This window comes from Aquamicrobium defluvii, from assembly GCF_004363725.1.
Classification (GTDB): Bacteria; Pseudomonadota; Alphaproteobacteria; order Rhizobiales; family Rhizobiaceae; genus Mesorhizobium; species Mesorhizobium defluvii.
This window is the reverse complement of record NZ_SNZF01000015.1, coordinates 55,434-106,402: the sequence shown is the minus strand read 5'-3', so window position 1 is coordinate 106,402 and position 50,969 is coordinate 55,434. Positions and strand designations below refer to the sequence as shown.

At 62.3% G+C, this 50,969-nt stretch carries 47 protein-coding genes and 1 tRNA gene (1 of these 48 only partly in view); 30 read left to right on the top strand and 18 right to left on the bottom strand.

The genetic code is table 11. The annotated features are described in order from the left end of the window. Nucleotides 1-139 precede the first annotated feature (139 nt). From DES43_RS13050 to DES43_RS12990, 13 genes are all read left to right on the top strand, one after another. On the top strand, nucleotides 140-1,450 hold the full coding sequence (locus DES43_RS13050; protein WP_133675501.1) for a PBSX family phage terminase large subunit: 1,311 nt from the start codon (nucleotides 140-142) through the stop codon (nucleotides 1,448-1,450). After that, entirely contained in the window at nucleotides 1,450-3,507 is a 2,058-nt protein-coding gene (locus DES43_RS13045) for a portal protein (protein ID WP_133675499.1), read from the top strand. The genes DES43_RS13050 and DES43_RS13045 overlap by 1 nt, the downstream gene beginning before the upstream one ends. Before the next feature lie 2 nt (nucleotides 3,508-3,509). After that, nucleotides 3,510-3,749: a spike base protein, RCAP_Rcc01079 family gene (locus DES43_RS13040; RefSeq protein ID WP_133675497.1), complete on the top strand. Its 240-nt coding sequence runs from the start codon at nucleotides 3,510-3,512 to the stop codon at nucleotides 3,747-3,749. Beyond that, nucleotides 3,749-5,251 (top strand): sialate O-acetylesterase, encoded by a 1,503-nt coding sequence (locus DES43_RS13035; protein ID WP_133675495.1) that lies wholly within the window; start codon nucleotides 3,749-3,751, stop codon nucleotides 5,249-5,251. Before DES43_RS13040 ends, DES43_RS13035 begins: the two co-directional genes overlap by 1 nt. Before the next feature lie 196 nt (nucleotides 5,252-5,447). After that, nucleotides 5,448-6,329: a hypothetical protein gene (locus tag DES43_RS13030; RefSeq protein ID WP_133675493.1), complete on the top strand. Its 882-nt coding sequence runs from the start codon at nucleotides 5,448-5,450 to the stop codon at nucleotides 6,327-6,329. 32 nt (nucleotides 6,330-6,361) lie between these two features. Further along, a complete protein-coding gene (locus tag DES43_RS13025) occupies nucleotides 6,362-7,606 on the top strand; it encodes a P22 phage major capsid protein family protein (protein WP_133675491.1) in 1,245 nt (414 codons plus the stop codon). Nucleotides 7,607-7,662: 56 nt separating this feature from the next. Continuing rightward, a complete protein-coding gene (locus DES43_RS13020; RefSeq protein WP_133675489.1) occupies nucleotides 7,663-8,298 on the top strand; it encodes a phage adaptor protein in 636 nt (211 codons plus the stop codon). Then, on the top strand, nucleotides 8,295-9,740 hold the full coding sequence (locus DES43_RS13015) for a hypothetical protein (RefSeq protein WP_133675487.1): 1,446 nt from the start codon (nucleotides 8,295-8,297) through the stop codon (nucleotides 9,738-9,740). The genes DES43_RS13020 and DES43_RS13015 overlap by 4 nt, the downstream gene beginning before the upstream one ends. Further along, complete coding sequence (locus DES43_RS13010) at nucleotides 9,737-10,108, top strand: hypothetical protein (protein WP_133675485.1); 372 nt, start codon at nucleotides 9,737-9,739, stop codon at nucleotides 10,106-10,108. Before DES43_RS13015 ends, DES43_RS13010 begins: the two co-directional genes overlap by 4 nt. Further along, nucleotides 10,105-10,509, top strand: a complete 405-nt coding sequence (locus DES43_RS13005) for a hypothetical protein (RefSeq protein ID WP_133675483.1) — start codon at nucleotides 10,105-10,107, stop codon at nucleotides 10,507-10,509. Before DES43_RS13010 ends, DES43_RS13005 begins: the two co-directional genes overlap by 4 nt. 2 nt (nucleotides 10,510-10,511) lie before the next feature. Beyond that, complete coding sequence (locus DES43_RS13000) at nucleotides 10,512-11,345, top strand: hypothetical protein (RefSeq protein WP_133675481.1); 834 nt, start codon at nucleotides 10,512-10,514, stop codon at nucleotides 11,343-11,345. Continuing rightward, nucleotides 11,345-11,704, top strand: a complete 360-nt coding sequence (locus DES43_RS12995; protein ID WP_133675479.1) for a hypothetical protein — start codon at nucleotides 11,345-11,347, stop codon at nucleotides 11,702-11,704. The genes DES43_RS13000 and DES43_RS12995 overlap by 1 nt, the downstream gene beginning before the upstream one ends. Next, nucleotides 11,704-12,738, top strand: a complete 1,035-nt coding sequence (locus tag DES43_RS12990; protein ID WP_133675477.1) for a hypothetical protein — start codon at nucleotides 11,704-11,706, stop codon at nucleotides 12,736-12,738. Before DES43_RS12995 ends, DES43_RS12990 begins: the two co-directional genes overlap by 1 nt. Nucleotides 12,739-12,803: 65 nt before the next feature. On the opposite strand, the gene DES43_RS12985 is transcribed toward DES43_RS12990, so the two are convergent. Further along, nucleotides 12,804-13,082 carry a hypothetical protein gene (locus DES43_RS12985; RefSeq protein ID WP_133675475.1) on the bottom strand — a complete coding sequence of 93 codons (279 nt, stop codon included), beginning with the start codon at nucleotides 13,080-13,082 and terminating at the stop codon, nucleotides 12,804-12,806. A 59-nt stretch (nucleotides 13,083-13,141) separates the two neighbouring features. Between DES43_RS12985 and DES43_RS12980 the strand changes: the two genes are divergently transcribed. Further along, nucleotides 13,142-14,815: a hypothetical protein gene (locus tag DES43_RS12980; protein ID WP_133675473.1), complete on the top strand. Its 1,674-nt coding sequence runs from the start codon at nucleotides 13,142-13,144 to the stop codon at nucleotides 14,813-14,815. A gap of 727 nt (nucleotides 14,816-15,542) precedes the next feature. Here the strand turns inward: DES43_RS12980 and DES43_RS12975 are convergent. Next, entirely contained in the window at nucleotides 15,543-15,827 is a 285-nt protein-coding gene (locus tag DES43_RS12975; RefSeq protein WP_133675471.1) for a hypothetical protein, read from the bottom strand. Further along, a complete protein-coding gene (locus DES43_RS12970; protein ID WP_133675469.1) occupies nucleotides 15,824-16,120 on the bottom strand; it encodes a hypothetical protein in 297 nt (98 codons plus the stop codon). The genes DES43_RS12975 and DES43_RS12970 overlap by 4 nt, the downstream gene beginning before the upstream one ends. An 823-nt stretch (nucleotides 16,121-16,943) precedes the next feature. Here DES43_RS12970 and DES43_RS12965 point away from each other — a divergent pair. The 7 genes from DES43_RS12965 to DES43_RS12935 all read left to right on the top strand — a co-directional run bounded on the left by DES43_RS12965 (nucleotide 16,944) and on the right by DES43_RS12935 (nucleotide 22,165). After that, nucleotides 16,944-17,993: a hypothetical protein gene (locus DES43_RS12965; RefSeq protein ID WP_133675467.1), complete on the top strand. Its 1,050-nt coding sequence runs from the start codon at nucleotides 16,944-16,946 to the stop codon at nucleotides 17,991-17,993. Nucleotides 17,994-18,718: 725 nt separating this feature from the next. Beyond that, nucleotides 18,719-19,825 carry a pyocin knob domain-containing protein gene (locus DES43_RS12960; protein WP_133675465.1) on the top strand — a complete coding sequence of 369 codons (1,107 nt, stop codon included), beginning with the start codon at nucleotides 18,719-18,721 and terminating at the stop codon, nucleotides 19,823-19,825. 2 nt (nucleotides 19,826-19,827) lie between these two features. Beyond that, entirely contained in the window at nucleotides 19,828-20,274 is a 447-nt protein-coding gene (locus DES43_RS22915; protein ID WP_245514574.1) for a hypothetical protein, read from the top strand. Between the two features lie 30 nt (nucleotides 20,275-20,304). Next, on the top strand, nucleotides 20,305-21,111 hold the full coding sequence (locus DES43_RS12950; protein WP_133675463.1) for a lysozyme family protein: 807 nt from the start codon (nucleotides 20,305-20,307) through the stop codon (nucleotides 21,109-21,111). Between the two features lie 26 nt (nucleotides 21,112-21,137). Beyond that, nucleotides 21,138-21,488 carry a hypothetical protein gene (locus DES43_RS12945; protein ID WP_133675460.1) on the top strand — a complete coding sequence of 117 codons (351 nt, stop codon included), beginning with the start codon at nucleotides 21,138-21,140 and terminating at the stop codon, nucleotides 21,486-21,488. Further along, the gene (locus DES43_RS12940) at nucleotides 21,488-21,742 is read left to right on the top strand and encodes a hypothetical protein (RefSeq protein ID WP_133675458.1); all 255 of its coding nucleotides are present in this window, start codon (nucleotides 21,488-21,490) and stop codon (nucleotides 21,740-21,742) included. The genes DES43_RS12945 and DES43_RS12940 overlap by 1 nt, the downstream gene beginning before the upstream one ends. 135 nt (nucleotides 21,743-21,877) lie before the next feature. Continuing rightward, nucleotides 21,878-22,165 (top strand): hypothetical protein, encoded by a 288-nt coding sequence (locus DES43_RS12935; RefSeq protein ID WP_133675456.1) that lies wholly within the window; start codon nucleotides 21,878-21,880, stop codon nucleotides 22,163-22,165. Nucleotides 22,166-22,218: 53 nt separating this feature from the next. Here the strand turns inward: DES43_RS12935 and DES43_RS12930 are convergent. Together DES43_RS12930 and cpdR are read right to left on the bottom strand one after the other, a co-directional pair. Next, nucleotides 22,219-22,293 (bottom strand) — tRNA-Val (locus DES43_RS12930). 69 nt (nucleotides 22,294-22,362) lie between these two features. Next, entirely contained in the window at nucleotides 22,363-22,725 is a 363-nt protein-coding gene (cpdR, locus tag DES43_RS12925; protein WP_035024328.1) for a cell cycle two-component system response regulator CpdR, read from the bottom strand. Nucleotides 22,726-22,926: 201 nt separating this feature from the next. Here cpdR and DES43_RS12920 point away from each other — a divergent pair, with 201 nt between their 5' ends. Further along, nucleotides 22,927-23,820 carry an N-formylglutamate amidohydrolase gene (locus tag DES43_RS12920; protein WP_035024327.1) on the top strand — a complete coding sequence of 298 codons (894 nt, stop codon included), beginning with the start codon at nucleotides 22,927-22,929 and terminating at the stop codon, nucleotides 23,818-23,820. Nucleotides 23,821-23,900: 80 nt separating this feature from the next. After that, on the top strand, nucleotides 23,901-24,674 hold the full coding sequence (hisN, locus tag DES43_RS12915) for a histidinol-phosphatase (RefSeq protein WP_035024618.1): 774 nt from the start codon (nucleotides 23,901-23,903) through the stop codon (nucleotides 24,672-24,674). Between the two features lie 5 nt (nucleotides 24,675-24,679). On the opposite strand, the gene DES43_RS12910 is transcribed toward hisN, so the two are convergent. After that, on the bottom strand, nucleotides 24,680-25,645 hold the full coding sequence (locus tag DES43_RS12910; protein ID WP_035024616.1) for an alpha/beta fold hydrolase: 966 nt from the start codon (nucleotides 25,643-25,645) through the stop codon (nucleotides 24,680-24,682). Between the two features lie 407 nt (nucleotides 25,646-26,052). Here DES43_RS12910 and DES43_RS12905 point away from each other — a divergent pair, with 407 nt between their 5' ends. Beyond that, nucleotides 26,053-26,523, top strand: a complete 471-nt coding sequence (locus DES43_RS12905) for an Hsp20 family protein (RefSeq protein WP_035024324.1) — start codon at nucleotides 26,053-26,055, stop codon at nucleotides 26,521-26,523. A 69-nt stretch (nucleotides 26,524-26,592) separates the two neighbouring features. On the opposite strand, the gene DES43_RS12900 is transcribed toward DES43_RS12905, so the two are convergent. Then, nucleotides 26,593-27,642, bottom strand: a complete 1,050-nt coding sequence (locus DES43_RS12900) for a threonine aldolase family protein (protein WP_035024321.1) — start codon at nucleotides 27,640-27,642, stop codon at nucleotides 26,593-26,595. Between the two features lie 444 nt (nucleotides 27,643-28,086). Between DES43_RS12900 and gltB the strand changes: the two genes are divergently transcribed. Together gltB and DES43_RS12890 are read left to right on the top strand one after the other, a co-directional pair. Then, on the top strand, nucleotides 28,087-32,814 hold the full coding sequence (gltB, locus tag DES43_RS12895; protein WP_035024318.1) for a glutamate synthase large subunit: 4,728 nt from the start codon (nucleotides 28,087-28,089) through the stop codon (nucleotides 32,812-32,814). A gap of 189 nt (nucleotides 32,815-33,003) precedes the next feature. Further along, nucleotides 33,004-34,458, top strand: coding sequence for a glutamate synthase subunit beta (locus tag DES43_RS12890; protein WP_035024315.1), 1,455 nt, complete (start codon nucleotides 33,004-33,006; stop codon nucleotides 34,456-34,458). A gap of 24 nt (nucleotides 34,459-34,482) precedes the next feature. Here DES43_RS12890 and DES43_RS12885 read toward each other — a convergent pair whose 3' ends face one another. Both DES43_RS12885 and DES43_RS12880 read right to left on the bottom strand, forming a co-directional pair. Then, nucleotides 34,483-35,706 (bottom strand): DUF459 domain-containing protein, encoded by a 1,224-nt coding sequence (locus DES43_RS12885; RefSeq protein ID WP_133675509.1) that lies wholly within the window; start codon nucleotides 35,704-35,706, stop codon nucleotides 34,483-34,485. A gap of 87 nt (nucleotides 35,707-35,793) precedes the next feature. Then, nucleotides 35,794-37,020 (bottom strand): lytic murein transglycosylase, encoded by a 1,227-nt coding sequence (locus tag DES43_RS12880; RefSeq protein ID WP_035024310.1) that lies wholly within the window; start codon nucleotides 37,018-37,020, stop codon nucleotides 35,794-35,796. Between the two features lie 210 nt (nucleotides 37,021-37,230). Here DES43_RS12880 and galU point away from each other — a divergent pair, with 210 nt between their 5' ends. Continuing rightward, entirely contained in the window at nucleotides 37,231-38,115 is an 885-nt protein-coding gene (gene galU, locus DES43_RS12875; protein ID WP_035024308.1) for a UTP--glucose-1-phosphate uridylyltransferase GalU, read from the top strand. Nucleotides 38,116-38,184: 69 nt separating this feature from the next. Here the strand turns inward: galU and DES43_RS12870 are convergent, their stop codons facing one another. Then, nucleotides 38,185-39,732, bottom strand: a complete 1,548-nt coding sequence (locus tag DES43_RS12870; protein ID WP_245514573.1) for an outer membrane beta-barrel protein — start codon at nucleotides 39,730-39,732, stop codon at nucleotides 38,185-38,187. Nucleotides 39,733-39,912: 180 nt separating this feature from the next. Here DES43_RS12870 and DES43_RS12865 point away from each other — a divergent pair, with 180 nt between their 5' ends. Both DES43_RS12865 and DES43_RS12860 read left to right on the top strand, forming a co-directional pair. Then, a complete protein-coding gene (locus DES43_RS12865) occupies nucleotides 39,913-40,905 on the top strand; it encodes a KpsF/GutQ family sugar-phosphate isomerase (RefSeq protein ID WP_051520420.1) in 993 nt (330 codons plus the stop codon). 105 nt (nucleotides 40,906-41,010) lie between these two features. Then, entirely contained in the window at nucleotides 41,011-41,466 is a 456-nt protein-coding gene (locus DES43_RS12860) for a DUF411 domain-containing protein (RefSeq protein ID WP_035024306.1), read from the top strand. 6 nt (nucleotides 41,467-41,472) lie between these two features. On the opposite strand, the gene DES43_RS12855 is transcribed toward DES43_RS12860, so the two are convergent. The 8 genes from DES43_RS12855 to DES43_RS12820 all read right to left on the bottom strand — a co-directional run bounded on the left by DES43_RS12855 (nucleotide 41,473) and on the right by DES43_RS12820 (nucleotide 49,925). Beyond that, on the bottom strand, nucleotides 41,473-41,940 hold the full coding sequence (locus DES43_RS12855) for an NfeD family protein (RefSeq protein ID WP_035024303.1): 468 nt from the start codon (nucleotides 41,938-41,940) through the stop codon (nucleotides 41,473-41,475). Nucleotides 41,941-41,958: 18 nt separating this feature from the next. After that, nucleotides 41,959-42,912, bottom strand: a complete 954-nt coding sequence (locus DES43_RS12850) for an SPFH domain-containing protein (protein ID WP_035024300.1) — start codon at nucleotides 42,910-42,912, stop codon at nucleotides 41,959-41,961. Nucleotides 42,913-43,036: 124 nt separating this feature from the next. Further along, the gene (gene hemH / locus DES43_RS12845) at nucleotides 43,037-44,098 is read right to left on the bottom strand and encodes a ferrochelatase (RefSeq protein ID WP_035024297.1); all 1,062 of its coding nucleotides are present in this window, start codon (nucleotides 44,096-44,098) and stop codon (nucleotides 43,037-43,039) included. Between the two features lie 118 nt (nucleotides 44,099-44,216). Then, nucleotides 44,217-44,597: an outer membrane lipoprotein Omp10 gene (gene omp10 / locus DES43_RS12840; protein WP_035024296.1), complete on the bottom strand. Its 381-nt coding sequence runs from the start codon at nucleotides 44,595-44,597 to the stop codon at nucleotides 44,217-44,219. Between the two features lie 83 nt (nucleotides 44,598-44,680). Next, nucleotides 44,681-46,144, bottom strand: a complete 1,464-nt coding sequence (locus tag DES43_RS12835) for a homospermidine synthase (RefSeq protein WP_035024295.1) — start codon at nucleotides 46,142-46,144, stop codon at nucleotides 44,681-44,683. A 151-nt stretch (nucleotides 46,145-46,295) separates the two neighbouring features. Beyond that, entirely contained in the window at nucleotides 46,296-46,961 is a 666-nt protein-coding gene (locus DES43_RS12830; RefSeq protein ID WP_035024609.1) for an aminotransferase class IV family protein, read from the bottom strand. Further along, a complete protein-coding gene (locus DES43_RS12825; RefSeq protein ID WP_035024294.1) occupies nucleotides 46,910-48,061 on the bottom strand; it encodes an aminodeoxychorismate synthase component I in 1,152 nt (383 codons plus the stop codon). The genes DES43_RS12830 and DES43_RS12825 overlap by 52 nt, the downstream gene beginning before the upstream one ends. 13 nt (nucleotides 48,062-48,074) lie before the next feature. After that, entirely contained in the window at nucleotides 48,075-49,925 is a 1,851-nt protein-coding gene (locus DES43_RS12820) for a M3 family oligoendopeptidase (protein WP_035024292.1), read from the bottom strand. A gap of 149 nt (nucleotides 49,926-50,074) precedes the next feature. Between DES43_RS12820 and DES43_RS12815 the strand changes: the two genes are divergently transcribed. Next, nucleotides 50,075-50,969 carry the 5' portion of a sigma-54-dependent transcriptional regulator gene (locus DES43_RS12815; RefSeq protein ID WP_051520419.1) on the top strand. It continues 605 nt past the right edge of the window, so only the first 895 of its 1,500 coding nucleotides appear in the window; its start codon is at nucleotides 50,075-50,077; its stop codon lies off the right edge, out of view.

The window sequence follows — 50,969 nt, the reverse complement described above, 5'->3', positions numbered from 1 at the left end:
GTAGCGCCAGACCCTTCCGCCGCAATGAACTGGCTTAAGAACAGACAGCCCGACAAGTGGCGCGACAAATCCGAGATCGACCACAAGTCGAGCGACGGCAGCATGACGCCAACCCGCATTGAGATTGTCGCGCCGGGGCATGACGACAGCACGCATTGAGCTTCCGCCAAAGCTCATCCCGGTCTTTTCAGGACCGGCGCGGTATCGCGGTGCATATGGCGGCAGAGGATCGGGAAAGACGCGGACATTCGCCAAGATGGCGGCGGTTCGCGGTTACCAGCTAAGCCAGGAAGGCAAATCGGGCGTCATCGTCTGCGGGCGAGAGTTCATGAACTCGCTCGATGAAAGCTCCATGGCTGAGGTCAAGGCGGCGATTGCTTCCGAACCGTGGCTGGCGGCGAATTACGATGTTGGCGAGAAATACATTCGCACGCTGGATGGTCGTATCTCCTTCGCCTTCATCGGCTTGCGGCACAACCTCGACAGCATCAAGTCCAAGTCTCAAATCCACGTTCTATGGGTCGATGAAGCAGAACCGGTTAGCGAAACGGCGTGGATCAAGATCGTTCCGACCGTACGCGAACATGGTTCTGAAATCTGGGTCACATGGAACCCGGAACGCAAGAACAGCGCGACACACAAGCGCTTCCGCGAAAGCCCGCCTTCCGGCGCAAAGATCGTAGAGATCAATTATTCGGACAACCCGTGGTTTCCTGAAGTTCTGGAAAAGGAGCGGCAGGAGGATTTCGTGCGCCGGCCTGACCAGTATGACCATGTGTGGGAAGGCGGTTTTGTGACGGTGGTCGAGGGCGCTTATTTCGCACAGGCGCTTTCAGCGGCGAAGGCGGAAGGCCGGATAGGAAAGGTCGCCGCCGATCCGCTCATGACCCTTCGCGCCTTTGTGGACATTGGCGGGACCGGGGCCAAGGCCGACTCGTTCACAATCTGGATTGTCCAGTTCATCGGGAAGGAAATCCGCGTTCTCGACTATTACGAGGCGCAGGGCCAGCCCATCGCAACGCATCTCAACTGGATGAGAGGCAAGGGCTACACGCCAGACAGGTGCCAGTTCTGGTTGCCTCATGACGGCTCTACGCAGGACCGCGTGTTCGATGTGTCCTACGAGAGCGCGCTGCGTGATGCTGGCTATCATGTGACGGTCGTTCCCAATCAGGGCAAGGGCGCTGCCAAGATGCGCATTGAGGCGGCGCGCCGACTGTTCCCGTCGATCTGGTTCAATGCTGACACAACAGAAGCCGGCCGCGATGCACTTGGCTGGTATCACGAAAAACGCTCACAGGATGACCGCAACATCGGTCTTGGGCCGGAACATGATTGGTCGAGCCACGGTGCCGACTCCTTCGGCCTCATGTGCGTCGCCTACGAAGAACCTGTGACGAAGAAACCGCGACCTGTCGTGAACTACGGCGCTGGCGGGTGGATGGGCTGATGGCTGATGACATTCTGAAAGAAGCCAAGGACGCCTTTACCGAGGCTGCCGACGCTGCCGATCACAACCGCGCGACCGCGATTGATGACATTCGCTTTGCGCGCCTGAATGAGCAGTGGCCTCCAAACATCCTTTCCCAGCGGGAGCGGGACGGGCGTCCGAGCCTCACCATCAACAAGCTGCCTGCATTCATTCGGCAGGTTGTCAACGATGCGCGGATGAATAAGCCGTCGATCAAGGTCCATCCGGTCGATAGCGGCGCGGATCCCGAGACTGCCGAGGTCATCAACGGCCTGATCCGCAATATCGAATACACGTCTTCGGCAGACGTTGCATATGACACCGGCGTCGAGTGCGCTGTGACGGGCGGCTTCGGCTACTGGCGCGTCGGCCTCGACTACGCCTTTGACGACACGTTTGACATGGACATCATGATCAAGCGCGTCATCAACCCGTTTTCGATCTACGGCGATCCATATTCCACGGAAGCCGATAGTAGCGACTGGAACACGGCATTTGTCGTGGATCGGCTGACCAAGGCGCAGTTCAAGGCGCAGTACGGCAATGCCGCTACGGTCGATTGGGACGATGATGCATGGTCCACGGTTGCCGAGCCATGGCGCTCCGAAAACGAGGTCATGGTGGCCGAGTGGTGGAAGCGGGACGAGGTGGACCGCACCATCATCCTGTTTCAGGACATTCGCGACGGCTCGTTTCAGGTCTACAGCAAAGACCAGATCGAAAAAGACGAGGATTTTGCCGCCGTCCAGCAGTTCCTTGAGCACAAACAGGAGCGTGTGACCAAGGCCATCAAGGTCACGCAATACATCATGACCGGCGCTGAGGTTCTGGAAAAGAACGATTGGGCCGGTCGATATATCCCGATTGTGCCGGTCTATGGCGACGAGTTCGATGTGCAGGGCAAGCGGTTTTTCCGCTCCCTGATCCATAATGCCAAGGATGCGCAGCGCACGTTCAACTATTGGCGCTCGGCAGCCACGGAACTTGTTGCCCTCGCCCCGCGCGTTCCGTTCATCGGGCCGAAGGGTGCTTTTGACAGCGACATAGAGCGCTGGCAGACGGCGAACACGCGCAGCCATGCGTTCCTTGAGTACGATGGGCAGCAGCCGCCGCAGCGTCAGCCGCTCGATACTGGCTCTGCCGCAGGAGCCTTGCAGGAAGCCCTTAACGCGTCCGACGACATGAAGGCCATTGTCGGCATGTACGATGCATCGCTCGGGGCGCGGTCCAACGAAACCAGCGGAAGGGCTATTCTGGCCCGCCAGCGGGAAGGCGACATTTCCACATTCCATTTCACGGACAACCTTGCCCGCGCCATCCGCCATACCGGGCGCATCCTGATTGATCTGATCCCGCACGTTTACAGCGCTGAGCGTATCATTCGGGTGATTGGCGAGGACGGCAGCGAGGACAGGAAGCAGATCAACGCGCCCTATCAGGTGCAGGACCCGAAAACCGGCCAGCCGATGCAGCAGCCCGTCATGGGGCCGGACGGCCAGCCGATGCAGGACGAGGGCGGAAACCCGCTCATGAAGCCGATCATGGCTCTGCACGATCTGACCACCGGCAAGTACGATCTGACCGTTTCGACAGGCCCGAGCTTCACCACTCAGCGGGAAGAGGCGGCCTCCCAGATGACGGAGATGATCCGCGCATTCCCGGCTGCCGCTCCGATTATCGGGCCGGAACTGGCGAAAAACCTCGACTGGCCGGGGGCCGACAAGATTGCCGAGAAACTGGACCAGATGACCAGCGGACAGGTGCCGCCTCAGGTCCAGCAGCAGATCGAGGAAGGCAAGCAGAAACTGCAACAGCTTTCGGAAGAAAACCAGAAGCTGAAGCAGGACCAGTCCGACTCCATGGCGAAGATTGAGGCCGACAAGCAGATCGCGGCAGCCAAGATCGCGGCGGAAAAGGAAATCGCCCTCGCCAAGCTCGCGTCGGAACAGGAGCTTGAACGCTACAAGGCGGAACTGAACGCCGCCGCGGTCGCTTCTCGTCCCGTCATCCAGACCCAACGCTTCCCGGAGCAGTAATCATGGCAGCACCTATCCAGGCTAACTCCGCAGGCGATGCCTTCGCGGTGACGCCGAGCGACAGCACCATCATCAATGCAGTTGCGCTCTATGTCGGCACCGGTGGCGATGTGGTGATCGAAACCCGAAACGGCAACCCGGTCACATTTGCGAACGTGCCGGATGGATCAATCCTGCCGGTGTTTGCGGTCAAGGTCATGGCCGCGTCCACCGCGACTGGCATTGTCGGGCTGACCTACTGATGTTCTTCATGCCGCCCATGTCGCTCGGCCTCACGCGGTATTCGCGGGCTGGTGGGAGCGGCATTCCCTTCGACCCCTCCATCTTCTTCGCCAACGGCGAGCAAGGCGCATGGTACGACCCGAGCGACCTGACGACGCTGTTTCAGGATGCGGCGGGTACGGTGCCTGTTACAGCGGATGGCGACCCGGTCGGCCTGATGCTGGATAAGTCGGGCAGGGGGCATCACGCCACACAAAACGATATTTCTCTGGCACCGATCAGAAGTCCCATCGGTTTAGGATCAGGGCTTCGGAATGGGCGAAATTATAGCGGATTAATAGCCAACACACATCTGATCGCTGATAGCCTTGCGGAGGACGTATATCGAGGCCCGGCATACACTGAACATGTCGCGTTCCAAGATATCTCGTCTGCGGCGATTGTCGCTTTATTCGGGGCGGGAAACAATGCCGTCGACAATAGATTTTCGTGGTTTGGACGTTCATCCAGCGCAGTGGTGAAAACGTACAATCCGGGCGGCAGCGTAATTGTCACAGGCCCCACGTGGACTGTCGGCAATATAAGGGTCATGAGCGCTCGCTATGGCCCTGATAGCATTTCCATATGGGAGAATGGAATAAAGGTCGCTGACCGCGAGCCGGGTGGGGTTGCTATCTCTGCGCTTAACCAATTCACTATCGGAGGGCTTAGGCGTACTTCGCTTGGCAATATTTTTAATGGAAAGATTGCCGAGATATTGATCTGTCAGGGCTATCAATCTGATGGAACCATTCAGACGGTGCATAACTATCTCACCCACAAGCATACGCTCCCGTCGAACGCAGTTTTTGACGTAGTGGTTTTGGGTGGTCAGTCGAACATGATTGCGCGCGCCGTTGGCTCGCCTGTGCATCCCAATAACGTCTATCAGTGGACGGGCTCATCTATAGAACTTCCCACAAATCCGCTTGCCCATGTGGGGCCTGTAGCCGGTCAGTTTGGACCGGATGTGTCTTTTGCGGAAGCTTATGTCGCGGCTAATCCGGGGCGCAAGCTCGTTTTTGTTCCTTGCGCCGATGGTGGAACAAGCTTCTCAACGGGATACTGGCGACAGGGCGGTAATGGTTACAATCGCATGAGGGACCGAGTTAATGCTCTGGTCGCTGCTTACCCCAATGCCAATATCCGTGCCGTCCTGATGCAGATCGGTGAAAACGACGCTCTCGCGGCGAACGGCTCGTTTGAGGCAGACGTGGATGCATTCATATCCAACATGCGAACCGATGCCTCGGCTACATCAGGAGCAAAATTCCTGTGGGGCGGCATGGTTCAAAGCTACGTCAACAGCCAGCCCGGATACCGTGCATTCCAAGACGTACTGGCTAATGTCGGCTCGCGGAACAGTAATTGCGCCTATGTAGATTCCGAAAGCCCCACTGTCTTGCTCGATAAGGGCGACGGTGTGCATTTCGACGCAGATGGCATCACTGAGATGGGGCGGCGATATTTCGATTCCTTGTAGTTGCATCGCGCCTGTGCTGGCTGGTCTCATTGTCGATGTTCGCCCGGCAGGGCAGGCCAGCGGGCATTTCGATGAGGCGGCGGAAGATAACAGCCTCCGTCGCATTGCTCCCGAGGAATTAGCGGCCTGACCGCAATCGACCGCGCCACGTAACGGCGCACCACAGCACCAATCCAGCTTGAAAGGAAGTGCGCACATGGACGGCGAACAGGAAGCCATTGCCGAAGTAGAACAGGAAATCCCTGCAATCGAAACGGAAATGGAGGCTGATGAGCCAATCAACATCGATGAAGCCGGCGATGAGCAGGAAGTCGATGAGGAGGACCAGCCCGAACCCGACCCGGAAGACGACTTTGAAGAGTTCGACTGGAATGGGAAGAAGGTAAAGGCCCCCAAGGGCCTGAAAGATGGCCTGATGATGCAGGCTGATTATACGCGCAAGACGCAGGAGGTTGCCAACACCCGCAAGGAACTGGAAGAGCGCGCCGCGCGTCTCGACCAGCAATTCGCTGCGAGTGAGGAATATCTCGATGCGCGCGCCGATCTTCGCATGGTTGCGAAAGAACTGGAGCGGTTTGAGGGGTTCGACTGGTCTGCATACCAGCAGGCCCGCATGACCGATCCATTGCAGGCGGATGAGGCGTGGAACTACGCTCAGCATCTGCGTGCGCAGAAAGCCCAGTTGGAGGGCGTTGTCCAACAGCACGAAAGCTCCCGTACTGCCGCTGTGCAGCAAGAAATTGCCAAGCGCATGCAGGAAACGCACGAGCATGTGAAAGCCAATCTCAAGGGCTGGACCCCGGATACCGACAAGCAGGTCATCGATTTTGCGCTCTCCAAGGGTGTGACCAGAGAGCAGATGCAGAACCTGATGAACCCGCTGGTCTACGAGATGCTTTATCTCGCCCGGATCGGTCACGAAGCCCTCTCGAAACCAGCCCCGAACCCGAAGAAGCAAGCCGCCCCAACTCAGCCGTCGAAGGCTGTGGGCGGTCGCTCGACGCCGGCAGCCAGCAAGTCTCTCTCCGAAATGAGCATGGAAGAGTACGCCGCGGCCAGACAGGCGGGCAGGGGCTAGACCTCATTCGTTGCCAGCAAAGGACATAGGCAATGGCACAGACCGTTTTGACTGCGGACATCATCGCCAAAGAGGCGCTGATGATCCTCGACAACAACCTCGTGATGGCGAAGCAGGTATTTCGCGGTTACGAAAACGAGTTCTCCAAGAAGGTGAACGGCTATGAGGTGGGCGAAACCATCTCCATCCGTCGCCCGACCGACTTCACCGTCCGCAATACTCCCGTCATGAGTGCGCAGGACGTGACGGAAGGCAAGACCACGATCACGGTCAATCAGCGCCGTGGCGTGGACTTCAAGTTCTCGTCTCAGGACCTGACCCTGAAGATCAGCGAGCTTTCCGAACGCGTCATCAAGCCCGCCATGGTGCAGCTTGCGAACGAGGTGGATCGCTCCATCATGGAACTGTACTACAAGGTTCCGTCTTGGGTGGGGACTTCGGGCAAGAAGATCGGTTCGTTCGCGGATTTCGCCGTCGCCCCCGAGCGCATGGACGAATATGCGAACCCGACCGATGGCCGTTCGGCGGTGCTTGCCCCTGCCGATCATTGGGGCCTGCTCGGGTCTCAGACCGCGCTCTACATTCAGGACGCGGCCAAGGGTGCCTATCGCAAGGGCTCGCTGGGCGAAATCGGCGGCGTGGACACGTACATGTCGCAGAACATCCCGGTCCACACGGCGGGCACCCGCACCAACGGAACCATCGGCGCGGCGATCACCTCCGCGACGATCACCTACGATGCAGTCAAGGACTCGATGGAGCAGACCATCAGCCTCGCCGGCCTCGGCACCACCAACACCGTCAAGAAGGGCGATGTGTTCACCATTACCGGCGTCTACGCCGTCAACCCGGTGACCAAAGCCCGCCTCGGCTTCCTCAAGCAGTTCACCGTTCTTGAGGACGCTACGGCTGCCGCTGGTGCGGCCAACGTCAAAATCTGGCCTGCGATGATCTGGACCGGCGCGTTCAAGAACATCGACACGTCCGATAGCGACCTGAACGGCAAGGCGGTGACGTGGAAGTCGGCGGCAAGCGCCGTGGATCGCCAGAACCTTGTGTTCCACAAGAACGCGTTCGCGCTGGTGTCCGTGCCGCTCGTCTCGCCTCCGGGCGCCGTCGATGTGTCGCGGCGCTCTTACAAGGGCACCAATGTGCGCGTCATCCCGGTCTACGATGGCGTCAATGACGTGAGTTCGTTCCGTCTGGATATCCTCTACGGTGTTCAGGCCATCGACCCCCGTCTGGCGCATCGCCTCAGCGGCAACACCAATCCGTAACGGCTGATGGAATGGGGCTGGCTCCGGCTGGCCCCTTTTCTTTCTTGGGGTGACGCATGGCGATTTCCAATTACACCCAGCTTCAGCAAGCCGTTGGCGATTGGATGGCCCGCGCTGATGTGCTTGGCAATGCGGCGGATTTCATTTCGCTGGCCGAGGCACGTCTCAACCGCGAGCTAAACCCGGTTGAGGTGGATGCCGCCCTTACAGGCTCTGTTGGCTCCCGGAGCATCAATATTTCGACGCTTCCCATGGTCGAGCCGATTGCCCTGTTCATCCTTCTCGCTGGTGGCGAGGCACAGATGCTGGACCGCGCCGCAGGAACCTTCACCTTTTCCGACAGCAGCGGCAGGCCCTCGATATGGTCGATTGACGGTTCGGACATCGTTTTCAATCGCCCATGCGATCAGGCATATCCGTTCCGGCTTCGATACAAGCAGAAATTCGCGCTCTCCGATCAGGTCCCGACGAACTGGCTGTTGATGGAGCACCCTGACGTATACTTGGCCGCGTCCGTCATGTGGGGCGGCGTGTTCGTGCAGGACGGCGGGTATGCGGCCAGCTTCAAGACGCTTCTGGACGAAACCATTCCCTCCATTCGCAGCGCCATCGCGCAGAAAAAGCGCGGAGTTCTGACCGTCGATCCGGCCTTGCAGAGTGCCGGACGCTATGACGACTGGTATTTCGCATGATCCCGTTCGCTCCATTCGAGCCGGACCGGACGCGCTATGCGATCGATGCATCGACAGCGCAGATCAATGCGATACCCGTAAAGGATGGATGGGGGCCGCTCCCCGATCTTGTCCCAGTATCGCAGGCGCTCAACGCTCCATGTCTGGGAGCATGGTCCGTCCGCAAGCAGGATGGAACCTATCGCATCATTGCCGCGACGGCGACAGACATTTTCGAGATGAGCGCCATCGATTATTCGTGGGCGGTCATCTCGGGGCCATCCGCTCCTTATGCGGTTCCTGTCGGGGATCGGTGGAGCGCTACGAAATTCGGGCAGTTGCTGATCCTGTGCAATCTGGGAGGCCCAGCGCAGTATCTGGACGTTGATGTAGGCACCGAATTTGCTGATCTGCCCGGCAGCCCGCCATGGGCGCGCTATTGCGCGACGATAGGCGAGTACCTGGCGCTCGGGTACATTGCCGGCCATCCCAACCGCTTCATGCTCTCTGGCATCGGGGACGCCGGTTTCTGGACGCTCGGGCAGCGTGGGTGTGACCTGCAAGACTTCGCAGACGGCGAAGAAATCATGAATATTCAGGGCGGGGAGCGCGGCGCGATCCTGTCGCACCGGACTGCCTTCACCGAAATCGCGCTGACCGCAGGCGGCGATTACTCGTTCACGACGCGGGTCATCAATCCATCGCGTGGAGTCTTCGCGCCTCTCTCGGTCGTCCCCATCGGGCCGGGCAATTTTGTCTACTATGCGCAGGACGGTTTCTTCATGGGGGTGGCCGGCCAGCCTATCGGGGCCGAGCGCGTCGATATGTGGTTTCAGGAACTGGCCGACAGCCAGTATCTCAATCAGGTCAGGGGATATCCTGATCCGTTCCGGAAAATCGCATGGTTTCAGGCTCAGGGCGTGACCGGGGAAAAGTTTTTGCTCGGCTACCACTGGCAACTGGACCGCTGGTGCTTTGCCGATAACAACGTCTCCGAAATGTGCATCATGGCGACGCCGGGCATTACATGGGATGGCATAGAGGCGCTTTTCCCCGATTGGGACAGCGCAGATATTCCATGGGACAGCGCGCTTCTGTCTGGCGGCGCGCTGCGTTTTGCTGCCTTCACGACAGACAATCGGCTCGGGTTCTTCACCGGAGAGCCGAGGGCGGCAAGACTGACCACGGCAGACGTGCAGCTAAGCACCAATTCCCGTTCTTTCGTGCAGCAGGCGAGGGCGGTTGCCGATTGCCCCGATTTCACTCTCACCGCCATCACAAGCGACAAGCACGGCGGCGCGCGGACGGAAGGGCAGCCAGTTCCGCCCTATCCCGCAACTGGCGTCTGTCATTTCCGATCAAGCGCCCTGCTTCATGCGTTCCGCATGGAGATACCGCAGGGGACCGACTGGAAACACGCAATCGGCATTGATCCTGTGGCGAGACCGGAGGGCAGACGATGAGCATCGTTGTCGCTGTACCCGGCAATGTTCAGCAGCCTGTTTCCCTGCTTTTGCCGGACACGGCGATCAATGACGTTCTGTCGCTCCCGGTGGACACGTCAGGAGGCGTGGCGACAGTGGTCGGCATCATCATCGTCAATCGGGACAGCGCGGCGCAGAAGGTAACTGTCTGGTGGAATGACGGTTCCGATCATGCGATTTTCGAGCGCGAAGTTCCGGCCAACGATACGGTGACGGTCGCGCTCGACGCGCCCATCGTCCTCTACACCAAGGTTTCGGCGCGCAAAATCAGGGCGCAGGCTGCGAAGGCCGGCGTGGTGACCATAACGGTGATCCATGCGCTCGCCAGCCAGAGGGCGCAGGCATGAACGTGACGCTCGTTCCGCAGCATATGGTTGATAATATCTGGCCGAACGTGAAGGACGGCTTCCAGCGTGCCTCCGACCGTTTCGGCGGCGATCTGACGGTCGGAGAACTCTGGCAGATGTGCCGGGGCGGGCAGGCGTTTTTGTTTGTCGTGCATGACGACCAGAAGATTGTCGCGGCCACGGCATGGAGGCCGGAACTGTGGGGCAGTGGGCCGAAATTCAGGTGCATGGCTCTGTATGGCAAGGGCATGTCCGAATGGATGCCCGCTCTGCACGAGAAGGTGCGCCAGACGGCCATCCAGTGCGGGGCGACGGCGCTCCTGTCCGAGGGCCGGCTTGGCTGGCAGAAGGTTTTCCCCAAGGCCAAGGTGCTGAGGGCTGTTTATGAAGAGGCTATTTGACCATGGGCGGTAGCAGCAAGCAGACATCGACCAGCACGGCGGAGCCCTACAAGGCTTCAAAGCCGCTCCTGGATCAGGGCATGGGCGATGCGCTCAAGCTCTACAAGGATGGCAATCTCGTCCAGCCGAACACCATGTCCACGGTCGTTCCCTACGCCGAGCAGACGATGCAGGGCATGGGCGACTTGACGAACATTGCGCAGAACAACATGGGCGGGCAGGGGCTCTCCGGCCAGCTTCAGGGCATCATCAACAGCGGCGGCTACAATCAGGAGCAGCAGACGGCGCTTGACGGCATCCGAAGCACTGCGACCGGCCAGTTCAACATCAATGAGGACCCCGGCTTCCAGCAGGTCCTCGACAAGACGCAGAACGCCGTCAACCAGAACGCGGCGGGGTTGGGGCGCTATGGTTCCGGCACCCATACCGGCGTGATGACGCAGGAACTGGGCGACCTCGGCGCAAGGCAGTACCAGCAGTATCAGGCGCGCAAGGACGCAGCCCAGCAGCAGCTATTCAATGCCGGCCAACAGGGCCAGCAGAACCTCAGCAGCGCCTACGAAACGGCGCAAGACCCGGCAAAGACGCTCATGGGCGTCGGCGGCATGTATGAAGATTTGTACGGGCGCACGCTGAATGACCAGCTTCGGATTGCGAACGAAACACAGAACGCGCCGCTCGCCAATATCCAGAGCCTTTTAGCCGTTGCCAACGGCGGCGGGCAATACGGCACCAACACGCAGACGGCGCAGGGGCCAAGCAATACTCTTTCAAACATTGCCGGTGCGGGCCTCGGGGCTATGAGCATGGGCACCAGTGGCGGAGGTAAACTCTGATGGGCGGTTCATCCAAGAAGAAAACCACCAGCGAGCCGGAACCTAAGGACATTTCCAACGCGGCTATCAGGCCGATGACGGAAGTACCGGCAGCAATGCCCGGCCAGCTTGACGCGCTTTCGCAGCAGCTTGCCATGGGTTACGGGCAGCAGCCTTCCGATCTGCTCAGCCTTATGAACCAGTATTATCAGCCGATGATGCTGCCTGATTATGGGCCGAATGCGGGGCCTGTCGCGCCTTCCGACAAGTCGTCTGGCGGCACTGGTACGGCAAACGCCCATGGCTTCACGCCGACCGTGCAGTCAAATTACGAGACGCTTCAACAACTGTCGCGGCAGATGCGGAATGGAGGTGCGTAATGGCACAGTTCTCCCAACCTCCCGGCAATCAGGGGGGTGGCTTTCTCCAGCAGCTTCTTGCGCCCGAGGTGGCCATGCCCATGGCGGCGGCTCTCATGGGCAATCAGGGCAACGCGGCCAATTTCGGCAACGCCTTCGGTGCCTATGGGCAGGCGTCGGCGCAGATGGCCGGCAAGAACAAGACGCTGGAATATTTCCGCCAGAATGCACCGGAGTTTGCCGCCATGGTCGAGGCCGGCATGCCGGTGAACGAGGCGTGGGGCACGTACACCAAGCAGCGCTACGCGCAGCAGGCCGATCCGTACAAGGTTGCTGGTGGCCAGATTTTCGACACGCGCAATCAGTCGTGGCTATCCCCGCCGAGTGACCCGAATGCACCGCCTGAGACTGGGCTGAACATGAATTTGATGCAGGATGAGAATGGCAATCTCATCTACGTGCAGCCCACAAAAGACGGTCGAGCCGTCCAGACCCAGACGCCGGAAGGGTATCGGCCTGTTTCTCCATACGATAAGGCCCTCGGCGCCAGTAGCGGTGCAGCGGTGGGCAAGGGCCAAGGCGAGGCGATGGTTTCCTACCGCAGCATGATGAGCAAGCTGCCGGGGCTTGAGGCGACCATTGGGGAGCTTAACAAGCTTGCCGACGAGGCCACCTATACCAACGCCGGTCAGCTATATGACTATGGCCGCACCCAGCTTGGGTACGAGCCTCGCGATGCTGCCGTAGCCAGAACAAAATACATCGCCACGGTAGATAACCAGATATTGCCATTGCTTCGCGATACTTTCGGGGCGCAGTTCACCGTCGAGGAAGGGAAGGCGTTGCGCGCCACCTTGGGCGACCCGAACAAGACGCCAAAGGAAAAGAAGGAAGTCCTTGACGCCTTCATTGCGCAGAAGCGGCGCGACGTCGAGGCGCTGGCCTTGCAGTCGATGGGCAGCCCCTCGCAAGGCTCCCTACCGGCACCGCAAGGCGGTCAACCGCAGGGCGGCTGGTCTGACATGGGCGGCGGCGTTAAAATAAGGAGAAAGTAATGACCTTTCCGGCAATCGACCCGAACTCTGGCGCAACTCGTCGCGTTGGCACTCTTGTGGGAAGCCTATGGCTGGAACCAGATGGCGTTTATCGCATCGATGGGCGGGTGATCCCAGTTGGACACGATGCCGCTCTCGGCGTTGATAACGGCCAGCTTGTCTCGGCTATCCATGACAGCAAGGACAATGGCGTAAGCCTCTGCGGGAGTGTGCTGGGTGCTCACATACCAGAATGAATATTGAAACTGGTGCCAACGCCCGAGGCTTTTGATCGCGTTGTGGACAGCTTCATAATTCTGCCCCGGCGGCAGCAAGTCGTACGCGATGAAAAGGTTGAATGCCATTTTCCCCTCCCTTGCATCCCCGCCAGCATCATTGAATCTTTCCGCCCCGGAGTCGAGCCATGGCACTGTTTGAAATCCAAGGCTCTGACGGCGCGGTCTATGAGGTAGACGCGCCAGACGAGCAAAGCGCATTGCAGGGCTATCAGCGTATGATGGCAGGTCAGCAGCCGCAATCCGAAGCCTATGCGCAGGCTGCATCCGATATGTCGGCCATGACGCGAGAACTTGGGGAAAGGCCCGATGATATCGACATCAGGAACCCTGATCGAGTGTCCTACGACCAGTTGCCCGGGTGGCAGAAGCCGATTGTGGCGGCTGGCGATACCCTTCAATTGTTCGCCAATGGCGCGACCTTCGGATATGGCGACAAGGCGGTTGCGGGCGCGCGCTCGCTGTTCACGGGGCAGTCGTATGATGATGAACTGAAAGATGCCCGCGCCTTGACGCAACAGGCCCGCAATCGGGCGGGCAGCGCCGCCACGGGAGCAGAGATTGCCGGCGCGGTTGCCGTCCCCCTCAAGGCGGCGAGCAAGGGAGCCACGCTGGCGGGCCGATTTGGCACGGCAGGAATGACCGGGGCAAAAGGCCTCGCAGCCAGAACAGCCCTGATGGGCGCTGAAGGTGCAGGTTACGGCGGCTTGACGGCTGCTGGCAACGATCAGGACATTGGCACAGGAACAGCCATTGGCGCGGCAGGCGGCGTCCTCGGCAATCTGGCCGGTGAAGCGATCAGCGCTGGCGTCAGCAAGGTTGCAAGCGCATTCAATCCGAAGGTGCCGCAGCCTACCGTTGCCGAAATCAAGGCGGCGGGAGGCGCAGCCTTCAATCGGGCCGACAAGGCCGGCGTCGTTTTCAACCGGGAGGCAGTAGGCCAACTACAGCGGAATATCATAGACGATCTGAGGGACTTGGCCTTTCATCCTCAGAATGAGCCTGGCGCTGTAGCGGCATTGAACACGCTGCGCCGTATAGGGCAGGGCAATGTTACGATGAAGGACCTGCATGCCGTCCGCAGGATGGCGCAAAATGGCTATATTCCCGGAAACAACTCGAACAATGCCGCCATCGGCAAGATTGTCGAGCGCATTGACGAACTCATCAATGCAGCCGATCCGGCTTCCGTTCTGATGTCCACCGGCAACCCGAAGGCGGCAGCAGCGGCTTTCAATGAAGGGAAAAAGCACTGGCATCGCGCTATGAAGCTGGAGACGGTCGAGAAGGCAATTCTGAGGGGCGAGCAGAACGCGGCGGCGCAGGTCAGTGGAGACGTTGGCCGCACAACCATGGGACAATTGAAGCGCGTCCTTCAAAGCGAGGCAAAGACGCGCGGCTTTACGCAGGCCGAAATGAAGGCGCTCGGGTCGGCGGCTGGCTATTCCATGGGCCAGAGAGCCGCACATGCAGTTGGCGGCTTGTTCCCGCGCGGACGATTGCTTTCCAGCATCCACGGCGCGCTGGCTCTTGGTACTGGCGGCGCATCAATCCCCATGCAGGCGGCTGGGGCGGCTGTCGGGTATGGCGCTCAGAAAACCGCAGAGATGATCGCGAGGAAGTCTGTCTCGGAACTGACCAACCTAATCGCGAATGGCGGCGTTCCGGCCCCGGTGATGAAGAATGCGATTCAGCTTCTTTCCGAGGCGAAACGCCAAGGACTTGCGCGCGCTCTCAGCGCTATCGCCGTCAACCAAGGGAATAGACGGTACAATCAGCCAGACCATCAGGAACAGCCATAACGCGACGAACGGGATATTGCGCCAGTCGTAATGCTCTCCCGGTCCCATGCGATAATAGGTCATGGAAACGAAGGCGATGATCAGGCTGAGGGCGAGAGTAAGTCGGGCCGACCAGATGGCGACCCAGATCGGGCGGCGGAACTCATCCGGGTCATGCTCGATATAGTCGCGGGGCGGTTCGTTCATGGGCGGATCATATCCGAAGGCGAAGGAGAATTGAAGATGAGCAGCGCCGAAGGGTTTTGGAACGCGACTAATGTTGAGACTGTCCGCCTTCAGCCAGTTCGCGCCACCGTGGCGCAAACGGCTATTGGCGACGGCTGGGCTCCATTGGAAGACTTACGTCCGGTGCCTTGCGAACGCCGTACTGTCTTCTCTGTTGCCGTGTCGCGGTGCCGTCGAACAGAAATCCTGGCAGTGGATCGGTTAACTGATATCGGAAGGGGGCCTTCAGGTCGTTGTGGAGCTGGTGGCGAACTGACTTTATCGGAAGCACGTAAACTGGCTTTCGTTGCCCTATCGACGGGTTTCCGATCCACTGCAAGACGGCTAGCGGCTCGCCTTCGTGCTCTATCCCTGTGATGACAGATAGCTTCCCGTCCACGAACACACCAACGAAAACAGGTATCGCGCCCAAATCCCCCTCCCACATCCCACCGTATCAAAGCAGGGGATAGAGGGAGAGTCGAGAGGGGCAGCATAACAGGGGAGGCTTCGGCCTCCCTTTTTAGTTAACCCAGAAGACGCGCGTGGAAAGATAGCACCAATGGCCGCGGTCAATGGAAAAGTTGCAGGTTCTAAAACTGAGCTTGAAACCAGCGCTTACCATGCAAGCATCAAGGTACTGGTCCATCTTCTCTTTCGGAATGGATGTCTCAAGCGACCTCATCTGGCATTTTCCGAACGATTGCTTGGGGTCTTTGTTCAGAAAGGCGAGGGCAGCGATTGCCAAAAAAAACAGAGCGACAGCAAGCACGAGTGCATATGCAAACAAGCGCACGATGGCTCTCATTCGCACGCCTCGATAAACTTTTCCGGGCCAACCCAGAACTCGCCGTCTGATTGGGATATTTCAACCGGCTCCGATCCATCGTCGGGGAACCCTATACGAATGCCGGTGCCGGTCCCGGCACTGCCGGTTTCATAGTGGGTGGTTGTCTGCCCTTCTTTGATGAAGAACGTAAAGCCCTCGTCAGTAAGAACCCGAGCCCCGGGCGGCTTCTCGGCACTTGTGTACGTGTCGCAGGCAACGGCGAACGCCGATGACCACGCGAGCGCCAATGCGGCAATGATTGCTGTCTTCATGAGCCCTCCGAATGCTCATCTTATCATGCGGTGACTCTTAATGGCAAAATTGAAATCAGCCGGATACTACGAGTCTTTGCTGTCGAACCCGAACGTGCAGCGCGGCTTGGCAACGATCCGTTATACGGAGGGTACGGCCCGCCGCGCTAACCCGTATGCTGTCGGCTTCGGCTTTGCTCCGATCAAAGACCTTTCATGGCATCCAGGCACCAGCCATGCATTTAGCACCAAGAGCGGCAAGAAAAGCCGAACTACGGCGGCAGGTGCTTATCAATTCCTGTCCAAGACATGGAATGGCGTCGCGGGAAAACTCGGGCTCAAGGACTTCTCGAAGAAAAATCAGGATATTGCGGCGCTTGCGCTCATCGACCAGCGCAACGGCTTGCAATCTCTTTTGGCCGGAGACGTGCGGGGGTTTGTCAATGCTGTGGGCAAAGAGTGGGCTTCACTCCCCTCCGCTCCGAAAGAGTATGACCAGCCGACGAAATCATGGCGAGATGTCGAGCGGGCTTGGTCCCTTGCCATGCCGCCCCTTCCTCCCCAACGCTTCCAGCCCATAGCCGCTGCTCCGGTAGCCCCAACCGCCCAGAACATGCAGACGGCTATGAACCTCGCCAACATACCGGCGCGAGGCCAGATGCCGTCCGTCCCACAGACGTTCTCAGCCCCATTGGGGCAGGTAGAGCGCGCGGCACTGCCGGATATACCGGCAACCCCGCTATCGCGCCCTGTGTCGCCCACGCCGCCCGCTGCGCTCGCTTCTGTCAACGCGCCTGCACCATCGCGCGGATTTGGCCTCGTCTCGTCGGCCCAAGCCGCTCCCATGCCGTCCATTCCAGCCGCGGCACTTGGTGTAGGACAGATCACGCCGCCGTCCTTTGCCTCGGCACAGATGACGGCACCCGCCACCGCAGCGCCCGAGCAAAGGCTTGGAGTGCCTTCCGTTCCGTCGATGCCTTCGCGTCCGGTCACGCCCACGCCAGCGGCGGCCTTGGCGGCGATGAACAAGCCCGCATTTGAAGCCCCGCCATCCGCGCTCACCGCACCCAATGCGCTTGGCGTCCCACAGGAACTTGCGCCGCCCAACAGCGTCATGCCGACATTTGTGCCGGCCCAGCCTGTCGCGCCACCGGTTACGCCTGTCGCGCCCCCCGCTATCCCCTCGGTGCCCAAGACGCCGACGCAGCGAGTTGCCGAGGCTCACATGGCATCGTCTTTCCCGAGCGCGCCGCGTGCCACGGCCATGGACGTTTACAACGGGCTGGCAACGCAAGGCGTGGCGAATGACGGCTCCATCGTCAGTCGTGACCAGTTCGGCAACACCAGCGTCACCAACCAGTATGGCGTGACCACCACCACCAATCCGCGCGGGATGCAGTCCACCTCGCGCGGCGTTCCCTCGGTTCCGTCCGCGCCTTCAGCCCCCGGCATCGCAGGGCCGCTTGGCAATTCAGGCATCCAGACACAGCCCAGCGGCGGTATGTTCGGCATCCAGCCGGCCAAGACCGAAACCGGGAACATCGCGCGCGGCGTCGTCGGCTCCATGGCCGGGAGCGCCATCGGATCGGCTGCGGGGCCCATCGGCTCTATCATCGGTGCGGCAATCGGGCGCTCGATTGCGCAGGGTCGGAACCCGCTCGACGCGATCACCGGCAACAGGTCGGGCATGATGTCGTTCAACACGCCTGCCTTCGGGAAGATCAACGCCTATGCGCCCCAGACTGGTGGAGCATTCGGCACATTCCCCGGCGCGCCTACGGGCGTCAAGGGCGCGCTTGGCGGTAAGCAATCCAATCGCGACGGCAAGAGCATGGCCGGCATCTCGCCCGGTGCCGCAGCGGCAATCGGCAAAGGCGTTGGCGGTCTTTACTAGACCCATTCCCAGCATTCGCGGCGTACGATAGCTGTGACGTGCTGGTGGCTGATGCCATACAACTTGGCAAGTTTACGTTGCGAGACAGAACCGAAAAGCGCGCGGATTTCTAACACTTGTGATACCTCCAGCTTCGCCATTGGGGATTTTTGGCCTCGGTTTGAAGTGCCGTGAACGACTTTATCTTCGCCGTTTTCCTTAGCTGTCTTCCAGGACAGGTGATGCGGGTTGACGCACCCTAAATGACCTTTGCCGCAAGAGTGTGCGGCATGATAGGCGGGGTCAGGCGGTGTACCATGGGCGCGCTCGCACACGACACGAGAGGCACGCCTTGGCCGTCCGCCAACGTTCATCTGAGCGCGACCGTCCGCAAAGCGGCCGTATGGCCAGATTAGGCAATCGTCCCCTGAATAGGGGAGTGCGACTTGCTCGATAAAGCGGAGCGGTTCGCCATTGGGGGTTCTGCCTGCCTGCGGGGCACCATAGCGCCGCCATCGCGAGTAATGCTTCAAACAATAGCCATGCCCATGTCTGGGCTTGCCGCAATCTGGAATCAAACATACACGACGGGTAGCCATTTCGACCTCTCATCAGGTTGGCTTGGTTAGAACCCGCTTGAGCGTTGGCGCGCTCGGCGGGTTCGCCCTTTCTAGCAAAAAACTCACTGGAATCAAAGACTAGAGTGGCTTTCGCCGCTCTTTTTCTGCGTGCAGAAGGGAAGTTAAATGAGCGGAATCTTAGAATACTCGACCACCCCAGCGTCAAATACGACCATCAATGGCATCGGCATCTCCGGTTCCAGTTCGATCAAGTATGGTGACGATGCGATCCGGCAGTTCATGGCGGACGTGCGATCTGCGGTCACCAAGTCATCGGACAAGGCTGCCGGGACGCACATGGCGACCAAGGCCGACCACAACCAGCTTTGGCGCGTGACCGGGAATGCGACGATCAACCTGACCGCTGCCGCCACGCTCACCGCCGGATGGGGGCTGTGGGTTATGGCCGATGGCGGGACGGTAACTATCGACCCGGCGAGTTCCGAGCAGATCAACGGCGCTGCCACGCTCACAATTCAGGACGGTGCGGCGGCATTCGTCGTCTGCACGGCAACAGGCTTTCGAGCCCTTCCCATCGGCACTGGCGACATGCAGTCCGCGACGTGGGCATCGCAGATCACGGCGTCGTTGAAATATGCCGGGGCCATCGGCGCATCGGAAGACCTCGATACCTACACCACGCCCGGCGTCTATGTGCAGAACCAGAGCGCGGGGGCGTCTGGCGGAACGAACTATCCCGTCGCAAACGCCGGCATGCTGGAAGTCCTCGACGGCGGAGGCGCTACCAACGTGCAGACGGTGCAGCGTTATACCGAATACAGTCAGCCGCCGGTGACCTGGCAGCGGATGAGGCGAAATAGCGGAAACTGGTCTGCGTGGCTCAATCTGTCGGAATGGTCGGCCGAAACCGTCTCTCAGTCCGAGGCGGAAGCCGGAACCTCAACAACGCGCAGGGCGTGGACTGCGCAAAGGGTTGCGCAGGCGATCGCTGCACTTACCCCGCCGCCGCCGCCGCCTGAAGTGGGGCTCTACACCGGCAGCGCTCGCGATCAGACTGATTTCCCAGTCGGGCATATTGTTGGCGTTTTCGAAAACGCCAGCTTGAATAGAAACCAGTCTGCAACCGTACGTTTGCCGAATGACCCGGCAGACCCTGCGCTACCGGGGTATACGACTTCGGGCACCGGAACCGCTTTAGCTGGAACTTGGCGTTCGCGAGGGCGAGTGGGAACCGGGGCTAGCGCAGGCACTATTTTTCAAAGGGTGGCGTGATCATGGAACTACACAACCTCATTTCCGTCACCGCCACATCTGAGCCGGACGTTTATTCGGTCGTGGTGGACCTCACTGACGCCAACAACGAACGCTATGAGGCTGAGCATATCAGCCGTGCAAGCGATCCGTATGGCCTCGGGCCGAATGTCCGCGCCGCTGTTGATCAATGGATCGCGGACGGCAAGCCAGTGCTGCCCTATACTGCCCCTCCAACTCTCGCCCCCGACCGGGTAACCGCCCGCCAGTTCAAGCTCCAGCTTCTCTCTGACGGTTTGCTCGATCAGGTCGAAGGCTGGATCGCCACGCAGTCGCAGGCGGTCCAGATCGCCTATGCGAACAGCGGCACCTTCGTCCGCGACGAGCCGATGATGCAGGCAGGCTTTGCCGCGCTTGGGTTCACGACAGAGCAGATCGACGCGTTTTTCACGGCGGCTGACAAGCTCTAACCGCCTCTCCCACATCTGAAAGGAACTGACATGACGAACGTGCCAAACGGTGCGGGCGACCGTTATCACGTGTACCGCCCGCTTCTCGACCTCATCGGGCTGTCCGAAGGCACCGACAAGGCCCGAGGCTACAACGAGACGCTGGCCTATGGTGCCTACACTGGCGGCCCGGTGGATCTGGTCAAGATGACGCTCAAGCAGGTCGATGACTTGCAGGGCAAGATGCTGGCTCACCCGAAAAACAAGTGGAATTCCTCGGCAGTCGGCCGCTACCAGATCGTGCGCACCACGCGCCGAACGATCCAGCAGGCCCTCAGCATCCCAGCAACGGCGCTGTTCGACCGCGACATGCAAGACCGCATGGCCTGTTATCTGCTGGGCGGGCGCGGTATCGATAAATGGCTGTCTGGCCGCCTCTCTCTGGAAACGCTGCTCGACAACCTTGCGCGCGAATGGGCATCGCTGCCGACCTCCAAGGGCAAGGGCTATTACAGCGGCCAGAATGCATCCGTCTCGATCATGCAGGTGACGGCGGCTCTCTCCGAGGTCAAGCGCCGGCATGAGGCGGGGCAGCCCAAGATTGAGGTGCCCGTCGAGGTCGAAAAGCCAGTGGTCCCCGAGACCGTCGAAACCAAGGTGAAAAAGGAAACCGGGCTATGGGGCTGGCTGACTACAGGTGCGGGCACGGTGGGCGGTGTGATCGCATGGCTCCGTGACAGCCAGGTGTCGGACATTGCCGCATTTGGGGGCGTGGCGGTCGTCGGGCTGCTCATACTGACTTTCCTCGGGCCAAGGTTGGCGGCGTCCATCCGTAAGATCAGGGAGGAACTGGCGTAATGGATGGTCAATCTTTCGGGAAGGCGATGGCAGGCGTAGCTATGATGGCCGGGTTTGGCATCGCATGTGCCTTGCTGATCTGGTTTTTCGCAACTCCGGCCCTGCTGATCGGAGGCCTTCATCTCGTTACCAGGCTGGCGTCTGGTGAATGGTATCAGGCTCACGATTTCTGGACGCTCTACAGCCGCATCCTGACGGTCTGGCTCGCCATTCACATGACAATCTGGCTTGTCATCTGGTGGCTGGATCGGCGCAAGGAAAAGAAGCGTGAGGCCAAACACGCGGATTTCATGCGCCTGCGCAAGCTGTTCTACCGCGACAATGAAGTTTGCCTCGATAGCTACGAGACGCTGAAGCGCCGGGCTGGAGAGCTTTGATGCTGTCCTTCCTGCTCTCTCCCCTCGGTCGCGTGCTGCTTGGCCTTCTGTTCGTGGCCGGACTTCTCACCGCCGCATGGTTCGATGGGTACACATCGGGCCTAAAGGCCGAGCGGCAGGCCGTCCTCACCAGATCAATCGACGTGCTGCGCGAAAGGACAAAGGTCGATGACCAGATACGCGACATGGATGCTGCTGGCCTGTGTGCCGCTCTTGGCGGCGTGCCAGACGAGTGCGCCGGCCTCGGTATGTGATGGGTGGAGACCACCACCGAAGGCCAACGACCCGGTGAGCCTCGTCCAGCGCGAGGAAGCAATCGCCCGGTATCTCGTATCGACTGACACATTCGGAAAGCGGCAGGGGTGCTGGTAGTGGAAAAGGCGAATGAGATGGATAGCGATCTGCGCAGCCGCGTGGTGAGTGTGGAGCATCGGGGGGCATCCCACGAACAGCGATTATCCGCCTTGGAAGCTTGGCAGCGCCAGCGTGACATTGATTCGGCCCGTCATGACGAAAAGTGGAACGCCATGGAGGCGCGTATCGACACACGGTTCTCCGGTCTGGAAAGTTCCGTGGGCGACATCAAGTCGGCCCTTTCCCGGATCAACTGGCTGATTATAGGCGGGATTATCGCCGGGGTGGTGGGGTTTCTGATCAGGGGCGGGTTTGCCCCGTAGGTTCGGTGAACCTAAGGGGAACTATGTGCACCACTGCTAAGTGATTGATCGGATGGTGGGCGTACCAAGGATCGAACTTGGGACCCCTTCGATGTCAACGAAGTGCTCTCCCGCTGAGCTATACGCCCATCCGATGGCGGGCTTACATCATTTTTGTTTCGGCCCGTCAATAGCGCGGGACGGAAATTTTGATCGTCTCACGCCGCCTGCAACATCTTTTCCACCTCGTTGACGAGGTCGCGCAGATGGAACGGCTTCGACAGCACCTTTGCGTCGCGCGGAGCCTTGGAATCGGGATTGAGAGCCACCGCCGCAAAGCCGGTGATGAACATCACCTTGAGGTCGGGATCGATCTCGGTAGCGCGGCGTGCCAGCTCGATGCCATCCATCTCGGGCATGACGATGTCGGTCAGCAGGAGCGAGAAGGGTTCTTCGCGCAGACGCTCATAGGCGCTTGCACCATTGTCGAAATCGCTCACCTGATGGCCGGCGCGCTCCAGCGCCTTGACCAGGAAGCGGCGCATATCGTCATCATCTTCCGCCAGCAGAATGCGTGCCATACTATCCCGTCCGAATCACCAACTCGGCCGGCTCATGCCAAGCCCGTTATCCGGATTGTATAAGAGTCCGGGGCGGTAAAGATCAAGTGAAGACAGACAGGCCCGCTCCTTCGGGATGTGTGTCGCGAAACGCTGGACTCGCTCCCCGGCGGATGGCAGTTTCATGAGAATGAAAGCGCAGTCTCCAAAGGTTCATCGAAATTGACGACAGCGGCCGAAGATTTTTCGGTTGTCCCCGCCTTCGAGGTGCGGTCCGCCGCAGAGCAGCGCGTGCCGTTCGTTTTCAGCTCGCCGCACAGCGGGCGCTACTATCCCGAACGGTTCCTTGCCATGAGCCGGCTGGACGGACGCGACGTGCGCCGCTCCGAGGACTGCTATGTGGACGAGTTGTTCGGAGGCTGCGTGTCTCTTGGCGCGCCGCTGCTGGCGGCCAATTTTCCGCGCGCCTATCTCGACGCCAACCGCGAGCCATGGGAACTCGACCCGCGCATGTTCGCGGAGCCGGTGCCACCCTACTGCAATATCCGCTCGGCACGGGTGGCCGGCGGGCTGGGCACGGTGCCCAGGCTCGTGGGAGAGGGCTTCGACATCTACGCCGGCCGTTTGCCGCTGGCCGAGGCGGTGACGCGGATCGAGAAGGTCTACAAGCCCTACCATGAGACATTGAAGCGGCTGCTCTCGCAAACCCGCGCCGGATTCGGCTTCGCCATACTGGTCGACTGCCATTCCATGCCGGCCGGAGTCCGGGTGAGCGACAGCGGGCTGCGGCCGGATTTCATCATCGGCGACCGTTTCGGAACCTCCGCGGCCTCGTCACTCAGCGCCACGGCAATCGACCTGCTTTGCGCCATGGGGTACACCGTCGCGCACAACAAGCCCTATGCGGGCGGCTTCATCACCGAGTATTACGGGCGGCCGCCACGCAAGGTTCACGCCTTGCAGATCGAGATCAATCGCGGCCTCTATATGAACGAGCGCACACTTGAAAAGACGGCCGGCTTCGACGCCCTCGCCGAAGACATAACGCGGTTTTGCGCGGACCTCATGGCCCTCAGCGATCATCATTTCCGGGCTCCTCCTCTGGCGGCAGAGTAAGGTGTTCTGTACCCCCATGACTTTGACGCATGCCTTGCTATAACAAGGATCGGGCCCGCCTCATCGACCAGGAGACCAAATTGCACATTTCACCCGAATTTCTTCGGCGGGTCGCCGGGGTTGCCGCGGCCGAGACCCTTCCGCGCTTCCGTACCCAGGGCGCTGTCGACAACAAGGAGGCGGCTGGATTCGACCCGGTGACGGAGGCCGACCAGCAGGCGGAGCTTGCGATCCGCCGCCTTATCAATGAGGAGTTCCCGGACCACGGCATTCTGGGCGAGGAGCATGGCAGCGAAAACCTTTCCAGCCGCCATGTGTGGGTGATCGACCCGATCGACGGCACCCGCGCCTTCATTTCCGGCTTGCCGGTGTGGGGCACGCTGGTGGGGCTGACCGTCGACGGCGATGCGGTGGCGGGAATGATGTCCCAGCCTTTTACCGGCGAGCTGTTCTATGCCGATGGCACGGGCTCCCGCTACGACGGGCCGGGAGGCTCCCGCCAGCTTGCGACCCGCAAGACGGTCAACCTTTCCGACGCGATCGCGTTCACCACGACGCCGGCCCTCTTCAAGGGCGACATGCGAAAACGCTACGACAGCTTCGAAAGCAAGGTGAAACTGGCCCGCTATGGCGTCGACTGCTACGCCTTCGCCATGCTGGCGGCCGGCTCGGTCGACGTCGTCATGGATCCGGGGCTGAAGCCATACGACATCGTGGCGCTGATCCCGATCATCGAACAGGCGGGTGGCGTGGTCACCACCTTCGAGGGCGGGCCGGCCGAAAACGGCGGCGACATTCTGGCTGCCGCCACGCCGCAATTGCACGAGGCCGCCATGGCTGCATTGCGAGGCTGAGCGGGTCAGGCAGCGGTGAAGATATCTTCCTCGTTGCCGGGCACGAAGGCATCGAACGCGGCCAGGAACTGTTCGCGGTAGAAGTCCGCTTCCTGAAGGATTTCGTGGCGGGCGCCATCGATGGTGAGCAGCGAAGACAGCCGCAGATGCCGTGTGAAATGCGCTATGGCGCGGGTGGAGACGATCCTGTCGGCCCCGGCGGCGACGATCAGCGTGGGAATGCGCATGTTTGCCATGAACTGCGGGTCCCCGATCTTGAGAACCGCTTTGCTCGCTTCGCGCAGCCAGCGCACGGTCGGGCCCTTGAGCGCCAGTTGCGGGTGCGTGTCATAGACGGAGGTGTTGCGCCGGAATCGCACCGGATCCGAAGTCAGATCGCTGATTCCGAACGGCGCCGCGCCTTTCTGGCCGCTGCTTCTGACATACATGCGGCCGAGCCCCACGAGCATCAACGCCGTGGTCATCAGGCGGATCGTCTTCATCGAATAGCGCTGGTCGGGAATGCCGAGGAAGGGCGTGAGCAGCACCATGCGCTGAACGCGGTTGACCAGCGCGGGCGAGGCCAGCAGGGCGATCAGCGCGCCGGTGGAATGGGCGAGGATGTAATAGGGACCGCGGCAATCGGGCAGCACGATCTGCCTGAAGAATATTTCCAGATCGTCGGTGTAGTCGCGGAAGCTTTTCACATAGCCGCGCCGCGGATCGCGGATCAGCCGGTCGGAAGCGCCCTGTCCGCGCAGATCGAAAGTTGCCGTGCCGAGGCCCCGGGCAGACAGGTCGCCAATCGTCTCGAAATATTTCTCGATGCACTCGTTGCGGCCCTGCAGCAGGATCACCGTGCCTTTTTCCGGTCGCCCGGACGGTGCGAAACGGGCATAGCGAATCTGCCTGCCGTCGCGCGTGCGAAAGAAGCCTCCGACGGCATTGTCGGGAAGCGGGTTATCGCTGGTTTGGAAAAAATGCTCTGTCATCCGGCCGCCGGGCTGCGCTGCGGTTTCGCCAAGGTGATAGGTAGCGTCGGCGCATATTGCAAAGGAAATCGGGCGCAATTGCCGGGAGGTGGAGCCGGAAGCCGCCTCAGACGACTTCCGGCCACTGGTCGGTGCAGGTGAAAGGGACGTTGCACCCGCACCGGCTCCGGTCTGGCATCCGCGCCGTTCCATCGCAGGGAAAGGAATAGAGGCTTCCACCTGAACGAGTTTTGAGCGTGATGTTCATCCGGCGTTCATCTGCCGTTTGGCGGGTCTTGAAACCGTTCCGGAAGGCACCCAAATGTACCTTGCGGTCGCCGATGTCGGGGCCGCGGCTCAGGAAGCGCCCGGTCAGGGCTTCCAAAGGGTCACAACGCAAACCTTGTTGCTCGACAGGAGAACACACCATGCGTCACGTCGATTTTTCCCCCCTCTATCGCTCGACCGTAGGATTCGACCGCCTGTTCACCATGCTGGATTCGCTCGGTCAGCCCGAAGGCGGCCAGTCCTATCCGCCCTACAACATCGAAAAGACCGGTGAGGATGCCTATCGCATTTCCATGGCGGTGGCCGGTTTCGCGGAAGACGAGATTTCCATCGAGGCACACCGCAATGTGCTGACTGTCAAGGGTGAGCGCAACGAAGAGGCACAAAGCGACGGCTCGGAGCTGCTTTATCGCGGCATCGCATCGCGCGCCTTCGAGCGCCGCTTCCAGCTTGCCGACCACGTCGATGTCGTCGGTGCGGCCCTTAAGAACGGGCTGCTGCACATCGACCTGAAGCGCAACATTCCCGAGGAGCTGAAGCCGCGCAAGATCGCGATTGCTTCGGTGAGCGCCGACAAGGCCCGGCAGATCGAGGCCAAGACCGTCAACTGATCTTCTCTCACTCCTCCCGAGGGAGAGGCGGCGCGGGGAAACCCGCGCCGCTTTTGCATTTGCGGCGGGTCAGCGGACCAGGTCGGCCAGTCGGTCTATGTCCTGGCTTTGTGTGGCGAAGCTGGTGACGAAACGGTAGATTTTTTCGCCCTCTCCCAATTGCCCGGTAAAGTCTCGCGGTGCCGGCCACTGGTGGAAGGTCGCGCCGGCGGCCTGCAATCTCCCGGCCAGTTCGTCGCCGAATATGGCGAAAACCTCGTTGGCCTGCGGCTGCCATGCAAGGCGCGCGGTAAGGGCCGCGTCGATGGCCCCTGCAAGGCGGGTGGCCATGGCATTGGAGTGACGGGCGTTCTCCAGCCACAGGTCGTCCTCGAAATAGGCGTCGAACTGAGCGGCGACGAAACGCGATTTGGAAAAAAGCTGCCCGGCACGCTTGCGCAGGAACGCCATCTCGCGCGCCAGATCGAGGTCGAACAACACGACCGCCTCGGCGCACCAGCAACCATTCTTGGTGCCGCCGAACGACACCACATCGACGCCGCGTTTCCACGTCATTTCCGCCGGGGTGCATCCCAGGGCAACCAGCGCATTGGCGAAGCGCGCGCCATCCATATGCAGCGGCATCGAGCGGCTTGCGGCGATGGCGGAAATCGCCTCGATATCTTCCAGCGAATAGAGGGTGCCGATCTCCGTCGACTGGGTGATCGATAGGGCGGCCGGGCGTCCGGAATGCACGGATTCGGGAAAGAAGCCGCCGAGAGACCGCTCCAGCGCGGCCGGATCGATGCGGCCAAGCGCGCCTTCGATGCCGAGCAGGCGTCCGCCGCCGGAAAGATATTCCACTGCCCCGCATTCATCTTCCATGATGTGCGATTCGCGGTGGCAGAAGGAGATGCCGCCGGGTTTGCCATAGAGGGCCAGCGACAGCGCATTTGCCGCTGTCCCCGTCGCAACGAAGAAGACCGCCGCTTCGCGTCCGAAGATTTCGCTGAATTTTTCATAGACGGCCTTGTCGAGTTCGCCATCGCCATAGGCCGTGCTGAAGCCACCGGCGGAGCCCGACAGACGGGAGGCAATGGCGGGGTGGGCGCCTGCCCAGTTGTCGGAAGCGAAGAACATTTGCGGCTCCGTTGCTGATGGTTTCCGGCGCGCAATTGATCCCTTTCGGCTGCCGCTTGCAAGGCGCCGGAAGACCGGAACGGACCGTGATGCCCGTCAAAAGGCCCGAATGCACGCAAGGATCGACTGAAAGTTTCCGTTTCTTGCGAGCTTCCGCAACTTTCTATCCAAAAGAGTGAATTTTTTTCATGAATCGGTCTTGTGCGCTTTTTTGATTTCTGCCATAGAAATTTAGGACAGCAATGCTGTCTTATTTATCCGCGCAAGGCAGTCCGGATCGGAGTATAGTGCGGTCGTCGATCCGACTGGTGGCGCAAGCGGCTTTTCCCGCCTGCCGGCGGGGCATGAAGAGTTATCGCCAGCGGTTAAGCATACCCAACCGGGAGCCGGATGCTCCCCAGGCAAACAGACGCCTCTCCGGCGCGAAAATGGAGGACGACAGCGATGACGCAAGTGACGCCATCTGTGACGACGGATTTCAGGCCGGCCGCACAGACCGGGGCGGCCACCACGAAACGCATCGCTAACCGAGGCATTCCTCCTTCTGCACAGGGCCTCTACGACCCACGCAACGAACACGATGCCTGCGGTGTCGGCTTCATCGCCAATATGAAAGGCGTGAAGTCGCACCAGATCGTCCGGGACGGCCTGTTCATGCTGGAAAACCTGACCCATCGCGGCGCGGTGGGTGCCGATCCGCTGGTCGGCGACGGTGCCGGCGTGCTCGTGCAGATTCCCGACCGTTTCTTTCGCGAGGAAATGGCGGCGCAGGGCGTCGAGCTGCCGTCGCCCGGCCACTACGGCGTCGGCCACTGGTTCATGCCTCAGGACGGGGCCGCGCGTGCCCATGTAAACGATGTGATCGTGGAATCGGCGCAGTCCGAAGGCTTCACCATTCTGGGCTTCCGCGCGGTTCCCGTCGACAATTCGTCGCTCTCCCGGGCGCCGGAGATCGTCGCCGCCGAGCCCTTCCACATGCAGGTCTTCTTCGACCGCCCGTCGGACGCCGGCGACGATGACGAGTATGAGCGCCGTCTCTATATCCTGCGCAAGGTGATTTCCGGCCGCATCTATGCCGAGAATGAGAATCGCGACGTCGGCTCCTATTGCGTGTCGCTGTCGTCGCGCACCATCGTCTACAAGGGCATGTTCCTCGCCAATCAGGTGGGCGCCTATTACCGGGACCTTCTCGATCCGCGTTTCGAATCGGCGCTGATCCTCGTTCACCAGCGGTTTTCGACCAACACCTTCCCGTCGTGGAAGCTGGCGCATCCCTACCGCATGGTCGCGCACAATGGCGAGATCAACACGGTGCGCGGCAACAACAACTGGATGGCGGCGCGCCAGGCGTCGGTGGACAGCGAGCTGTTCGGCAACGACATCTCGAAGCTGTGGCCGATCTCCTACGAGGGCCAGTCCGATACGGCCTGCTTCGACAACGCGCTCGAATTCCTGTTCCAGGGCGGCTACAGCCTCGCCCATGCGATGATGATGCTGATCCCGGAAGCCTGGGCCGGCAACAAGCTGATGAGCGAGGAGCGCAAGGCGTTCTACGAATATCATGCCGCGCTCATGGAGCCGTGGGACGGCCCGGCCGCCGTCGTGTTCACCGACGGGCGCCAGATCGGCGCGACGCTGGACCGCAACGGGTTGCGGCCGGCGCGCTATATCGTCACCGACGACGACCGGGTGATCCTCGCGTCCGAGGCCGGTGTGCTGCCGGTGCCGGTAGAGCATGTCGTCACCAAGTGGCGGCTGCAACCGGGGCGCATGCTGCTGATCGACCTCGAAAAGGGTCGCATCGTCTCCGACGAGGAAATCAAGACCGAGATCGCCACGAAGCACCCCTATGGCAAGTGGCTGGCGAACACGCAGCTCATCCTGGAAGACCTCAATCCGGTCGAGCCGCGCGCGCTGCGCAAGGATGTGTCGCTGCTCGACCGTCAGCAGGCTTTCGGCTACAGCCAGGAAGACCTGAAGCTGCTGATGTCGCCCATGGCGACGACCGGACAGGAAGCCGTGGGTTCGATGGGTACCGACACGCCGATTTCGGCCATGTCGGACAAGCCGAAGCTGCTCTACAACTATTTCAAGCAGAACTTCGCGCAGGTCACCAACCCGCCGATCGATCCGATCCGCGAGGAACTGGTGATGAGCCTCGTTTCCTTCATCGGGCCGCGGCCGAACATCTTCGATCTTGTCGGTTCCTCGCGCCGCAAGCGGCTCGAGGTGCGCCAGCCCATCCTCACCAATGCGGACCTCGAAAAGATCCGCTCCATCGGCCATACCGAGGAACGCTTCGACACCAAGACCATCGACATCACCTATTCGGTGACGGAAGGTGCCGAGGGCATGCCGGCGGCCATCGAGCGGCTGTGCGAGCGCGCCGAGGCGGCGGTGGCCGGCGGCTACAACATCATCATCCTTTCCGACCGCCAGATCGGGCCGGACCGCATCGACATCCCGACCCTGCTGGCCACGGCGGCGGTGCATCATCACCTGATCCGCAAGGGGCTGCGCACCTCGGTGGGCCTCGTGGTGGAATCGGGCGAGCCGCGCGAGATCCATCATTTCTGCTGCCTTGCCGGCTACGGCGCCGAGGCGATCAACCCCTACCTCGCCTTCGACACGCTGGTCGACATGCACGCCAGGGGCCAGTTCCCGCCGGAAGTGGACCCGCAGGAACTGGTGACGCGCTATATCAAGTCGATAGGCAAGGGCATTCTCAAGGTCATGTCCAAGATGGGCATCTCGACCTACCAGTCCTATTGCGGCGCGCAGATTTTCGACGCCATCGGGCTGCAATCCGGGTTTGTCGACAAATACTTCACCGGCACGGCGACACTGGTCGAGGGCGTTGGGCTTGAGCATATCGCAGCCGAGACGGTCGCGCGCCACGCTTCCGCCTTCGGCGACGATCCGGTGCTGCGCCGGGCGCTCGAAGTGGGTGGCGAGTACATGTTCCGCATGCGCGGCGAGGCCCACGCCTGGACGCCGGATGCGGTGGCGACCCTGCAGCACGCGGTGCGGCAGGGATCGGCCGAGACCTTCAGGGCGTTCTCCGAACAGATGAACGACGCCACAGCCAATGCCCACGCCATTCGCGGCCTGTTCAGGATCAGGACGGCCGAGGAAGTCGGCCGCAAGAAGGCAAGGCTGGACGATGTGATGCCGGCGTCGGAGATCGTCAGGCGCTTTTCCACCGGTGCGATGTCGTTCGGTTCGATCTCAAGGGAGGCGCATACCACGTTGGCCATCGCCATGAACCGTATCGGTGGCAAGTCGAACACCGGAGAGGGCGGCGAGGAGCCGGATCGCTACCTGCCGCTGCCGGGCGGCGGGGCCAATCCCGAGCGCTCGGCGATCAAGCAGATCGCCTCCGGCCGCTTCGGGGTGACGACCGAATATCTCGTCAATTCGGACATGATGCAGATCAAGGTCGCGCAAGGGGCCAAACCCGGCGAGGGCGGGCAGCTTCCCGGCCACAAGGTCGATGCGACCATCGCCAAGACGCGGCATTCGACGCCGGGCGTCGGCCTGATTTCGCCGCCGCCACACCATGACATCTACTCCATCGAGGATCTGGCGCAGCTCATCTACGACCTGAAGAACGTCAATCCGCGCGCCGATGTCTCGGTCAAGCTGGTGTCGGAAGTGGGCGTCGGCACGGTCGCGGCCGGTGTCGCCAAGGCGCGCGCCGATCACATCACCGTCTCCGGCTACGATGGCGGCACGGGCGCTTCGCCGCTCACCTCGCTGAAGCATGCCGGCAGCCCGTGGGAACTGGGCCTCGCCGAAACGCACCAGACGCTGGTGCTGAACGGCCTGCGCAGCCGCGTTGCTCTTCAAGTGGACGGCGGTCTGCGCACCGGCCGCGACGTCATCGTCGGTGCGCTTCTGGGGGCCGACGAGTTCGGCTTCGCTACCGCGCCGCTGATCGCGGCAGGCTGCATCATGATGCGCAAATGCCATCTCAACACCTGCCCGGTGGGCGTGGCGACGCAGGATCCGGTTCTGCGCAAGCGCTTCAAGGGCACGCCCGAGCATGTCATCAACTACTTCTTCTATGTGGCCGAGGAGGTGCGCGAGCTGCTGGCGGAAATGGGCTTCACCCATCTCGACCAGATCATCGGCAACACGGACCTGCTGGAGAAGCGCGCCCTCATCGACCACTGGAAGGCCAGGGGGCTCGATTTCTCGCGCCTGTTCCACAAGCCGGATGCGCCGGCCGAGAAGACGCACTGGACCGAGCGCCAGAAGCATCCGATCGACGATGTGCTCGACCGCAGGCTGATCGAGCTTGCCGGGCCGGCGCTGGAGGCGCAGCAGGCGGTGAGGATCGAGGTTCCGATCCGCAATGTCGACCGCTCCGCTGGCGCGATGCTGTCCGGCGAGGTGGTGCGCCGCTTCGGCCACAAGGGGCTAAGGCCGGATACGATCTCCGTCACGCTGACGGGAACCGCCGGCCAGTCCTTCGCAGCCTTCCTGTCGCGGGGCGTGTCGTTCGAGCTGATCGGCGACGGCAACGATTATGTCGGCAAGGGTCTGTCGGGCGGCCGCATCGTCATCCGCCCGCCGCAGGACGCGAGGATCGTGGCCGCGGAATCCATCATCGCGGGCAACACGGTCCTGTACGGGGCCATCGAGGGCGAAGCCTATTTCGCCGGCGTGGCGGGCGAGCGTTTCGCGGTGCGCAATTCCGGCGCCGTCGCCGTTGTCGAGGGCGTGGGCGACCATGGCTGCGAATACATGACCGGCGGTGTGGTCGTGGTGCTCGGACGCACGGGGCGCAATTTCGCGGCCGGCATGTCGGGCGGCGTCGCCTATGTGCTCGACGAGGAAGGCGATTTCGCGCAACGCTGCAACATGGCCATGGTCGAGCTGGAACCGGTGCCGGAAGAGGACGACATGCTCGAAAAGCTGCACCATCATGGCGGCGACATCGACCACAAGGGCAGGGTGGACGTCTCCGGCGACATGACCAGCCATGACGAGGAGCGGCTCTACCAGCTCATCCTCAACCATGTGCATTACACGGGTTCGCAGCGCGGCCGCGCCATTCTCGACGACTGGGCGAGCTACCGGCCGAAATTCCGCAAGGTGATGCCGGTCGAGTACCGGCGCGCCCTGCAGGAGATGGAGCGGGCCCGCATGAATGTGGCGGCGGAATGAGCGGGTCGCTCTTCCTGTACGGCGTTCCGCCGGATCTCAAACCGGAAGCGCGTTCGCGCTAGCTGCGGAGCTGCATGGATGTGGCTCCCGAACCGCCGGAGCGCGTGCGCGCCCGGAACCGTCAGCACCCGAACGGACGGCCCGCAAGCCATGCGCCTGCGTGCCGCACGAAAAGGTCAAGGAACCATAATGGGCAAGGTAACAGGTTTTCTGGAAATCGACCGGCAGGTCCACAAGTACCAGCCGGCTTCCGATCGCATCCGCCATTTTCGCGAGTTCACGCTGCCCATGTCGGACAGCGAGGTGGAAAAGCAGGCCGCGCGCTGCATGGATTGCGGTATTCCCTACTGCCACGGGCCGACCGGCTGCCCGGTGCACAACCAGATTCCGGACTGGAACGACCTCGTCTACAATGGCGAGTGGGAAACGGCGATCCGCAATCTGCACTCCACCAACAATTTTCCCGAGTTCACGGGCCGCATCTGCCCCGCGCCGTGCGAGGAAGCCTGCACGCTGAACCTCGAGGACATTCCCGTCGCCATCAAGACGGTGGAGCAGGCGCTGGCCGACAAGGCTTACGAGATCGGCTACATACGGCCCTATCCGCCGCTGATGAAGACCGGCAAGCGCGTCGCCATCATCGGCTCGGGCCCGGCCGGCATGGCGGCCGCCCAGCAGCTCGGCCGTGCCGGCCACGAGGTGCATGTCTACGAGCGCGAAAGCCGCCCCGGCGGGCTGATGCGCTACGGCATCCCGGATTTCAAGATCGAGAAGCACTTCATCGACCGGCGTATCGAGCAGATGCAGGGCGAGGGCGTGACGTTCTTCTGCGGCGTCAACATCGGTGTCGACAAGAGCGTCGAAAGCCTGCTGTCCGGTTATGACGCCGTGCTGTACTGCGGCGGTTCCGAAACGCCGCGCGCCGCCGGCATTCCCGGCGCCGACCTCGACGGCGTGCACGACGCCATGCCCTATCTGGTGCAGCAGAACCGCCGCGTCGGCGGTGAAGACATCCAGTCGGTGGCATGGGCAGCGCCGGAAATCCGCGCCAACGGGCAGCATGTCGTGGTGGTCGGCGGCGGCGATACAGCTTCCGACTGCGTTGGTACGGCCTTCCGGCAGGGAGCGGTGCGCGTGACCCAGCTCGACATTCGCCCCCAGCCGCCCGAGAAGGAAGACAAGCTTTCGGTATGGCCTTACTGGGCCACCAAGATGCGCACTTCCTCGTCGCAGGCGGAAGGGGCGAAGCGCGAGTTTCAGGTGGCGACTCTGGAATTCATGGGTGAGGACGGCAAGCTCATCGGCGTGAAGTGCTGCGAAGTGGACGAGAGGCGCAAGCCGATTGCCGGCAAGGAATTTATCATCCGCGCCGACCTCGCCTTCATCGCCATCGGCTTTGCGGGTCCGTTCCGGCAAGGTGTCCTGTCGGAGCTCGACGGGCGCATGAAGACGATGATCGACAACCGCCGCTCCACCAATGTCGCGGCCAGCGAGCGCGACTACCGCACCAGCATCGACGGGCTGTTCGCGGCCGGGGACGCGCGGCGCGGCCAGTCGCTGGTGGTGTGGGCGATCCGCGAGGGACGTCAGGCGGCGCGCGCCATCGACGAGGCGCTGATGGGGGCGTCGCTGCTGCCACGGTAAAAGCGGCCCGCCAATGCGCGCCGGTCAGTTTTCGCGTGCTACCGAGCCCGTCGTGTCCTTTCCGGGAGCCGCGGCGGCCTTGCGCTGCGGCGGCCAGGCGAAATCGTCGGCCCGGCCGGGAGAGGCGGTGACGGGTTGCGGTTTGTCCTGCGCTTTCCCGGTCTCGCTGGCCAGCACCGGCAGCGAGGCGCCGAGCAATTCCGTGCCGCCATCCAGCGCCGGATCGCTGAGCAGCATGGGCGGCGTGCGGTCGATGCTGGCCGGCGCCCGCGGCGCATCGGCAGAGCCGGGTTCGGGGACCAGCGGAGCGGGTACGGCCGTCGTTGCATTGGGTGAGGCAAGGCCGAGCAGCTTGAGGAGCGGCTTTTCGGTGTAGAACGCCACCTTTCGCTTGCCGGCGCGCGTCATGTTGATGCCATCCTCGGCACGCAGGGTTACCGGCTGGCCGTTGATGTCGGGGCCTCTGGAGATGAAAGCGCCGTTCTCGTCGACGAAGCCTTCCCAGATGTCCACGAATTCGCCCCCGGCGCTTTCGGCCGCATCGCGGTAGATCTCGTTCAGGGCGAGCATGTCCGAGGTCATGCTGCCCGGCCGGAAGGAGGGCATTCCGACCCACAGGAACGGCAGCTTCGCCTCGGAGAAGTGCTTTCCGAAGTTCACCGTGCGTTTCTTGTATTCCTGCGTCCAGCCTTCCGTTCGCGGCGCTTCGCGGGCATCGCCGACCTTCATCTGCTGGCGGTCGTTGGAGCCCATCATGATCAGGACGACGGCCGGCTTTTCCGCTTCCAGCATGGGGCCGATCTCGCCCGGCCAGTTGTAGTAGTCGTCACGGACGAAACCGGAGGAGCCGTTCGAGCGGTCCACCACGCGCACGGCAGGGTTTTCGGCGAAAACGGTCGTCAGCCCATCGGCGAGGCCGCTCGCCATGAAATCGCCGACGACCAGCACCACGCGTGCATCCGCCGCTTTCTCAACGACAGTCACCGGCGGCGAAGCCGGTTCGGCCGGCCTGCTGCGCACCGTGGTTTTCTTGCGCGGAGCGGTCGCCTTAGGCTGCCTTTTCTGGGGAACGTTTGCCGGAGGCTCGACACGCTCGGCGCGGCGGGGGGAAAACAGGTTGCGCAGCCATGGCCGCAATTGCAGGTCCTGCGCGAATGCCGGCGAGACCTGCAATATTGCGCCTGCGCCAAAGGCCAGCACGATGATGCCCGCAAAAGCGGGCTTCACGATCCGTCGGACCCTTTGCATCGTTGGCACAGCCAAGCCGACCTCTCCTTGCGGCCTTTCCCAGGGAAAGCGCCGGTTGCAAAACGACGCCCGGTGAGCAGGTGGTCGCTACTGCTTGCGCCGCAGCCGCGACAGCACTTCCATGCTGGGATGGCCGTCCTGCTGCATGCCGGCCTGCGCCTGGAAGGCGATGATCGCCGCCCTCGAACCGGATCCGATCTTACCATCGAACTTGCCGGTATAGTAGCCGTACTGCGAAAGCCGCTGCTGCAACTCCTGGCGCTCGACGAAGCTGAGCTTGGTGAAGGGGCGGTTCCAGTCCCGCACCAGCCCGCCATAGCCGGCGATCTCGTCGGCGAGCAGACCGACAGCCAGGGCGTATTTGTCGGCATTGTTGTAGCGTTTGATCACCGAAAAATTCTTGATGACAAGGAAGGCCGGCCCCTGACGGCCATCCGGCACCTTCAGCTCGGCCTGTTGCGATCCGTCGGGGAAGGGTTTCCCGCTCGCGCGCCTGACGCCGATCGACGCCCACTTGTCGAGCGACATGGTGCCGCTCGGGAACTTGCGGCCCGGCGGCAGAACCACCTCGTAGCCCCAGGTCCGTCCGCTCTGCCAGCCATTCTTCGCCAGAAGATTGGCAGCGGTAGCCAGTGCGTCGGGTACCGAACTCCAGATGTCGCGCCTGCCGTTGCCGTCCATGTCGACCGCATAGGCCTGATAGGAGGTGGGAATGAACTGGGTGTGGCCCATCGCGCCGGCCCACGAGCCGGTAAGATGGCTTTCGTCGATGTCGCCGGTTTGCAGGATCTTCAGTGCCGCAATGAGCTGGGTGCGTGCAAATTTGGCGCGGCGCTGGTCGGCATAGCCCAGCGTGGCGAGCGAACGGACCACGGAGCGCATCACGTCGTCGCGCTTGAGGATTTCGCCGTAGTTGGATTCCATCGACCAGATGGCCAGCAGGACATGGCGGTCCACGCCGAAGCGCTTTTCGATGCGGTCGAGCCATGGCTTCCACTTTCGCGCCATCTCGCGTCCCGTCGCGACCGACTCGTCATGGACGCGATTGTCGAAATAGTCCCATGCCGGCGCCACGAACTCGGGCTGGTAGCGGGCCTTTTCGAGGACGACCGGGTCGATATCGGTGATCCCCCGGAAGGCCCGGTCGTAGACAGCGCCGGAAACGCCGTTCTGAACGGCGGTGTTGCGAAAATCGGAAACCCACTTGCGGAAGCCGGCATCGGCAAAAACTGATCCTGCCGGCAGCAGCAAGGCGATTGACAGGCTTGCCACGGTCAGGGCGCGCAGGAAGGGGCGAGCTTTGCGATCGGACATCTGGTTCTCCTGAGATCTGCCGGAAAGCCGAACCATTGCCGGAATTGGGTTAGGATTTAGTTTACCATAGGCGTCGCGTGGAACGAAAATATGCACAGGCAGTTTAAGCCAGGACCGCCTGAATTTAGCCATTCAGTATTCCTCAATGTCGGCATGTGATTGTCCGGCCCGTTTGACGCCAGGCATTTAAGAGAGTGAGACGCTTAGATTATGAAGAAAGTAAGAAAGGCAGTCTTCCCGGTCGCCGGGTTGGGCACGCGCTTCCTTCCGGCCACCAAAGCCATTCCAAAGGAAATGCTGACGGTGGTCGACCGGCCTGTCATTCAATATGTGGTCGATGAGGCGCGGGAAGCCGGCATCGAGCACTTCATCTTCGTCACCGGCCGCAACAAGGCCGTGATAGAGGATCATTTCGATATCCAGTTCGAACTTTACGACACGCTCGAACAGCGCGGAAAGAGCGAGGTTCTCGAGCGTCTGCAACAGCTTCAGCCGTCTCCGGGGCAGACCAGCTTCACGCGCCAGCAGGTTCCGCTCGGCCTCGGGCACGCCGTCTGGTGCGCGCGCGAACTGGTGGGAGACGAGCCCTTTGCGCTGCTCTTGCCGGACATGATCATGCAGTCCCGCAAGAGTTGTCTCGCCTCGATGGTGGAGCTTTATGAAAACACCGGGTCCAACATCGTGGCCGTTCAGGAATGCGATCCGGCCGAGACGCACAAATACGGCATTGTCGGGCGCGGAGAGGCCGCACACATAGGGTTCCGCATCACCGGCATGGTCGAGAAGCCGGCGCCGGGCACCGCACCTTCCAATCTCTACATCAACGGCCGTTACATATTGCAGCCGGAGATTTTCGGCATTCTCGAAGGGCAGGAGCGGGGCGCGGGCAACGAAATCCAGCTCACCGACGCCATGTTGCGCCTGGCCAGGGACCAGCCCTTCTACGGCTATCGCTACGAGGGCCGGACCTATGACTGCGGCTCGCCTGAAGGTTTCGTGGAGGCCAATGTGGCGTTCGCGCTGTGGCGCAGCGATCTGAGCGCCTCGATGGCCGGCTCCATCCGTTCGTTGCTCGACGAGATCAAGCCCGTCTGATCCGCAGCCAAGGATCGCTCCCGCGAGCGGGCGGCTCATGCCGCCTGTTTCGCCGGCAGGGGCGGCGGCTCAGCGCCTTGCGGTAATGCCGACGAAGATGCTGTTGGTCTTCGCGTCACGTCCGGCGCGGTTGCCGTCCAGCGTTTCGTGGCGTGCGCGTATGGTGAGCCCCGCATAGCGATTCATCCACCAGGTAAGTCCGGCTTCGGCCGTGTAGATCAGATCACGGTCATCCGAGCCGCTGTACTCACGCCAGTCGAAGCCAAGCAGCGCGTTGGCCGTCAGGTTGGCGCGGATCTGGCGTTCGCCTGTCAGGCGCAGCGCGTACAGCACCGAGCCGCTCTCGCCGGCGGCGGTTGCGCCCTCAAAGGTGGTGGAGCCGCGCAGGTGCAGGTCGGTGCCGCGCTGCGGCGACCATCTGACAGTGCCATCGATGGTGGCGGCGGACAGGGCGGCGAGGCGGTCGTCATCGAAGCTCTCGCGCAACCAGCCGGCGGCGAGCTCGCCGCCGAATTTCTCGCCGAGATCGAATTGCGTGCCCGCTCTTGCGCCCAGCCGGTCGGATGAGCGGCTATACCCGCTCGGGTCGACGCGCTCGTCATAGATGCGCCTGCCGCCTTCGATTTCGACGAAGGGTGTCAGGGCCGGGGAAATCTCGTAACCGGCGCGCAGCCGCGCCGTGTAGAGCGTCGAACCGCGGTGCTTCTGGGAAAGTGTGCCGCCGGTGGACAGTTTCGCATCCTCATAAACGGTGCGCAGCGCTTCGCCTGTGAGGCCGAGCCGCAGCTTGCCCAGCGCCTTTTCGATGCCTGCGCTGCCGTCGAACTGATGGCGGAGCGGCTGTGAAGCCGTGCCGGCAATGGCAATCGGCGACGATGCCGATTCCGGCGATGCCTCGTAGCCAAGCCGGGCCGTCGCCCGCCAGTCGCGTTCGAGGTCCAGGTTGAGCGTCCCGTCAATCCGGCCTCGCACCTCATCCAGATGCTGCCCGGAGAGAGATTTGCGCCATGTCGTATAGCCGGTGATGTCGGCCGAATGCCGGCTCCAGTCCGAGGTGGCATTGAGGCGCAGCGTGGTTTCCGACAGCACGGCGGATTCGCCCGTGGCGCTTCCATCGGCATTGGAGGTGGCGGTCAGGCCCTGTTCGAGCGATGGCCGCAGCAGGAAAGTGCCGAGCCGCATGCCGGGGGCGGCGAACGGATCGTCCTCGGGTGCCCTGCGTATCTGTTCGATCGCCCCGGTGTGTTCCTCGCGCAGGTTCTGCCGCGTCGGCTCCTCCGGCAGGATGGCGCCGGCGCGCGGATTGGGAGAGGCTTCCGCGGCGGGCTCCTCCACCGTTGCGGTCCGGCGTCGAGGCTGGGGCACCGGCGGAGGCGTCGTCTCGTCCAGCGGGGCGTCGACAAGAGAATCTATGCCTTGCGCGGTGCCGGTCTCCGGAGGCAATTCTTCATCGGCCAGCGCGCGCAGCGTCTGCGTTGACCGCACGGGCTGCTGCACGCGGATATCGGGCACCAGCGGCTCGTTCATGTTGCCGCGCAGTTCCATTTCCTGGGCCTGGACAGGAAAAGCCGGCACCAGCATGCTGGCCGCAAGCATGAGCGTGCGCAGTTTTCCCACGCGCCGAACCGTTCCCGATATCGAGTTGAAACGCGGCATCACGACCTCAAAGGCGCGGGCGCGCCATGCTTACCGAACCGTAAATCGCGATGGTTAATGGAGGGTTGAAACGGGCATTGCCGTGGGGAAATGGATGCAAATTATTGGACACGAGAGGCCCGACGCGCTAATCGCACGCCCATGACCATGCCAAAGACCTCCGATCATCAGCACGCAGCCGTCGAATCGGCGCTGCGAACCCTTGCCACCGGGCAGGAAGGGCTGAACGCCCTTGCCCAAGCGTTGCAGAACGGGCTGGCGGCCCCGTTCCGCAAGGCGGTCGACACCATTTCGGCCATCAGGGGCCGCGTGATCGTCACCGGCGTCGGCAAGAGCGGCCATATCGGTTCCAAGATCGCGGCAACGCTCGCCTCGACCGGTACGCCGGCCTTCTTCGTCCATCCTTCGGAAGCCAATCACGGCGATCTTGGCATGATCGCCCCGGACGACGCCATCATTGCGCTGTCCTGGTCGGGCGAGACGGCCGAGCTGAAGGGTATCATCGCCTATTCGCGCCGTTTCTCCATTCCGATGATCGCCGTTACCTCCGGCGAGAACTCCGCACTGGCGCGCGCATCCGACGTGGTGCTTCTGCTGCCCCGCGTGGCGGAAGCCTGCCCGCACGGTCTCGCGCCCACGACCTCCACGCTGTTGCAGCTCGTCACCGGCGATGCGCTGGCCATCGCGCTTCTGGAGGCGCGGGGCTTCACGCCGGAGCATTTCCATACATTCCATCCGGGCGGGCAGCTCGGAGCGAATCTGATGCGCGTTGCGGAGATCATGCGCGTCGGGGACCAGATTCCGGTCGTACGTCCCGGCACCGGGATGCCCGAAGCGGTGGCGACGCTGGCGCAGAAACGCGTCGGCTGCGTGTGCGTGGTGGACGACGACGGCAAGCTGGTCGGCATCATCACGGATGGCGACCTTGCCCGCAACCTGCATCGCAACCTGGCCGAGACGGTGGTGGACGATGTGATGACGCGCTCGCCCAAGACCATCGATCCCGACATGTTCGCGGGCGCGGCGGTCGCGCTGCTCAACCAGCACTCGATCAGCGCGCTGGTGGTGGCCGAGGAAGGCCGACCTGTCGGCATCGTGCATTTCCACGACCTGCTGCGCGTGGGTGCTGCCTGATCCGCTTTCCTTCGGGCTTTCTCAAAAAGCCTTGACCTTCCAGCGCTGGAAGGTGGCAATCTGTGCCGTATCGACAATGGCCGGGATTGCTGGAAGGAAACCGTGATGAGCACACTGAACCGCCGCACCGTGCTGGGCCTGACCGTGGCAGGTCTGGGGTCCTTGCTGTTTGCAAGGCATGCGGTAGCGGCACAACCCGCCGTGGACGTGGCGCGTTCACCCGGTTGCGGATGTTGCGGCGCCTGGATCGGACATATGCGCGCGGAAGGCTTCACCGTCCGGGACCGCCTGACAGACGATCTCGCGCCTTTGAAATCCCGGCTTGGGGTTCCGGCAGATCTGCAATCGTGCCACACCGCGATGGTGGATGGCTATGTCATCGAAGGTCATGTGCCAGCCCGGGAAGTTCGCCGCCTGCTGGCAGAGCGGCCATCCGCAACCGGTCTCGCCGTGCCCGGAATGCCGATGGGATCGCCGGGAATGGAGACCGGCGGAGCGGCAGATCCCTATGAAGTGCTGCTGTTCGGGGCCGAACGCCAGAGTGTGTTCGCCAGATATTGACCGCCCCTATTCGACCTTTTCGACCGTCAGTTCCAGATCGGTGTCGGCGGCGCCGGTGACGCGCACGCGCGTTCCGGCCGGCAGGTCCGGGCCGCTTACACGCCATAGCGTATCGCCGAGCTGGACACGGCCGCGTCCGTCGCGGATCGGCTCCGTCAGCGTCGCGGTGCGGCCGATCATCTGCTCGCTGCGGCGGTTGAGAAGGGGCTGGTCGGTATTCCCCTGCCGTGAAACGACGTATTTCTTGCCGAAATAGGCCGAGGCGAGCGACAGGATCAGGAACAGCAGGACCTGTACCTGCCACCCCCAGAACGCGGTCTCCCACAGAAGCAGCGACACCGCGCCGATGATGAGCGCTGCAATGCCGATCCACAGCAGGTAGACGCCCGGCGCGAAGATTTCGAGACCGAGCAGGACGAGGCCGAAGACCACCCAGCTCCACGGTCCGAGTTCGGAAATGACGCGCGCGATCATGGTTTCCACCGATGTCGGTCAGGTGTCTGTCGAACGGACCACCGGCGGGCGGGCGCCCGGCTGGCGCGGCGCGCCACCGCCGGAGCCACCATTGCCGAAGACTTCCTTCGTGATTTCGCCGATGCCGCCCAGCGTTCCGATCAGCGAGGATGCCTCCATCGGCATGAGCACCACCTTGGAATTGGTGGCGGAGCCGATCTTCGCCAGCGCCTCGGTGTATTTCTGGGCCACGAAATAGTTCAGCGCCTGAAGGTCGCCCTTGGAGATGGCTTCCGACACGACCTGCGTGGCGCGGGCTTCCGCTTCGGCCGCACGCTCGCGTGCTTCGGCGTCGCGGAAGGCGGCCTCGCGCCGGCCTTCCGCTTCGAGGATCTGCGATTGCTTGAGACCCTCGGCGGTGAGGATCTGGGCGCGCTTGTCGCGCTCGGCCATCATCTGGCGGGCCATGGATTCGACCAGATTGGCGGGCGGATTGATGTCCTTGATCTCGACGCGGGTGACCTTGATGCCCCAAGGGTGCGCCGCCTCGTCGACGACGCGCAGCAGGCGCTCGTTGATGGTGTCGCGGTTGGAAAGCAGCTCATCAAGGTCCATGGAGCCCATCACCGTGCGGATATTGGTCATGGTCAGGTTGAGGATGGCGTTTTGCAGCCCGGCCACCTGGTAGGCCGCCTGCGGGGCGTTCAGCACCTGATAGAAGGCGACGCCGTCGACGGCGACGATGGCGTTGTCGCGGGTGATGATTTCCTGCGTGGGAACGTCCAGCACCTGCTCCATCATGTTCATCTTCGCGCCGATGCGGTCGATGAAGGGGACGATCAGGTTCAGGCCGGGAGACAGGGTGCGCGTGTAGCGGCCGAAACGCTCGACGGTATAGTTGTAGCCCTGCGGCACCGTCTTGACGCCTGCAAACAGCACCAGCAGCACAACGACAGCCAGCACCACTATGACAATATCGAACCCTGCGAGCATGGACCGTCACCTTTCGAAAGCATCCGCCGTCGAAGGACCATTAAAGCATTGGGCCTGAAAGTGGAAAGCGGTTTTCCGAAAAAACCGGATTACGGCCTTCCCGCAGGATGAAGGATCGCGGTGTTCAGGCCCAGCCGGCCAGTTCGCGCCGCACCAGCGTCTCGATCACCGCCATGCCCTCCGGAGTGTCGTTCAGGCATGGAATGTGGCTGAACTTCTCGCCGCCGGCATGGAGGAATTTCTCGCAGACCTCGCGACCGATCTCGTCCAGCGTCTCGATGCAGTCCGAGACAAAGCCGGGATTTAAAACGGCAATACGTTTCACGCCGTCCCTGGCCAGCTTCTCGACGGTGGCGTCGGTGTAGGGCTGGAGCCATTCCTGCGCGCCGAAGCGCGACTGGAAGGTGGTCATCAGCCTTTCCTCGCCCCAGCGGAGCTTCTCGCGCAGCAGGCGCGTCGTCTCGAGGCAATGGCGGCGATAGGGGTCGCCCTTGTCGGAGAAAGCCTTCGGAATGCCGTGGTAGGAAGCAAGGACGACTTCAGGCTCGAATTCGAGCGTGGCGAGATGCTTGCGGATCGAAGCGGCGAGCGCGTCGATATAGACCGGATCGTCATAATAGGGCGGTACGGTGCGCAGCGCCGGCGCGCGCCGCATCTTCATCAGGGCGCGAAAGAGCTGGTCGTTGGCGGTGGCGGTGGTGGTCGCCGAATATTGCGGATAGAGCGGGAAGGAGAGGATGCGGTCGCAGCCGCGCTCCACCAGCTTGCGGGCGACGGAGCCGGTCGAGGGGTTGCCGTAGCGCATGCCCCAGTCGACGCTGACATTGGCGAGGTCCCGCAGGGCCGCGCCGAGCTTCTCGCTCTGGGAGCGGGTGAAGGTGTGCAGCGGCGATTCGTTGCGCTCGCGGTTCCAGATGCGGGCATAGTTCTCGCCGGACTTTTTCGGCCGTACCGTGAGCACCAGCCCGTAGAGGATCGGGTACCAGACCAGCCTGTTCAGTTCCACGATGCGCGGATCGGACAGGAACTCCCGCAGATAGCGCCACATCGGCTTGAACTCGGTGCCGTCTGGCGTACCAAGGTTGAGCAGCATGACGCCGACCCTGGCGGGGCGGGTGGCGCTCTGGCCCGCCGGCGTCGCCGAAAGGGTGGCGATCCGGGCTTCGGTCTGGTCGGTTCTGGACATGCGCTCGCTTTCTCTACGAGCCGCAGAAACTAGCGTGGCGCCGCAAGGATGCAATGCTGCGTCTAGCCGCACCCCGCATGCGGCGGACGTCGCGCCGCATGCACCTTTCCGGGCGGGTTCAGGCCCTGCGCGTCAGAACGAAATTCTGGCCGGTGACGCTGGTGCAGTTGAGCTGGCTGGTGGAGATCATCAGGCAGTTGAAGCTGATCGGCGACTGACGGATCAGCGAGGTGCCGGAAATCTCGACCGAGGTGGGGCCCGTCATGCGGTAGCTGCCGTCGGAGAGCTTCTGCCCGGTATCCGTTGCCACGGTCTGGAAGACACCGCCGCTGAAGGTCGAAAGGCCAGTGCCCTGGGCATCGATCCACGAGCCTTCGACGCCGCTGCGCGCGACCCCACCGCCACCGGGAGGAGGGGGCGGGCTGGTGGTGCAGGCAGCGAGTGCACCGGCGGCCGCCAGAACGATGGCTGCCGTTACAAGTCTACGGGGGGTGTTCATGTTGCGCTTCTCCTCGATCCGCCCTTGTTCAATTGCGCGATTTCGGCGCGATTGCAAGCTGTGCGGACGGAGTACGCCCAGACCTATCGCACCAGTATGTTGCGGAACTGCCACGGATCGCTTGCGTCGATATTTTCCGGAAACAGGCCGGGGCGGTTCTCGAGCGGTGTCCAGTCCGTATAATAGCCATTCACGGGGCCAAGATAGGGCGACTGGATCTCGAGGCAACGCCGGTAGTCCATTTCGTCGGCCTCGACGATGCCGGCCTGCGGGTTTTCGAGCGCCCAGACCATGCCGGCAAGCACGGCGGAACTGACCTGAAGCCCGGTGGCGTTCTGATAGGGGGCCAGCTTGCGCGCTTCGGCCAGCGAGAGCTGCGAACCATACCAGTAGGCGTTCCTGTCGTGACCGTAGAGCAGCACGCCGAGCTCGTCGATGCCGTCGACCAGCTCGTTCTGCTCCAGAACGTGCTGTGTCTCCTGCGCGCGTCCGGCGGCGCCGAACATCTCGTGTATCGAGAGCACGGCGTCGTTGCAGGGATGATAGGCGTAGTTGCAGGTCGGACGGTAGTGCACCTTGCCCTTCTTGCCGCCCCCCTTCTTGCCACGCAGGGTGAAGAAATCGGCGATCGAGATCGCCTCGTTGTGGGTAACGAGGAAGCCATATTGCGGGCCGGGTGTCGGGCACCAGCTCCTCACGCGGGTGTTGCCACCCGGTTGTTCGAGCCAGATGCCCGCGCCGCAGCCCTTCTTGTGCCTGCGCGCATTCTTCGGCATCCATTTCTCATGCGTGCCCCAGCCGAGTTCGGCCGGCTGGAGACCTTCGGCGATGAAACCTTCGACGGACCATGTGTTCCAGAAGGTGCCGAGCGGCTTGGGCTTCTTCGCCCGCTGCGTGTCGCGCTCGGCGATGTGGATGCCCTTGACGCCGGCGTCGCGCATCAGTTTCGCCCAGCCGTCGCGGTCCTGCGGTGCCGGCGGCTCGCCGATTGCCATGCCGAGGTCGCCCGCCAGATTGAGGAGCGCCTGCTTGACGAGCCAGGAAACCATGCCGGGATTGGCGCCGCAGGTGGAGACTGCGGTGGTGCCGCCGGGCCGCTTGCGCTTTTCCCTGAGCAGCGTTTCGCGCAGGGCATAATTGGTGCGGGATGCATTGTCCGCCTTGTCGTCGAAATAGAAGCCGAGCCAGGGCTCGATCACCGTATCGACATAGAGGACGCCCAGTTCACGGCACAGCCGCATCAGCTCGACGGAGCCGGTGTCGACCGACAGGTTGACGCAGAAACCCTGACCTTCCCCCGCAGTGAGCAGCGGTGTCAGCAAATCCTTGTAATTGTCGCGGGTCACGGCCTCCTGAACGAAGGCGATGCCGCGCTCGTCCAGCAGCTTGCGGTTGGTGTCGCGCGGATCGATCACGGTCAGGCGCGATTTGTCGAAGCGGAAATGGCGCTCGATCAGCGGCAGCGTGCCGCGCCCGATGGAGCCGAAACCGATCATGACGATGGGGCCGGTGATCTCGCCGTGAACCGGCCACTTCGCATTCGCCATTCTTCGCTCGCTCCTGTTGGTGCGCTGTCGTCAGCCTTGCGCAGCCTGGCGCAACAATCACAGATATTTGTCACATACCAGTGAAACCCGCCAGGTTCGATGTCGTTGCATGCCAATCTGGCAATATGGTAAGCGGCGGAAGGCGCTTACGCTACGGCAGCAGGCGCGCCGGAATCAGGCCGCGCAGGGAGTTTCCCATGAAGATCGCGCGTGCGGAGCCCAGCGTTTCAGGCGTCATCACACCTTCCACGGCGCGGCCCTGATCGATCAATTCCTTGCGCAATACGCCTGCCAGAAGCCCACAGCCGAGCGGCGGGGTGACGAGGATGCCGTCGCCGAACTCCACGAAGAGATTCGTGATCGTGCCTTCGCAGATCTCTCCGCGCTCGTTGCACAGCAGAACCTCATCCGCTTCGGTCGCGGGATATTCGGCGCGGGCCCGTTCGTAGGTCTCGCGGCGCGTGGTCTTGTGGCGCAGCAGCCTGTCGGTGGAGGAGAGGCGTGCAGCCGCCAGCCGCAGCTTCCAGACCGCGCCTTCCGGCAGAGGCTGGAACGGCTGTGCCGTTGCCTCCGGCGAGCCGTTCGGTTCGAGAAGCAGGCGCAGGCGCAGCGGCATTTCTTTTCCGGCGACGGCATGTTCCAGCGCCTGCCGGGTCCTGCCCGGGTCGTAGCTGAAGCCAAGTTCCCGAGCCGAACCGGCAAGGCGGTCCAGATGCCGCCCCAGCCGCAGGAAGCCGCTCGCCGGCTCCCAGCGCAGCGTTTCGATCAGCTTGAAGCCGGGACCGTTCCCGTCGCGAAGCGGGCTTTCAGCAGGCATTCCCGATATTCCTCTTCGGCGGTGGAATCGAACACCACGCCTCCGCCGACATTGTAGATGGCCTCGCCGCCGGCAAAGAGCGAGATGGTGCGGATGGCGACGGAAAAGCGCATTTCTCCACCCGGCGCGACCCAGCCGATGGCGCCGCAATAGACGTCGCGCGGGCCGGTTTCCAGTTCGCGCAATATCTCCATCGCCCTGATCTTGGGTGCGCCGGTGATCGACCCGCATGGGAAGAGGGCGGCGAAGATGCGGCGCAAGGACAGGCCGGGCAGGAGCTTTGCGCGCACCCTGCTCACCATCTGGTGCACGGTCGGGTAGCTTTCGATGCGGAAGAGTTCCGGCACGTGGAGCGAGCCGACTTCCGAGATCAGCGAAATGTCGTTGCGCAGCAGGTCGACGATCATCCGGTTTTCGGCCTGATTTTTCTCGTCGTTGCGCAGGAAATCCTTCAATCGTTCGTCTTGCGCAGGTGTTGCCCCGCGCGGCGCGGTGCCCTTCATGGGATGGGTCTCGATCCAGCCGTCGGCGTCTACTTCGAAGAACAGTTCGGGCGAGCGCGACAGCACGACGGGGCCGGCGCCCAGCGAAGCCAGCGCGCCATAGCGCACAGGCTGGCGCCCGGTCAGCGCGTCGAACGCGGCCGCAGGCGTGCCCGTCCACTGCGCATCGACGCGGAAGGTCAGGTTGCCCTGATAGCAGTCGCCTTCGCGCAGATGCCGGTGCAGGCGGGCGAAGCGCTTTACATAGTCCGCGAAGGACCAGCTTGCCCGCGCATCGTAGATCGGCCCGTTGCTCGCCGCATCGGCAGGGGCGGGAATGCCCCGCTCCTGCGGCGCGTCGAAGATGCCCATGCAAAGCAGGGGCGCGCGCCGGCCCTCCGGCAGCAATGGCGCGAGCTTCGGTTCCAGCAGGTAGCCGGCCTCATAGGAGACATAGCCGGCCAGCCATTTCCCCGCCTCATGGGCGGCCTGAAGCCGCTTCCAGGCGTTATCGAACTCGGCTGGCCCGAAAGGCGCAACGATCTCCGAGGGTCGCCCGAACAGCGTTTCATCGCCGGCCGGGTCGTTGCGGAAGAGAATGAAGGGAGCGTCCGTCACGCCTGCCCCGTGTTCAGGCTGCTTTGTCCAGAGCTTCCAGCTCGTCGATCAGCGACGAGATGACTCCGAGGCCCGTCTGCCAGAAGCCCGGATCGGTGGCGTCGATGCCGAACGGCTTCAGGAGTTCCGAGTGATGCTTCGTGCCGCCCGCCCGCAGCATGTCGAAATACTTCTCCTGGAAGCCGCTTTCGGCATTCCGGTAGACGGCGTAGAGCGAGTTCACCAGACAGTCGCCGAACGCATAGGCGTAGACATAGAAGGGCGAGTGGATGAAGTGGGGGATATAGGCCCAGAAGGTCTCGTAGCCGTCGCGCAGCCTGATTGCCGGCCCGAGGCTTTCGGCCTGCACGTCCATCCAGAACTGGCCCAGCTGATCGGATGTCAGCTCGCCATTGCGGCGCTCGGTATGCACCTTGCGCTCGAATTCGTAGAAGGCGACCTGGCGCACCACCGTGTTGATCATGTCCTCGACCTTCTGGGCAAGCATGGCCTTGCGCTCGCGCCTGTCGGTCGTGCGGTCGAGCAGCGAGCGGAAAGTGAGCATCTCGCCGAACACCGAGGCGGTTTCGGCCAGCGTCAGCGGCGTGGCGGCCATCAGCGCGCCCTGTCCGCCGGCCAGAACCTGATGCACGCCATGGCCGAGCTCGTGTGCCAGCGTCATCACGTCACGCGGCTTGCCCATGTAGTTCAGGAGCACATAGGGATGCACGGACGGAACTGTCGGGTGGGCAAAGGCGCCGGGCGATTTGCCGGGCCGCGTCGGGGCGTCGATCCAGTTGCGGTCGAAGAACTGGCGGGCGATGCCGGCCATCTGCGGCGCGAAGCCGTGATAGGCGTCGAGCACCGTGTTCTTCGCTTCGTTCCAGCCGATGACCGCCTGCGGCGTCTCCGGTAGCGGCGCGTTGCGGTCCCAGTGGTTCATGGCTTCCATGCCGAGCCAGCGCGCCTTCATGGCATAGTAGCGGTGCGACAGGCGCGGATAGGCTTCGCGCACAGCTGCCGCCAGCGCGTCCACGACCTCGCGCTCCACGCGGTTGGCGAGGTGGCGGGAGTCGGCAATGTCCTGGAAGCCGCGCCAGCGGTCGGAAATTTCCTTGTCCTTGGCCAGTGTGTTGGTGATCAGCGTGAAGGTGCGGATGTTCTTCGAGAAGGTGGCGGCCAGCGCTTCGGCAGCCTTGCGGCGCACCTCGCCGTCGGCATCCTGCAAGCGGTTCAGGGTCGGCTCCAGCGTCTGTTCCTCGCCGTCGACCGTGAAGCGCAGGCCCGTCATGGTCTCGTCGAACAGGCGGTTCCAGGCACCGCGACCCGTGACCGACTTTTCATGGAAGAGCTGCTCGACGCGGTCCTCGAGCTGGTAGGGCTTTTCCTTGCGCAGGTCCTCGATCCACGGCCTGTAGTGGCCGAAAGCGGGGTCCTCCGACAGTGCCTTTTCGATCAGCGCATCGTCGATCTTGTTCAGTTCCAGCCCGAAGAACAACAGATGCGAGCCGGCATCGGTCAGCTTCTGCTGCACGTCGCCATAGAATTTGGCGCGGACGGGGTCGGAGGTATCGCCCGTATAGAGCAGTCCGGCATAGGAGCCGATGCGGCCTGCCAGCTCGTCGAGCGCTTCATATTCGCGCATGGCCTCGCCAAGCCTGCCCTGGCTGCCGCGCCCGGCCTCGGCGGCGAGCTTGCCCTTCCACCGCTCCTCGAAGGCAGTGGCGTCGCCGGTGGCCTTTTCCAGATCGCGCTTCAGCTCCGGCGCGTCGATGCCGGCGTAAAGGTCGGAGAGGTTCCATTCGGGCAGATCGCCGAGGTCCGCCTTCGCGAGCGCGGCAGCGGCAGATGGCGCGGCAAACTGTCTGTCCGGGAAGCTGGGCATGGGAAACCTTTCGGGTCTGCTTTGTTCGATGCGGGGCGAAAAGCCGGTCAAATGCGAAACAATTCGTTCACCGGCTTTTTTGAAACCTTATTTAGAACCCTGTGCCATGTTGATCCATAGGGGAAAACAGGCGGGCAGTTCGGGCATTCATGTCAGGTTCCGTGCTCATAGTCGATGACGATCCGGTCCAGCGCAGGCTGCTGGAGGCGGCGGTCTCGAAATTCGGCCACCGGGCCGTGGTCACCGATGGCGGGGAAGCCGGCCTCCTGGCGCTCGACGGGCAGGACGATATTTCGGTCGCCATACTGGACCTTGCGATGCCCGGCCTCGATGGCATCGGCGTGCTCAAGGCGATGCGCGAGCGCGACATACGCGTACCGGTCATCGTGCAGACGGCGCAGGGCGGCATCGATACGGTGGTGCAGGCCATGCGCAACGGCGCCTTCGACTTCGTGGTCAAGCCCGCTTCGCCAGAGCGTCTTCAGGCGGCCATTTCGGGGGCGCTGAAGGTCGGGGCAGCGGAGGGCAGGACACGAAGCGCCGCCAGGCGTGGCGCCGGTGTGCTGACCTTCAGGGACCTGCTGACGCACAGTCCGGCCATGGACCGGGTCGTGCGGCTCGGCCAGAAGGCGGCCGCCTCGCGCATTCCGATCCTGATCGAGGGGGAATCCGGCGTCGGCAAGGAACTGGTTGCGCGCGCCATACAGGGCAGCAGCGACCGTCGCAAAAAGCCGTTCGTAACGGTCAATTGCGGGGCCATCCCCGAAAATCTGGTCGAATCGATCCTGTTCGGTCATGAGAAAGGCGCCTTCACCGGCGCCATGGAAAAGCATGTCGGCAAGTTCGTGGAAGCGGACGGCGGCACGCTGTTCCTGGATGAAGTGGGCGACCTGCCGCTCGATGTGCAGGTGAAACTGCTGCGCGCGGTGCAGGAAGGCGAGGTCGACCCGGTTGGCGGACGCCAGACGGTGAAGGTCGACATCAGGCTGATCTCCGCCACGCATCGCGACCTGATCCAGCAGGTGAAGGAAGGGCGGTTTCGCG

Excerpts from the sequence above, each read along its gene's own strand:
- DES43_RS22915 (WP_245514574.1), top strand. The coding sequence starts at position 19,828 with ATGGAACTACACAACCTCATTTCCGTCACCGCCACATCTGAGCCGGAC.
- DES43_RS13020 (WP_133675489.1), top strand. The coding sequence starts at position 7,663 with ATGGCGATTTCCAATTACACCCAGCTTCAGCAAGCCGTTGGCGATTGG.
- DES43_RS12990 (WP_133675477.1), top strand. The coding sequence starts at position 11,704 with ATGGCACAGTTCTCCCAACCTCCCGGCAATCAGGGGGGTGGCTTTCTC.
- DES43_RS12830 (WP_035024609.1), bottom strand. The coding sequence starts at position 46,961 with ATGCCTGCTGAAAGCCCGCTTCGCGACGGGAACGGTCCCGGCTTCAAG.
- DES43_RS13010 (WP_133675485.1), top strand. The coding sequence starts at position 9,737 with ATGAGCATCGTTGTCGCTGTACCCGGCAATGTTCAGCAGCCTGTTTCC.
- DES43_RS12900 (WP_035024321.1), bottom strand. The coding sequence starts at position 27,642 with ATGTTCTTCGCTTCCGACAACTGGGCAGGCGCCCACCCCGCCATTGCC.
- hemH (WP_035024297.1), bottom strand. The coding sequence starts at position 44,098 with ATGTCCAGAACCGACCAGACCGAAGCCCGGATCGCCACCCTTTCGGCG.
- DES43_RS12975 (WP_133675471.1), bottom strand. The coding sequence starts at position 15,827 with ATGAGAGCCATCGTGCGCTTGTTTGCATATGCACTCGTGCTTGCTGTC.
- DES43_RS13040 (WP_133675497.1), top strand. The coding sequence starts at position 3,510 with ATGGCAGCACCTATCCAGGCTAACTCCGCAGGCGATGCCTTCGCGGTG.
- DES43_RS12910 (WP_035024616.1), bottom strand. The coding sequence starts at position 25,645 with ATGACAGAGCATTTTTTCCAAACCAGCGATAACCCGCTTCCCGACAAT.
- DES43_RS13000 (WP_133675481.1), top strand. The coding sequence starts at position 10,512 with ATGGGCGGTAGCAGCAAGCAGACATCGACCAGCACGGCGGAGCCCTAC.
- DES43_RS12835 (WP_035024295.1), bottom strand. The coding sequence starts at position 46,144 with ATGGCGAATGCGAAGTGGCCGGTTCACGGCGAGATCACCGGCCCCATC.
- DES43_RS12965 (WP_133675467.1), top strand. The coding sequence starts at position 16,944 with ATGCCGTCCATTCCAGCCGCGGCACTTGGTGTAGGACAGATCACGCCG.
- DES43_RS13015 (WP_133675487.1), top strand. The coding sequence starts at position 8,295 with ATGATCCCGTTCGCTCCATTCGAGCCGGACCGGACGCGCTATGCGATC.
- DES43_RS12940 (WP_133675458.1), top strand. The coding sequence starts at position 21,488 with ATGCTGTCCTTCCTGCTCTCTCCCCTCGGTCGCGTGCTGCTTGGCCTT.
- DES43_RS13035 (WP_133675495.1), top strand. The coding sequence starts at position 3,749 with ATGTTCTTCATGCCGCCCATGTCGCTCGGCCTCACGCGGTATTCGCGG.
- DES43_RS12935 (WP_133675456.1), top strand. The coding sequence starts at position 21,878 with ATGGATAGCGATCTGCGCAGCCGCGTGGTGAGTGTGGAGCATCGGGGG.
- DES43_RS12950 (WP_133675463.1), top strand. The coding sequence starts at position 20,305 with ATGACGAACGTGCCAAACGGTGCGGGCGACCGTTATCACGTGTACCGC.
- DES43_RS12995 (WP_133675479.1), top strand. The coding sequence starts at position 11,345 with ATGGGCGGTTCATCCAAGAAGAAAACCACCAGCGAGCCGGAACCTAAG.
- DES43_RS12850 (WP_035024300.1), bottom strand. The coding sequence starts at position 42,912 with ATGCTCGCAGGGTTCGATATTGTCATAGTGGTGCTGGCTGTCGTTGTG.
- DES43_RS12985 (WP_133675475.1), bottom strand. The coding sequence starts at position 13,082 with ATGGCATTCAACCTTTTCATCGCGTACGACTTGCTGCCGCCGGGGCAG.
- DES43_RS12980 (WP_133675473.1), top strand. The coding sequence starts at position 13,142 with ATGGCACTGTTTGAAATCCAAGGCTCTGACGGCGCGGTCTATGAGGTA.
- DES43_RS12860 (WP_035024306.1), top strand. The coding sequence starts at position 41,011 with ATGAGCACACTGAACCGCCGCACCGTGCTGGGCCTGACCGTGGCAGGT.
- DES43_RS12855 (WP_035024303.1), bottom strand. The coding sequence starts at position 41,940 with ATGATCGCGCGCGTCATTTCCGAACTCGGACCGTGGAGCTGGGTGGTC.
- DES43_RS12905 (WP_035024324.1), top strand. The coding sequence starts at position 26,053 with ATGCGTCACGTCGATTTTTCCCCCCTCTATCGCTCGACCGTAGGATTC.
- DES43_RS12945 (WP_133675460.1), top strand. The coding sequence starts at position 21,138 with ATGGCAGGCGTAGCTATGATGGCCGGGTTTGGCATCGCATGTGCCTTG.
- DES43_RS12885 (WP_133675509.1), bottom strand. The coding sequence starts at position 35,706 with ATGCAAAGGGTCCGACGGATCGTGAAGCCCGCTTTTGCGGGCATCATC.
- DES43_RS12890 (WP_035024315.1), top strand. The coding sequence starts at position 33,004 with ATGGGCAAGGTAACAGGTTTTCTGGAAATCGACCGGCAGGTCCACAAG.
- omp10 (WP_035024296.1), bottom strand. The coding sequence starts at position 44,597 with ATGAACACCCCCCGTAGACTTGTAACGGCAGCCATCGTTCTGGCGGCC.
- cpdR (WP_035024328.1), bottom strand. The coding sequence starts at position 22,725 with ATGGCACGCATTCTGCTGGCGGAAGATGATGACGATATGCGCCGCTTC.
- DES43_RS12970 (WP_133675469.1), bottom strand. The coding sequence starts at position 16,120 with ATGAAGACAGCAATCATTGCCGCATTGGCGCTCGCGTGGTCATCGGCG.
- DES43_RS12880 (WP_035024310.1), bottom strand. The coding sequence starts at position 37,020 with ATGTCCGATCGCAAAGCTCGCCCCTTCCTGCGCGCCCTGACCGTGGCA.
- DES43_RS12820 (WP_035024292.1), bottom strand. The coding sequence starts at position 49,925 with ATGCCCAGCTTCCCGGACAGACAGTTTGCCGCGCCATCTGCCGCTGCC.
- gltB (WP_035024318.1), top strand. The coding sequence starts at position 28,087 with ATGACGCAAGTGACGCCATCTGTGACGACGGATTTCAGGCCGGCCGCA.
- DES43_RS13025 (WP_133675491.1), top strand. The coding sequence starts at position 6,362 with ATGGCACAGACCGTTTTGACTGCGGACATCATCGCCAAAGAGGCGCTG.
- galU (WP_035024308.1), top strand. The coding sequence starts at position 37,231 with ATGAAGAAAGTAAGAAAGGCAGTCTTCCCGGTCGCCGGGTTGGGCACG.
- DES43_RS13045 (WP_133675499.1), top strand. The coding sequence starts at position 1,450 with ATGGCTGATGACATTCTGAAAGAAGCCAAGGACGCCTTTACCGAGGCT.
- DES43_RS12865 (WP_051520420.1), top strand. The coding sequence starts at position 39,913 with ATGACCATGCCAAAGACCTCCGATCATCAGCACGCAGCCGTCGAATCG.
- DES43_RS13030 (WP_133675493.1), top strand. The coding sequence starts at position 5,448 with ATGGACGGCGAACAGGAAGCCATTGCCGAAGTAGAACAGGAAATCCCT.
- DES43_RS13050 (WP_133675501.1), top strand. The coding sequence starts at position 140 with ATGACGACAGCACGCATTGAGCTTCCGCCAAAGCTCATCCCGGTCTTT.
- DES43_RS12960 (WP_133675465.1), top strand. The coding sequence starts at position 18,719 with ATGAGCGGAATCTTAGAATACTCGACCACCCCAGCGTCAAATACGACC.
- DES43_RS13005 (WP_133675483.1), top strand. The coding sequence starts at position 10,105 with ATGAACGTGACGCTCGTTCCGCAGCATATGGTTGATAATATCTGGCCG.